The sequence below is a fragment of the Paenibacillus planticolens genome (genome assembly GCF_013141725.1).
Classification (GTDB): domain Bacteria; phylum Bacillota; class Bacilli; order Paenibacillales; family NBRC-103111; genus Paenibacillus_E; species Paenibacillus_E planticolens.
The window spans coordinates 115,343-173,013 of the sequence record NZ_WHNZ01000022.1; the positions used below are offsets into that span (position 1 = coordinate 115,343).

41 protein-coding genes and 2 pseudogenes (1 of these 43 cut by a window edge) are annotated in these 57,671 nt (G+C 44.4%); 10 read left to right on the forward strand and 33 right to left on the reverse strand.

All coding sequences use genetic code 11. The features are described 5' to 3' along the window. From GC097_RS11640 to GC097_RS11695, 12 genes and pseudogenes are all read right to left on the reverse strand, one after another. Nucleotides 1–2,721, reverse strand: partial view of a glycoside hydrolase family 2 TIM barrel-domain containing protein gene (locus GC097_RS11640; RefSeq protein ID WP_312875652.1) — the 5' portion only. 312 nt of this gene lie to the left of the window's left edge; 2,721 of the gene's 3,033 nt are visible here — the first part of the coding sequence; its start codon is at nt 2,719–2,721; the stop codon falls past the left edge of the window. Further along, on the reverse strand, nt 2,722–5,343 hold the full coding sequence (locus GC097_RS11645) for a DUF5054 domain-containing protein (RefSeq protein WP_171683472.1): 2,622 nt from the start codon (nt 5,341–5,343) through the stop codon (nt 2,722–2,724). It lies immediately after the preceding gene. A 472-nt stretch (nt 5,344–5,815) separates the two neighbouring features. Further along, nucleotides 5,816–7,288 carry an amidase family protein gene (locus GC097_RS11650; RefSeq protein ID WP_171683473.1) on the reverse strand — a complete coding sequence of 491 codons (1,473 nt, stop codon included), beginning with the start codon at nt 7,286–7,288 and terminating at the stop codon, nt 5,816–5,818. A gap of 420 nt (nt 7,289–7,708) precedes the next feature. After that, nucleotides 7,709–9,638: pseudogene (locus tag GC097_RS11655) on the reverse strand (fructose-1,6-bisphosphatase). Nucleotides 9,639–9,772: 134 nt separating this feature from the next. Next, complete coding sequence (locus tag GC097_RS11660) at nt 9,773–9,997, reverse strand: hypothetical protein (protein WP_171683474.1); 225 nt, start codon at nt 9,995–9,997, stop codon at nt 9,773–9,775. Nucleotides 9,998–10,581: 584 nt separating this feature from the next. After that, on the reverse strand, nt 10,582–12,264 hold the full coding sequence (locus tag GC097_RS11665; protein ID WP_171683475.1) for a DUF8769 domain-containing protein: 1,683 nt from the start codon (nt 12,262–12,264) through the stop codon (nt 10,582–10,584). An 82-nt stretch (nt 12,265–12,346) separates the two neighbouring features. Next, nucleotides 12,347–13,963 carry an extracellular solute-binding protein gene (locus GC097_RS11670; RefSeq protein ID WP_171683476.1) on the reverse strand — a complete coding sequence of 539 codons (1,617 nt, stop codon included), beginning with the start codon at nt 13,961–13,963 and terminating at the stop codon, nt 12,347–12,349. Nucleotides 13,964–14,037: 74 nt separating this feature from the next. Further along, nucleotides 14,038–14,931, reverse strand: coding sequence for a carbohydrate ABC transporter permease (locus GC097_RS11675; RefSeq protein WP_171683477.1), 894 nt, complete (start codon nt 14,929–14,931; stop codon nt 14,038–14,040). Nucleotides 14,932–14,934: 3 nt separating this feature from the next. Continuing rightward, the gene (locus GC097_RS11680; RefSeq protein ID WP_246294148.1) at nt 14,935–15,798 is read right to left on the reverse strand and encodes an ABC transporter permease; all 864 of its coding nucleotides are present in this window, start codon (nt 15,796–15,798) and stop codon (nt 14,935–14,937) included. A gap of 383 nt (nt 15,799–16,181) precedes the next feature. After that, a complete protein-coding gene (locus GC097_RS11685) occupies nt 16,182–18,491 on the reverse strand; it encodes a helix-turn-helix domain-containing protein (protein WP_171683478.1) in 2,310 nt (769 codons plus the stop codon). A 157-nt stretch (nt 18,492–18,648) separates the two neighbouring features. Then, the gene (locus GC097_RS11690; RefSeq protein WP_171683479.1) at nt 18,649–21,330 is read right to left on the reverse strand and encodes a discoidin domain-containing protein; all 2,682 of its coding nucleotides are present in this window, start codon (nt 21,328–21,330) and stop codon (nt 18,649–18,651) included. A 47-nt stretch (nt 21,331–21,377) separates the two neighbouring features. Next, on the reverse strand, nt 21,378–27,095 hold the full coding sequence (locus GC097_RS11695; RefSeq protein ID WP_171683480.1) for an S-layer homology domain-containing protein: 5,718 nt from the start codon (nt 27,093–27,095) through the stop codon (nt 21,378–21,380). A 419-nt stretch (nt 27,096–27,514) separates the two neighbouring features. Here GC097_RS11695 and GC097_RS11700 point away from each other — a divergent pair, with 419 nt between their 5' ends. Continuing rightward, nucleotides 27,515–28,132 carry a TVP38/TMEM64 family protein gene (locus GC097_RS11700; protein WP_171683481.1) on the forward strand — a complete coding sequence of 206 codons (618 nt, stop codon included), beginning with the start codon at nt 27,515–27,517 and terminating at the stop codon, nt 28,130–28,132. 96 nt (nt 28,133–28,228) lie between these two features. Here the strand turns inward: GC097_RS11700 and GC097_RS11705 are convergent, their stop codons facing one another. The 3 genes from GC097_RS11705 to GC097_RS11715 are packed head-to-tail and all read right to left on the reverse strand — an operon-like array spanning nt 28,229 to nt 30,928. After that, entirely contained in the window at nt 28,229–28,633 is a 405-nt protein-coding gene (locus GC097_RS11705; RefSeq protein WP_171683482.1) for a (R)-mandelonitrile lyase, read from the reverse strand. Nucleotides 28,634–28,653: 20 nt separating this feature from the next. Further along, on the reverse strand, nt 28,654–29,883 hold the full coding sequence (locus GC097_RS11710) for a multidrug effflux MFS transporter (protein ID WP_171683483.1): 1,230 nt from the start codon (nt 29,881–29,883) through the stop codon (nt 28,654–28,656). Nucleotides 29,884–29,887: 4 nt separating this feature from the next. Next, nucleotides 29,888–30,928: an NAD(P)-dependent alcohol dehydrogenase gene (locus tag GC097_RS11715; RefSeq protein ID WP_171683484.1), complete on the reverse strand. Its 1,041-nt coding sequence runs from the start codon at nt 30,926–30,928 to the stop codon at nt 29,888–29,890. A gap of 184 nt (nt 30,929–31,112) precedes the next feature. On the opposite strand from GC097_RS11715, the gene GC097_RS11720 reads away from it, so the two are divergent. Then, nucleotides 31,113–31,661 (forward strand): TetR/AcrR family transcriptional regulator, encoded by a 549-nt coding sequence (locus tag GC097_RS11720; RefSeq protein WP_171683485.1) that lies wholly within the window; start codon nt 31,113–31,115, stop codon nt 31,659–31,661. Here GC097_RS11720 and GC097_RS11725 read toward each other — a convergent pair. The 9 genes from GC097_RS11725 to GC097_RS11760 form a co-directional block, all read right to left on the reverse strand. Beyond that, a complete protein-coding gene (locus GC097_RS11725) occupies nt 31,644–32,237 on the reverse strand; it encodes a hypothetical protein (RefSeq protein ID WP_171683486.1) in 594 nt (197 codons plus the stop codon). The two genes, GC097_RS11720 and GC097_RS11725, sit on opposite strands and share 18 nt — an antisense overlap. A 422-nt stretch (nt 32,238–32,659) precedes the next feature. Then, on the reverse strand, nt 32,660–33,115 hold the full coding sequence (locus tag GC097_RS11730; protein WP_171683487.1) for a cupin domain-containing protein: 456 nt from the start codon (nt 33,113–33,115) through the stop codon (nt 32,660–32,662). Nucleotides 33,116–33,151: 36 nt separating this feature from the next. Beyond that, nucleotides 33,152–33,802 carry a dienelactone hydrolase family protein gene (locus tag GC097_RS11735; protein ID WP_171683488.1) on the reverse strand — a complete coding sequence of 217 codons (651 nt, stop codon included), beginning with the start codon at nt 33,800–33,802 and terminating at the stop codon, nt 33,152–33,154. Nucleotides 33,803–33,812: 10 nt separating this feature from the next. Next, nucleotides 33,813–34,718: a cytochrome P450 gene (locus tag GC097_RS11740; RefSeq protein WP_312875662.1), complete on the reverse strand. Its 906-nt coding sequence runs from the start codon at nt 34,716–34,718 to the stop codon at nt 33,813–33,815. Beyond that, entirely contained in the window at nt 34,719–35,075 is a 357-nt protein-coding gene (locus tag GC097_RS34205; protein ID WP_246294150.1) for a cytochrome P450 family protein, read from the reverse strand. 23 nt (nt 35,076–35,098) lie between these two features. After that, nucleotides 35,099–36,331 (reverse strand): dGTP triphosphohydrolase, encoded by a 1,233-nt coding sequence (gene dgt, locus GC097_RS11745; RefSeq protein WP_171683489.1) that lies wholly within the window; start codon nt 36,329–36,331, stop codon nt 35,099–35,101. Nucleotides 36,332–36,456: 125 nt separating this feature from the next. Continuing rightward, entirely contained in the window at nt 36,457–37,020 is a 564-nt protein-coding gene (locus GC097_RS35235) for an MFS transporter (RefSeq protein WP_376768382.1), read from the reverse strand. Between the two features lie 560 nt (nt 37,021–37,580). Beyond that, the gene (locus GC097_RS11755) at nt 37,581–37,820 is read right to left on the reverse strand and encodes a hypothetical protein (protein ID WP_171683409.1); all 240 of its coding nucleotides are present in this window, start codon (nt 37,818–37,820) and stop codon (nt 37,581–37,583) included. A gap of 19 nt (nt 37,821–37,839) precedes the next feature. Beyond that, nucleotides 37,840–38,061, reverse strand: a complete 222-nt coding sequence (locus GC097_RS11760) for a hypothetical protein (protein WP_171683491.1) — start codon at nt 38,059–38,061, stop codon at nt 37,840–37,842. Between the two features lie 172 nt (nt 38,062–38,233). Here GC097_RS11760 and GC097_RS11765 point away from each other — a divergent pair, with 172 nt between their 5' ends. Further along, nucleotides 38,234–39,139: an AraC family transcriptional regulator gene (locus GC097_RS11765; protein ID WP_171683492.1), complete on the forward strand. Its 906-nt coding sequence runs from the start codon at nt 38,234–38,236 to the stop codon at nt 39,137–39,139. Nucleotides 39,140–39,243: 104 nt separating this feature from the next. Here the strand turns inward: GC097_RS11765 and GC097_RS33895 are convergent, their stop codons facing one another. Together GC097_RS33895 and rpoZ are read right to left on the reverse strand one after the other, a co-directional pair. Beyond that, nucleotides 39,244–44,442 (reverse strand): glycosyl hydrolase family 95 catalytic domain-containing protein, encoded by a 5,199-nt coding sequence (locus tag GC097_RS33895; RefSeq protein ID WP_216625740.1) that lies wholly within the window; start codon nt 44,440–44,442, stop codon nt 39,244–39,246. Nucleotides 44,443–44,816: 374 nt separating this feature from the next. Further along, nucleotides 44,817–45,032 (reverse strand): DNA-directed RNA polymerase subunit omega, encoded by a 216-nt coding sequence (rpoZ, locus tag GC097_RS11790; RefSeq protein ID WP_171683493.1) that lies wholly within the window; start codon nt 45,030–45,032, stop codon nt 44,817–44,819. 1,340 nt (nt 45,033–46,372) lie between these two features. On the opposite strand from rpoZ, the gene GC097_RS11795 reads away from it, so the two are divergent. Next, nucleotides 46,373–46,894 carry a permease gene (locus tag GC097_RS11795; RefSeq protein ID WP_246294153.1) on the forward strand — a complete coding sequence of 174 codons (522 nt, stop codon included), beginning with the start codon at nt 46,373–46,375 and terminating at the stop codon, nt 46,892–46,894. Between the two features lie 497 nt (nt 46,895–47,391). Here the strand turns inward: GC097_RS11795 and GC097_RS11800 are convergent, their stop codons facing one another. After that, nucleotides 47,392–47,958 (reverse strand): dihydrofolate reductase family protein, encoded by a 567-nt coding sequence (locus GC097_RS11800; RefSeq protein WP_171683494.1) that lies wholly within the window; start codon nt 47,956–47,958, stop codon nt 47,392–47,394. A gap of 399 nt (nt 47,959–48,357) precedes the next feature. Between GC097_RS11800 and GC097_RS11805 the strand changes: the two genes are divergently transcribed. The 3 genes from GC097_RS11805 (at nt 48,358) to GC097_RS11815 (ending at nt 50,374) form a co-directional block, all read left to right on the forward strand. Continuing rightward, nucleotides 48,358–48,975 carry a TetR/AcrR family transcriptional regulator gene (locus GC097_RS11805; RefSeq protein WP_171683495.1) on the forward strand — a complete coding sequence of 206 codons (618 nt, stop codon included), beginning with the start codon at nt 48,358–48,360 and terminating at the stop codon, nt 48,973–48,975. 34 nt (nt 48,976–49,009) lie between these two features. Continuing rightward, entirely contained in the window at nt 49,010–49,414 is a 405-nt protein-coding gene (locus tag GC097_RS11810) for a hypothetical protein (protein ID WP_312875653.1), read from the forward strand. A 729-nt stretch (nt 49,415–50,143) separates the two neighbouring features. Then, entirely contained in the window at nt 50,144–50,374 is a 231-nt protein-coding gene (locus GC097_RS11815) for a hypothetical protein (protein WP_171683497.1), read from the forward strand. A 398-nt stretch (nt 50,375–50,772) separates the two neighbouring features. Here the strand turns inward: GC097_RS11815 and GC097_RS11820 are convergent, their stop codons facing one another. From GC097_RS11820 to GC097_RS34950, 4 genes and pseudogenes are all read right to left on the reverse strand, one after another. Beyond that, entirely contained in the window at nt 50,773–50,940 is a 168-nt protein-coding gene (locus GC097_RS11820) for a hypothetical protein (RefSeq protein ID WP_171683498.1), read from the reverse strand. Between the two features lie 13 nt (nt 50,941–50,953). Then, complete coding sequence (locus tag GC097_RS11825) at nt 50,954–51,943, reverse strand: hypothetical protein (protein WP_171683499.1); 990 nt, start codon at nt 51,941–51,943, stop codon at nt 50,954–50,956. Nucleotides 51,944–52,663: 720 nt separating this feature from the next. Next, a pseudogene (locus GC097_RS35240) lies at nt 52,664–52,984 on the reverse strand (TetR family transcriptional regulator C-terminal domain-containing protein). Between the two features lie 56 nt (nt 52,985–53,040). Further along, a complete protein-coding gene (locus GC097_RS34950) occupies nt 53,041–53,280 on the reverse strand; it encodes a TetR family transcriptional regulator (RefSeq protein WP_312875654.1) in 240 nt (79 codons plus the stop codon). A gap of 278 nt (nt 53,281–53,558) precedes the next feature. Between GC097_RS34950 and gap the strand changes: the two genes are divergently transcribed. The 3 genes from gap (at nt 53,559) to GC097_RS34710 (ending at nt 56,273) form a co-directional block, all read left to right on the forward strand. Further along, nucleotides 53,559–54,569, forward strand: a complete 1,011-nt coding sequence (gene gap / locus GC097_RS11835; RefSeq protein ID WP_171683500.1) for a type I glyceraldehyde-3-phosphate dehydrogenase — start codon at nt 53,559–53,561, stop codon at nt 54,567–54,569. A 41-nt stretch (nt 54,570–54,610) separates the two neighbouring features. After that, entirely contained in the window at nt 54,611–56,020 is a 1,410-nt protein-coding gene (locus GC097_RS11840; protein ID WP_171683501.1) for an MFS transporter, read from the forward strand. Between the two features lie 118 nt (nt 56,021–56,138). Then, nucleotides 56,139–56,273: a hypothetical protein gene (locus GC097_RS34710; protein WP_281364294.1), complete on the forward strand. Its 135-nt coding sequence runs from the start codon at nt 56,139–56,141 to the stop codon at nt 56,271–56,273. 192 nt (nt 56,274–56,465) lie between these two features. Here GC097_RS34710 and GC097_RS11845 read toward each other — a convergent pair whose 3' ends face one another. Both GC097_RS11845 and GC097_RS11850 read right to left on the reverse strand, forming a co-directional pair. Then, a complete protein-coding gene (locus GC097_RS11845) occupies nt 56,466–57,014 on the reverse strand; it encodes a DUF420 domain-containing protein (RefSeq protein WP_171683502.1) in 549 nt (182 codons plus the stop codon). 69 nt (nt 57,015–57,083) lie between these two features. Beyond that, entirely contained in the window at nt 57,084–57,623 is a 540-nt protein-coding gene (locus GC097_RS11850; RefSeq protein ID WP_171683503.1) for a response regulator, read from the reverse strand. Between the last annotated feature and the right edge of the window lie 48 nt (nt 57,624–57,671).

Sequence of the window (57,671 nt, forward strand, 5' to 3'; positions counted from 1 at the left end):
CAAATAATTTTCAAACAGTTGATCGACCGACGCCGCATACTTGCCCTTGCGGACGCTTCGGCGTTTGTCGATATACGATTCGTGCGGGCCGTTGCCGAAATACTCGACCGCTTCGTAGCCTTGCGACATCGTAAGCTGTAAGCCGTAGCGCGGTAGGAACGGATAATCCTCCCGCACCTTCACTTGGTTATGCAGGGCAATTTCCCCAGTGCCGTCGACAGTCCAAACCGCCGTTCCATGCAAAATCGGGTACTTGTGGTAGCCGCCCAACGAATAACGAACTTCAATTTTCACAAATGTGTCGGCCGTCTCCACGACCTTTGCTTCGTAGACGTGGATTTGAGCGCGTTCGTACCCACGTTCCCGCCACTGGGATTTCACGTTGCGGTCGTTGTCCATCGGCGCTCGCCAGATCGCGAACTTGGTCGGCTCGCTGATCATCTGCACGCCGTGCTTGGAGATGCGGACGAACGCGCCGCCAATGAGATCGAACACATACTCGAAGTCGAAGCCTTCCACCGTCACGCGGTCATCTTCCTGAACGACGCGGATCGGATAGATTGGGAGCTGCTTCTCCGCTTCCAGCTTCGCAACCGGCAGTTCGAACTGCTCGAACGTCACCTCATGTCCTTTGGCCGACCAGAACGTTTCTTGCTTCTGCTCCAGCAGCAGCGTCAGGAAGTAGCGTTCGCACGCCGCTTCCGGGAAGCTGTAGTCCAGCGTAAGCGTCTGCGTCTGATGAGGACCTGCCGCAAGTTCGGTGATTTCGCCCTGCTGTACCGTCTCGCCGTCCTTCTCAACTTTCCAGAACAGGGAAAGATGCGAGAGGCCGATAAAATCGTACAGGTTCGTCAAACGAATACGGCCCTGCTTCAAATCGTCGGCTTCGATCCGCACCGGCGCAATCACCTTCTTCAATTCGAGCAAGCCCGTATGCGGCGTGCGGTCCGGGTAGACCAGGCCATCCATGCAGAAGTTGCCGTCGTTCGGTTTGTCACCGAAGTCGCCGCCGTACGCGTAGAACGGCACGACGTCCGGCGTTTGCGTTTTCACAGAATGATCGCACCATTCCCAGACACAGCCGCCCATGAGCTTCGGATATTTGTAAATGACATCCCAGTATTCCTGCAAATCGCCAGGGCTGTTGCCCATCGCATGGCTATATTCGCATAGGAACATCGGCTTCGCAGCGTTTTCGTCGCTGGCATAAGCTTCGATCTCCTGCGGCGATGCGTACATGCGGCTTTCCATATCCAGACAGGAAGTGTCCGGATGGCCTTTGTACACAGGCGCTGCGCTTTCGTAATGAACGGGGCGGGAAGCGTCCCGGCCTTTCGTCCACCGGGCCATCGCGATATGGTTCACATCGTATCCGGCTTCGTTGCCCATGGACCAAATCACGACGGACGGATGGTTTTTATCCCGTTCGACGAGCCGCTTCGCACGGTCTACAAAAGCCCGCTCCCACGCCGGGTCCCGGGTGAGCTGGTGAATGTCCGCTCCGTTGCCGCCGTCCCCGCCCGTGCTGAGCCCGTGGCACTCCAGATCGGCTTCGTCCACCACATAAAATCCGAAAGTATCACACAAGTCCAGGAAGCGCGGATCGTTCGGATAGTGCGCCTCCCGAATCGTGTTGATATTATGCTTTTTCATCAGCATCAAGTCCTGAATCATATGGGCGTACGGAATCGTCTGCCCAAGCTCCGGATGCGAATCGTGTCGGTTGACGCCCTTGAGCTTAATCGCCTTGCCGTTAATGCGGAATACGCCGTCCGTGATGTCGATTTGGCGGAACCCGACGGAGAAGTGAATCACTTCTTCGCCACTCGTCAAGAACAATCGGTACAAGTACGGAGCTTCCGCATTCCACAGCACCGGATCGTTGACCGCCAGCTCGATCGAGCCTTGGCCGTCTACCGTCGCGGTTCCGTTCGCCACCGGGTTGCCAGCCGCATCCCGCAGCACGGCCTGCACCTGGCATGTGCCCACCGTCTCCATTTCGCTGCGCAGCACGGCACGGCTGAAATCGGCGGACAGCTCCTGCTTGTTGAACACGTCCCGGATATGCGCTTCATCCCTCGCCAGCAAGTACACGTCGCGGAAAATGCCGGAGTATCTCCAAGCGTCCTGATCCTCGATGTAGCTGCCGTCGCACCATTTGAGTACCAGCACGGCCATGCGGTTTTTTCCAGGCCGGACAAACGATGTAATATCGAACTCGGCGGACATCCGGCTGCCTTGGCTGTAGCCGGCAAATTGGCCGTTCACCCAGACGTAAAAGCAGGAGTTCACGCCTTCGAACACGACCCGCTTCGCTTTGCCGTCCCATTGCGGCGCCAAGTTGAATTCCCGAACATAAGCTCCTGCCGGATTGGCATTCGGCACAAATGGCGGATCGCATGGAAACGGATAATTGATATTCGTATACTGAGGCTGGTCGTAGCCGTTCACTTGCCAGCAGGAAGGGACGAGCAAGTCATCCCATGCGCTGACATCCGCACCCTCCAGATAAAAACCTTCCTCTACCTCTCTAACGCTCGTATGATATCGGAATTTCCAGTTTCCGTTCAGCGTTTGGTAGAAAGGCGATTTCCCTCTCGTTTTCGCCAGAGCGTCTTCGGCATCAAGGTAAGGGATATAGTAAGCCCTAGGCGCCAGCCTGTTCACTTCCAGCACATTTAAATCTTCCCAATACTTCTCGATCTGCTTCAAGTCAATCACCTAGCCTCTATTATTATGTTCAATGAATTGCAGCTTGATCGTTAGGATTTCCTTCGGGGCGAGTTTTACCGTAAGACGGCTCGCCGCCTCGGCGTGAACGTCCAGTTGCGCCTCCGGCTCTTCCAGCAAATTGCAGGCATGTGCCGAAGCCAATTCGCAGGCGAACGCCAACTCGGCGTGATGCGGCTCGTTCCAAGCGTTTTGCAGGCGCAGCACATAGCCGTTGCCGTCTTCCGCCGCTTTGAATGCCAGCATCACGATGCCTTCGGTGCCTGCTGTCAGCAGCGAGGAGCGCGCAGCGCTTCCTTGGAAGCCCCGTACCGTTTTCACAGGGTGGCTCCACTGCTCGAGCTGCTTCCAGATCTCGCCTTGCTGCCAGTCGCCCTGGTGCAAGACAATGCGGAAGTTGTACGTATAGCTGTCTGCCATCCACTGCGGGAAGTTTGTGCCCCATTGGTTGTTGAACAGGTTGAAGTACAGCGAAGGCCGCTCCGGCTGATACGACTTGCTGTAGGTGAACACACCTTTCTCCCCGATGGAGAATAGCGGCGTATCTTTCGCCAGGACGGCTAGACCTGCCCCGCCATCCGTCACATCGACCCAGCCGTCCCCGCAATGCAGGCGATGGTTGGCGCCCCGGACGATATCCTGTGTCGGGTTTACGACAGCACCCAGCTTCTGAAAGCGGTAGCCCGGCTCACCGGCTTGCAGATGGAAGCCGACGAAGCCTGCTTCGGCGAAAGCCGTGGCCGCTTTGTCGTTCAGCTCCAGCGTGTAGTCGAAGAACGCCTGATCCGGCTCCAGCTTGAGCAAGATCGCGACGCTTTGCGCATTGCCGAACTCGGTGCGGCTTGCCGCAGGCGTGCTGAATGTCAAGCGGATCGTGCCGCTTGCAGCGTCATTAGCCGTTTCCAGACTGTCCAGCTTCAGTCCGAATTGCTGGTGTCCGATGCGCGGATAGCCCGGCTTGCCAAAATCGTTTACATACCAGTCCATCAAATCATAGGCGTAATCCTTCACGAATTGAAGAATCTCTTCTTTGCCGTAAACATCGTATTCATAGACGCCAAAAGGCACGCCATGGGCTGCCCATTCCTTGCCGCGCGCCTTGTCGAACAGGCGGCGAATCTCGCCCGTTGCGGCATCGACTTCGATCCGCAAATGCGCATTTTCCAGCACCGCCTTGCCGTCCTCGGTTCGGGCGATCGCCACTGCGGCTTCGCCTGCGCCGGACACGGTCTGCGGCTCATAGGTATACGTGCGGTAGCCGCAAGGCTCAAGCAGCGGAATCCGCACTTCGCCGGACGCTTGCACCGACAAGCTGTCGCCGGTGTTCAGATCGACCAGGCGACCGCCGGACACATTGTCGAGGCGAACGAGCTCGTTCGTTCTTGCCCAAGACGACGGGTTGAAAATCCCGATCACCGGGGATTCACCCTGAATGGCGCCGCTTTGGAACGGTGTGATCCGCTCGGCAGCCTCCCGAGCCATTTTTACGTAAGCGCGCTTCTCATCCCATGAAAGCTCTATCTTGTCATAGGTTTCGGGGAACGCTTCCCGGTCCCGTGCAATATCTTCCTTCGTAAACGCCCGCATGCTGTTCCGTCCCGGAATCAGCAGCAGCTTCACGTCATGGCCCCACGTATGCTCACCGAACAGCAGCGATTCGCGGTACGCCTTGTCGATATCCGCGCCGAATGCGCCTGTCGCTTCGCCCTGCTCCCACTGCTGCAGCGCAGCCATGGCCTCCAGCGTCGTCGTCTCGCTGCGCAAGCTTCGAACCTCGGACACTTCCTGCGGATACGAACCGATCCCGTGAATCCACGTGTCCGCTAAATCCTTGCGCACGACCGGGATATCCGTGTAGCCTCTGCTCAGGAAATCCGCGGCAAAGTCGTCCATCGTGCCGATGACCACCCGCGTATTCGGATACGACGCCTTCACGGTTTCAAGCAGTTCGGTCACGACCTTGCTGTCCTGCGGCCCGATGTTGTCATGCGTCTGCAGCAGCGCCATCCAGACCGGGTACTCCCAGTCGTCCGGCGGCAGCAGACTTGTGCCGTACTCGCCTTTGGAGTAGAACGTCAGCACCTGTTTGCCGTCCGGTCCTTCCCAATTGAACAGCCGCGGCACCTCGACAGGCTGCGAGCAAGCGTTGACTCCGATGTGCAGGAACTCGATGCCCGCGCCTTTGAGCAGCGACGGAAGCATCCAGGTGTGGCCGGGCACGTCCGTCATTTTGGCGGAAATAACCTTCTTGCCGAACTTCTTGCCAAGGCGCGCCGACATGTAGAGACCACGAATCCATTCTTCCAATCCGCAAAACTCCGTATGCGTCGTAAAAGGAAGACCGTGCCAGCTTAGCTGTCCTTCCACGACCAATTGCTCAATCCGCTCCCGAATGCCATCTTCGGCATGGATCAGCGTCTCGTCCAGTACCCATGAAGGAACCGTCCATACAAAGCGGTGTCCGGGTTCAAAATGCTTCGTCCCTTCACAGATGGTCAAAACGTCCTTTGCCATATCCTGCGTGTACTGCTTGACAATGTTGCTCGGCAAGTCGGTGAAACCGAGGTCAACGTGCGTTTTAAAGACTACATATATCGTATCTAAAGGCCTCATAAACTGCTCCTCCAATGATGCTTCTCTCATCTAATAGTTTTGTGGTGATACTGCTGAATCACAGGTGGATATAATTGATGTCCCTGATTGGATGATATTGATCAGATCAACCATAATTTAGTTAAGCGCTTAACCCAATCTTACAACATAACCTTTCTCGGTTCAATATGCCCGCCAAAAAAAAATTTACGGAATGAATTTGGCTCTTTGGTTCTAGTCTAAGATTTTTTTTCAGAACCCATTTGGATATGTCAAATCTTGTAGAATTAACACGACTGACTAATAAATCCTTAAAACATTGGTAAACTAATTTTAATAACAAAATTTTTAATAAGTTGAACTATCGTTTTCCATTAGCTTAATCAAGCTTGATCGTTCTTTCAAGCAAGTTGAGAAAAGGCAGCCATCTAATGGCCGCCTTCTTCTATTGATTCAGCTATCGTTCCCGATAGGACAGGAGAGGATTTTCTTTTCATGCTGGAGGAATCCGATGCTTCGTAGCTTGTTCATAAGCATACGCAAGCTTGATTAGGATAGGCTCGCTATAAGCAGTGCCGGAAAAGACAATACCGAACGGTCCTTTTGTAATCCAGCCCTCCGATGTCGTGCTTCCTACAGATGCATACCCAGCTGGGACAGTAATTAAAGGGTATCCCGCCCTTCCCGCGATATCCGTACCGTCGTAGTTACCAGGCAGTAATAAGGCATCCAGACCGTGTTGTTCTAACACAGCGTCGATTCCTTGAGCACGGGAATACTCCTCATTCTTTCGTTTACTCTCCAGATATTCTGGCTCCGTCAGCGAACCGGATGTTTCGTCACACCAAATTAGGCGGGATTGACCATATTTCAAAGCAACATCCGCATGATTATGATTAAACGCTATCAATTCCGACAACGTATGAACAGGTACGGATGCGGGCAGTTTGGCTAAGTAATCATTGACATACTTCTTAAACTCATAACGCTTAACATCAAAACTCCAGTTCACCAGCTCACAAGAAAGAGAAACAGGGTCAACAACGGTGGCTCCTTCCTTTTTTAAGAGGGCTATGGCTGATTCCATGATCGCTAATCTCTCTGGATCCAAATTCTGATAATAAAATCTCGGGATACCAATTCTAGCTTTTTTCAAAAAGCTTCGATCGAGGAACTGCGTATAATCCTTATACGAGCGGTTTACACTTTTGAAGGTGCTAGGATCCCGTTCATCGATGCCTGTCATTACTCCCAACAAAATGGCTGCATCTTCTACCGTTCTAGTCATAGTGCCCGGGGTATCTTGGCTATTCGAGATCGGGATGACCCCCGCTCGACTAATTAAACCGACCGTCGGCTTCAATCCGACGATGAAATTTTGGCTCGCTGGACAAATAATAGACCCGGTTGTCTCTGTTCCAATAGCTGCAGCTGCCAAGTTTGCCGCTATAGCCGCTGCCGACCCTGAGCTGGATCCGCCGACAAAGAATTCCCCTGGTCCATAGGGGTTCAAAGTTAGCCCGCCCCTTGAGCTATAACCTGCCCACATAGTGGAAGACATAAAATTTGCCCACTCGGTCATATTCGCCTTCCCTAGAAGAACAGCCCCTGCTGAACGAAGCTGCACTGCCACCCAGGAGTCTTCCACTGCGAAGGAATCCGCTAGAGCTAAAGCTCCCGCGCTTGTGTGCATGTTATCATCGGTATCAATATTATCCTTCAATAAAAGGGGAATTCCGTGCAGTGGCCCTCGACTTCCCATGAATGCTCGTTCTTTATCTAATGCGCGCGCGATGTCGAAGGCATCAGGATTGATTTCGATGATCGTATTTAGCACAGAATACCTTTGAATTCGTTCTAAATAAACGTTGATAAGATTTTCTGATGTCGTATTGCCTGACTCCATGGCTGTCTGCATTCTGTTGAAATCGGCCTCAATAATCCACTTCTCTAGTATGTCTTGCATTCAAACGCTCCTTCAATATGGCTTTGTTAGTGCCATTATCACCGCTTTCTTCTTTAACGGTAACACGTGAGGTTTTCTGATTAAAGAGCGATTATTGTTATAATCAAAATCAACTACAACAATCATGCTCGTTCGTATAGATGCAGTTGACGCTGCAATCTGTGTTACATCTTAATGACACCGCAACCTCATATTGTTTCTGTTACTCAAAAGGGAACTCTTGCTACAACATTTCACGTGCCTTGCCGTAACGTGCAACAATTTTATCAAACTCATCATTCATTTTGGCGCTGCCAAAGTATGCGCTAACTCTTTTCCATCCCTTCTATCGCCGAAAAATTATTAATTCCACCCAGTTTGATATCAAGTGACCACATTTTCTTCAAAGGAGTCAGGTAGTTGTTTCATTTAGCAGTTGTTTCATTTCATGTAGCGATATTCCAGGAGATTCTTCAAATTTGAGATTTTCTGCAGCAGCTTCTCCCCGACATTGGTTTCCCTCACCAGCTTCCGCTCCAGTTCTTTGTCCACCAGCCTTTTTACAGACAATACGTCCGTTCCGTTACATAACACATCTTCTTTTGAATTAAATTTCTGATGGGCAACGAGCTGCATGCCAAAGGAATTATACAACAAGGTATATCCGGCGATGCCCGTTGTGGATTGATAGGCTTTGGAAAAACCGCCGTCAATGACAACCATTTTTCCGTTTGCTTTAACGGGGTTCTCTCCACGGATTTCTTTAACTGGCGTGTGGCCGTTAATGATATGTCCATGATCCGGATTCATATCAAACTCCAGCAGGATTTTCCGGCAGATCTCCTCATTTTCACGCAAATGGTAATAAGGGTTCTTTCTCTCCTTATAGGTTTCTTTATCTTGGATAAAGTACCGTTCAAAGGTGGTCATTTCTCTCTTTCCAAAGAGCGAAGAACATTCCCCTGTCCAGATGTACCATACCATATCCGTAGCCAGATCATCCGTCTCTTCCGGATGCGCAAAGGCGTAACGTAAATAATATTCAAAAACATCGAGCAGCTTACGGCCCGAATACTTCTTGTCTTCAATCTGCATTTCTTCCATGTTTCCTTCTTCATCCAAAGGAATACAGCCGTGAAATAACAAATTCCCGTTGTATTTTAGATAAAGGCTGCCCTTTTTCATAAAAAAATTCATATGTCTGGCCAGCTTTTCGGAATGCTGAACGGAGAACAGCAGCTTTTCCATCACCTGCTGTTCTTCCTCGAGCAATTTTTCAGGCTGCTGCGGATTTACGGTTGAGAAACAGGTGTTTTCCAGCGGGTAAGTTTTTCCGCCGATCTTGAATTCAGTTTTGTCGTAATCGATTTGCTCAAGCAAAAGCCTTTCAGACATATTAAAGTATGGGCGTCTCTTGATAAGGGATTTCAAGCTTAAACTGGATCATGGCAATGGCTTGATGAATTTTGGTAATCTGCAGGATTTCCTGCTCCGAACTGTTATGGTCGGTCTGCAGCTTCGGTCTAAAGGACGGATTGTCATCATAGTATTTCTCCGCCAAGTTCAGCAGTGGGCGAAGATTGATTCCATATACGTCTTCGATGATGTCCAGATTGTTGTATCTTGCGCAGATCCGGATAATATTCGCAAGGCAGACTAGGGAACCCGCATAGGCCCCTATCCACAGGACATCATGGTTCCCCCACTGAATATCTACAGAATGGTAGTTGATCAGCGTGTCCATAATTTTATCGGGGTCCGGCCCGCGGTCATAGATATCTCCGACCACATGAAGATGGTCAACCACCAGGCGCTGGGTCGTATAAGCAAGGCCGATAATGAGCTTGTCCGCCTGGCCCAAGGAAATAATTTGCCGGTATATTTCCTCATAATAAGGGTCCTTATTGTTGGTCGAATCCGTCTTGTATAGAAGCTCTTCTACAATATATACAAACTGCTCCGGCAGAGCTTTATGCAATTTCGAGCGCGTATATTTGGAAGAGGCATAAGTAATGAGCTTAAGCATTTGTTCAATCGTTTGTCTGTACCATCGGTTCAAGGCTTGTTTATTGCACAGGTCTCCTTTAACCAGCTGTATTTTTTCTTCCGGATAATAAACTAACGCCGTAAAATCATTGATTTCATGATCCGTCCAAACCTCACTGAACAAGGCTTTGATTTTCTCTTTTACGGTACCCGAACCGTTTCTTAGTACATGCTGAAAAGCCTGGAACTCCCCATGTAAATCACTAACAAAATGCTCAGTTCCCTTGGGAAGATTGGAGATTGCTTCAAGGTTGATGATTTCCGTTACAACTTTTTCTTCCGTATCATATTTCTGGGCCAATAAATCTAGAAACTGTGCATCCAAAACAGATGTCCCCCTTCAAGGAAATATGGTGATGTATAAGAGAGGTTTTTTAAATGGGGCTAGCCGCGTACCTTTAAGCTTAGTGTAAACAGTAAAGGGAAAAACATTAGGTTTCCGAGGTTCCCTTTGGTACTCTAACTAACAGCTATTATAACTGAAACTTCACGCACTTTAACAAAAAGGGAACAGCTGCCGGCCGCGGCGATCTGCTCCCCCCTGATTATCTTTTCCCAAATTCCATCTTCGATCTTTCCTTCTGTCACTGCGTCATCAAATGAAGATATGATCAAGCTCATTAATGCGAATTTTTCACTTGGGTTTAGTTCAGCACTTTCGTAGAATGAGACAAATTCGTTCACTCTCGATGAATCTGCACTTTCATATTCCCAATCTTGCGAATACTTTCCTAACTCAGGTAGACTCAATTTATGAGTCAGACTTTTTAGCAGTGTAGAAGGTTCTAAATTAAAATTCGTGAAAAATGGGTCTGAACCTGTTCACTCAACCAAGCAAAAAGGCCAAACTCACATATAATAGAGACATCAATAGGATAAGGGTTGATGCAGATGCCATCTATAATCGGTGCCTCTAAAGTAGTCACTAACTCAGGGACCATAATCAACGGTGAATCGGTAATAATTATGGCGCCAACTCAAATCTCTAAATCTTTCAATGGAGCCGGCGCCGACGTTACTGGTGCCCACGCCATGACGTTTTCTTTCTTTAGCGTAACGACAACGTTGATTCCGACCGGTAATGGAGAGTTCTCAAAGTATCGAAGAAAGCGTTCTTGAACTGGCTCACCCGTCACCCTCATTTAAACAACAAGAAAAAACGGTCCGTATTCGCTTCTATTTCGCGATATGACCGTTTTTGTTTTCCTCGATATTCTTTGTGATCACCTCCTGCGATTCCCCTTCTGGTTGAGGCTATCCCGTAGTTTTTAATAGTGCCTTGGTTTCAGCGGAACTGATACCATCCTCATGGCCTCTTCTTCCCCCGAGTCCAGCGCAGCTGTTACTGAATCTTCCGTCTCTGTAATCTGGAAGGAGGGAACCATCAACTCATCTCCCAAGCTTAAGGAAAGCAACAGAGCAGCCCTCTGAATGGTATGAAAATCTATCACCTTCGGTTCACCCTCATAGAGCACCAGATCCAAACCAAACGCACTCTGATCCTGGGATACACGCCATGCTAAGCTGGCGGACTCCTCTCCAAAGATGGCGTACAGCGAACGCAATTGAACCTGAGTATCCCCTATCTTAACGCTTGCTTCAGCTCCATTTAAATCAGGTACTATTCCTTCCAAATGACCTCCGAACTCAAGCCGCAGGCGGAAATCCGCTGCTTGAATAGAACCATCAATCCGATCTAAATTCGGATGGGTATCGCCTCCCTCGGTAAGGAACCGAACACCGAGCAATAAATCACCCTGCTCCTGCGAGCTCTTGATAACAGCCGAACAATAATCGTATCCATCATGCAAGAAGCGAAAGCGAAAATATACGGGTTTCCCCTCATGATTCACATAACCGATCACAGGTCTTGTCTGGTTCCACATGATCTCCTCACTAAATGACCCAATGCTATAGGCTGGTGTAATATAGGTAGATGCCCATTTTTCCAAACCACTTTCGTAATTCAGGTAATACCGCTGCCGAATGACCCGCTTCTCCATACCTATTAAGAAAGGTATATAATCCTCAGGACACCGGATATCATTCCCATAACAACCTGTATCATAAGGAACTTCATCGTCTGGGTAATAACGTAATTTACCTTGGGTAGCTAGCTGCAGAAACCCCTTCTCATCTTCTCGCAATAAAGCGCCATAGCTGCGGCAGTGAGGGCCTGCCCATTCCATCGTTTGCGGATGAATATGCTCCGCCACGGTAAACCATGCCCGGTCCAGCAATGAATTGGCAAGCTCCTTCGCAAGAGGAATACGTGTAGCTTGACGAATATGAGACAGCTCAATAATTGCTACCTTCGTGTAAGGGGGACTGTTGTATTCCTGGAAGTTCCCCAGTTGCTCTACATGTGCTTGTATTTTCTTTAATCGGTCTAACGCATAGTCAACAAACACATTCCAGCCATAATGCTCGCCGGCAATCAAGGTAACCAGAGAACCCATAATCGCTATGTTGGTGTAATGCGCCCCCATATTCCTCCGCACGATAGATTCGCACGCACACCATACCGCATGACGAATTTGCTCGTTCAAATCGTCTGGAATACGTTTGCCATGACGCAAGGCGATCAGTACCAACTGCTTACCGATAAAATCAGCCCAGTTCCAATCAGGCGGCGACATTTGGCTAAGCGGTTCTTCATAGAACCAAGGCCAGATGCCGTAAGTGTCGCTCTGAGTATCCTGATCCTGATGCGGCAGCAAACCCCGAATCACATGGAAAGCTCTCTCTTCATATTCCGGCAATTCAGAGTCCAGTAAAGCTGTGGCGTAAACAGCCGCATTATAGGTCCCATGCGCAGTGGGCGTGGTACTCGGTCTTAAGGTTGTATGATACGTATTGCTGTTGAGCGGCTGTCGCAGCGCTGCAAACTCGGGGTCATATTGCTCATTCCATACAACTATTTTTTTCAATAACAGCATACTCTGATTCATCATGATCTCTCCATTTCCGGAAAATAAATCAGCGGATATCCATGCTCCTATGGAACAGGCTTCCGCTGATTCATATCTACTATTATTTCAAGGAGTCTTTATTCTTCTCATACCATTCTTGTGCCAACTTCTCTACATTATCTCCACCTAGACGTTTCCATTCCTTGCGAAGCTCCTCCATGCCCTGTTGTGGAGTTGCGGAGCTGCCGCCTGTCATAATTTTGGTTTCGATCTGTACAGCAATCGGATGGAACGTTGCGATCAATTGGCTAACCTCTGGCAGATCAGGGCTGAATGCTATGTCACGGCGGTATTTATTTTTCATGTTGATTTCCAATGAAGCGGTTTTTTGTTTCGCATAAGCTTGGGATACAGCATCCTGGGCTTCCATGATCGGGAACCATTCCGGCTTCACTTGCCATTGACTTAAGACTGCATATTCATTGGCATAGCTGACTTCCTTACGGAATTTGTCAGCATCTATTTTTTGAGGTACTCCGTTTATTAACTTGTGATGGGTATTCTCTTCACCAAATCTCATCGTAAACCAGCCCTTATCCAGCATCCAATCCATAAATTTAACGGCTGACTCAATCTTGTCTTCCTTCATCTTGCTGTTGAATGCTACCAATACATTCGCTGGAAGCTCCTGGTACAAGCCGTTTTTACCGTATTTGGAAGATACCGGCTCCATAGGAACCATCTTCGCATCGGGCACATTTTTCATTAAATCGGCATACTCTGTCGACATGTTCCAGCTACCGAAGTAAATGCCCGCTTTACCTGTAGTCCACATCTGACGAGCGCGCTGGAAGTTATTGTCGGTAATATATTCCTTATCGATCAAACCTTGATCAAAGAGGGTTTTCTGAAATGCTAGAGAATCCGTGTACCGATCCAAAGTCCGTCCGAACTTCAGTTTCCCTTCCTCCAGGTACCATTGATTCTCATTGGTAAAGAAGAAGGCACGCATAATTTGCACCGCATTTCCGTTAAAGACGATAGGCGTTGTATCCGCTTTGCCGTTGCCATCCGGATCCGCGTCCTTGAATTTCTTCGCCACTTCAATTAATTCTTCCACCGTCGTAGGCGCTTTCAAATTCAGCTTGTCGAGCCAATCCTGCCGGATCCAAATACCATGATTGACAATAGCATCAGGACTTCGTGAACTGGTTAAAGCGTACATTTTTCCATTGATTGTCGTGGCAGACTTAAGCTCTGGATGCTCCTGCAAATACTTTTTATAGGTCGTGCTGTATTTCTCTATATAGCTATCTATAGGTTGAATAGCACCTTGGTTCGCGAGCTGCGCCAGATAGTTCCGATCGAATTCCCAGATCAGATCCGGTGCTGTTCCAGAGGCCACAAGCGTATTCAGTTTGGCCTGGTATTGGTTACGGGCAACGGGCACCCAATTGAGCGTAGCTGGCGAATTCGCATTGATCCACTTAGTCCACCGATTATTTTCGTAGCTTCCTTCTTCCGTAGCCACTTGACCACGGTCCATCATCGTAATACTAATCTCTTTTTTCGGGCCTACTGTTGCTGGTGCTGCTGATGCTGATGCTGATGTTGCTGCGCTAGGTGCCGGTGAGGAAGCTGTACCCGTTGTAGAACCATTAGAACTGCAAGCAGCAAGAACATAGATCGTCAGACAAGTAGCCAAGGTTGGTTTCCATATAGCGATCATTTTTTTCATTTGCTTCATCCCCTTATTCATTATAAATATTATTATATCAAGGGCATTGTACCCTGAGATACCAACCATTCCTATTAGCCTTTGACTGAACCAATTAAAACACCCTTAACAAAGTGTTTCTGCAGGAACGGATAAACACATAGGATCGGTGTTATTGCAATAACGATAGCGGCCGCTTTAATACCTTCCGGCGTTAGGAGCACTGCTTCAACTCCTTCGCTTCCTGAGCCACTACTAAGCAGATTCTGATCCACTTGGTTGATCATCTGGTACAGCTTAACCATTAAGCTCAAACTCGTCGATTTGGTAATATACAGAAGGACGCTGAAATACGAGTTCCACCAGCCAACCGCATAGAAGAGTGAAATCGCTGCCACAATGGGCTTGCATAGAGGGAGAATAATTTGAATCAGAATCCTCCAGTCTCCAGCACCGTCCAATCCGGCTGACTCCTCTATTTCTTCGGGCAAACCTTCCATGAAGGTTTTCATCACGAACAGGTTGTAAGTGCTGAGAGCAGCCGGCAGCCACAATGCCCAGTAGGAGTTCATTAAGCCCAGTTTATCGATCAAAATGAAATTTGGTATCATTCCCGAAACAAACAGCATCGTAAAGGTGACAAACATGAGCAGCGTATTACGACCAAATAATCTTTTTCGAGATAAAGGGTACGCAGCCAAGATCGTCATCGTAATATTGATGGCCGTCCCGACCACGGTAATCAAGATCGTATTTTTTAAAGCAACCAGCAGTTGTCCATCGTCAAACAATCGCCGATAGGCGATGGTATTGAACTCAACTGGCCACAGAAACACCTCTCCGGATGTGATAGCTCGACTGCTGCTAAAGGAGGCTGCAATTTCATAGATAAATGGGCTCAAGGTAATAAGCGACAAGACGCCTAACAAGTAATAATTAATAACCGACCAGAATCTATGGAAGAAGCTTTCGCGAAATTCACTGTCCATGTTTCACCATAACCCCCGTTCGCCAAAGCTTCGAATCATGCGATTAACGCTGATGACCAGAATAAGCCCAATTGCCGATTGGAATAAGCCCAAGGCTGTTGTATAGCTGTAGCTCATGTTCTGTAGACCCACACGATACACGTACGTGCTGATCACATCCGCCACGTCTAATACAGAGTTGTTTTGAAGAACCAAAGTTTGTTCCAAACCTACGTCCATCATATGCCCCATGCGGAGAATAAGCAGGATCGCTATCGTGCTCCGAATGCCTGGAAGCGTAACATGCCACATCTGTCTCAGCTTGCCGGCTCCGTCAATCTTGGCTGCCTCATACAGCTGTGAGTCTATAGCCGCCATAGCCGCTAGATAAAGGATAGTCCCCCAACCCGCTTCCCGCCAAATGGAGGATAAGGTGTACACGACCGGCCACCAACCCGAATTAGCCATGAAATAGACGGGCTCTATGCCAAACACATTTTTCAGTACGATGTTCACCACACCTGTGCTAGGCGACAGCATCGCAATGATAATACCACCCAAAACGACCCAGGATATAAAATGAGGGACATATAGCAAATTTTGCACAAGTCGTTTGTACCAATCCTTGCGAACTTCATTTAATAGAAGAGCCAGCATGATTGGCACTGGGAATCCGAACACGAGGCTGTATATATTCAGCATCAACGTATTGCGCAGCACCCTCCAGAAGTCCATACTCTCAAACAGCATCTTAAAGTGCTTAAGCCCTACCCACTGACTCCCGAATATACCCTCCATTAACCGGTAATCCTTGAATGCAATGATTTCTCCTGCCATTGGCGCGTATTTAAATAAAAGATAAAAGCCGATTATAGGCAGCAGCATCATATATAGTGCTCTATCTCTTTTTAGGCTTTTCCATCTCGTCCTTTTCTTCAGCGGGACTACGCTAGCGGCTTCCATGTTCCAATATCCATGGACCGGACTTGGAAGCTTATCCTGCATGTTTCTTCACCCTCTCGTCTTCAATGTTTCGTCTGCATCGTTATTTCCTGTTGATGCCTTGATCATAAAACATAAAAGCCTGAGAGGGCTACAGACGCATTCTAAGACCCGTTCATTTTTTTACGAAACAGGGCTTCGCATTTTTTAATACGGGTTCACTTTCTTATTAAAACGCAGTAAAAACCCAGATATGACGCGGGTTTTTGCGATTTCAAACACAAATAGCACCCCTTTGTTAGAAGGAGGTGCCATCTTTGCAGGTATGGTTATAGCCCGGCAGGCTCCGGTTTCAACATGCGTTCCCGGTATTCCGTTGGCGTTAAGCCCGTATATTTCTTAAAGGTGCGGAGAAAACTTCTTGTGTTCGTATATCCGACAGCCTCCGATACGTCGTTTACCTTAATTGATTTATCTTTCAATAGCTCCAAGGAAGCTTTAATGCGAATTTCGATTAGACAATCAATGAAATTATTTTCCGTGTATTCCTTAAATAATTTACTGATATAAGGAGGGCTCAGGTGGAACAGCTCAGCCAATCGGTCCAAGGACAAGTCATGCTCGTGGTAATGCTCCCGAATATATTCAAGCATCCGATCAATCGTATCATTCTTGCCACGTTGGTTTCGCTTACCCTCAATCTGAGAAGCCAATTCATTGAGAATATCACCTACGAGCTGCTCCGCTTCCTTCCAGTTCTCGCACCTTGCTATCCTGTCATATACGCTCGTCAGAGGCCCTAGGGACATTTCTGGTTCGATCCCAATAGCGTTGACAGACTGAAGTGATTTCATAATGAGATCGTAACACAACTGCCGAATAAGCTCAGGGGGAAGATTGCCTTCCACCGCCTCCCGAAAAGTAGCTGACAGATGAGCAAGCATCTTGCCTCGATCTGTCTGTCTCATCGCATCTATCACGGGATCTGTCATTCGGCTGAGCTTGTAATAATCAGGTCGGTCCGGTGATTGCAGATCATCCACAGAAATGACGGAATGTTTACCGAAAATCATTTTGTAATGGAGCGCTTTTTGCGATTCATCGTATGAAGCTGGAATTTCCTTCATCTCCATGCGGCATTTTCCGACACCAACCGTAACAATTAAGCCGAATTGCTTTTTCATCACATCCAGAATTAACTCAAAAATGGCTAACGTTCTTAGATGATTTTGCTCCAAATCGCCTTCTGCGAAGCTGATAATGACTGCTGCGCGACCGCCGCCCAAATCAATAGCAGCTCCTGCATGCTCCGTACGAATCAGCTCCTCTGCCACATTACAGAACATGTAAGTATACAGTGTTTCGTCCCTTGGAGAGAGTCGTTCCCCCTCCTTACTAATCTCGGCCGTACATACCACATAACGTTCTGGATACATCTGGATCCCGAGCAATTCCATATGATGATTCACCACATGATAATCCGATCGATCGCCATGAAGCAGATCCATCATGATTCTCCATTTCAGCATTGGTTTAGAGTCCCTCATATGCTGCTCCAAATAATCCCGATCCTTCAGGATCTGATCAAAAGCATGCTCCAGATTACTAAGGCCTATAGGTTCATTCCCCTGCCCTCTTCCCTTATTTACACCGGATAATTTACCAACCAATCGATCCAACGGCCTAAAGGTCCAACGGTTCACATAAAATAAGGCGCCAAGAGCTAATACGAACATAGCGATAGCAAATACCAGCAGCAAGTTGCGCGTAACTTTAATCGGCTCAAAAAACTCGGATACAGGAATAATATTCACGAACTTCCAACCCGTATAACTGGATGTCCGATAAAAAACAGATTGCTGAATACCGTCGAGCTTCACATTAAAGGAGCCACTTCCTTCGTCCAACAAAATTTGTTGAATGTAGGGTAACGATGTCATATTTCGATAAAGCTGCGTTTTGTCGTCATGCGTAACCACATTGCCTTGGGCATCCAGAATAAAAATATGGCCAGCATGGTTGCCCTCATAAATTTCCTTCGTCCAGCGAAATAATTGATCTTCTTTAATGCTAATAGCCGTAAGCCCCTTTCGGAAGCCCGGACTGCTGAGAGAAGGAAAGCTGCGTACCAAGGTGACTACATCCTGAGTTTCTTTGCCATCCCACACCTTTTGGGTGCTTAACCACTTGAAATATTCAGGCATATCTACATATTGACTTAACCAGTTGAACTCTTTAGAAGTCTGCTTCAAATAAGTTGCTTCCGTCATCAAATCTCCGCTTACATGCGAATAAGCAAACACAGATGCATAATTGGGGTTATTCCCAATAAAATCCTTCAACTTCGTTGTCAACGTGTAAAAAACGCCAAAACGTTGAGGCTCATCGCTATAACTATTATTCATAAAATACGTAAATTCCAGGCTCTCGGTCATGGAAAGCAAGTCCTTTTCTGTCTGACGGAAAGTCGCCTCCATTTTCGAATCGACTTGTTTGAGCAGCGCGAGATTGGTATCGTTCAAGTCCTTCTGTAGCTTGCCCACCGTACTGGTATAGGAAAGCAAAGAGGTCAGCGCGATAATCAACATGAATACGATCCCATATATGATCATGGCTTTTCCTGAAATGCTATTTCTCATGATCGCCTCCAAAGTCTTCGCTGGCTCTTTCATTCGGCAGCGTAGTTTTATTGTGCTATTGTAGCATAATCATAAGCGCAGAATCACAAAATTTACCAGCCTATCTAACATATAAAAAAACTGCCCGTTCTTATAGCGGGCAGCTTCTGGCCAGTTACTATTGAATTGACGTCACACTTAAACCTTTTTGGGAATATATGAAAACGGGAGCCCCCGAAAGCGGGATGTTTACAAAACCCGAAACTGCAGCCACATACTTATAGCTGCCATCAATTCCAATCACCATTACTCCTTCATCTGTGGTAGCGATCTTAGCTGTTTTGGAAGTGGCACTTGTTGTCGTCCAAGCCGCATCCCATAAGGAGGTAATATAACGGTTCTTGCCTTCATCCCAAAATTGATAGCCATAATAAGGATTGTTAACATTCGATACGGCACCTAGATACTCGGCGTCTTTAAGCACTCTAATCATCGTATAGTAACCGAAATAACTTTCTTTCGCTTTACCATTCCAATCGATCAGCCCCAAATTATGTTCTAGGTTAGCTGCATCTGTTCCATCATCGGCAAATGAGTACCAGTGCAATGTTTTAATTCCACCTGCTATGGCATGCATATAAGCTCTAGCCACGTAGTTTCTTTGTGTGGCTCTATCGACCTTCTTCAGAAAGCCGCCCCCCGAATAGGTGCTCCAGCCAAGCTCAGTAAATACAATCGGCTTGTCAGCGTCGCCATGATTGACCATGACCTCTTTTAATTCCTTTATTTTGTCGATCAACTTCTCTGGCGTACCAGCATCGAGCCCAGGTACAGGTGCATATTCGTATTTGATATACGGATGGGCGTCCATCACATCAAAATAGGTTTTGACCAGTGCGCCATTCTGTCCATCCGAATTATAGAAATCGTCCAGCCAATTCAAACCTCCAGTCGGAGATAAGCGATCAACCCCAGCGATAGCAGGCTCCACAAGCAAGCTTTTACTGCTAACCGACTTTAAGCTTTCCTGATTGGCTTTGATGGTGGCAGCAGCCCCAGCGGGATCTCTTTTGGCCAAATCCGGCTCGTTATACGTAGAGAACGTATAAGCTCCCCCTTTATTATCTGCCGCTACGTAGCTAGGTCCATGGTAAAAATAATGAAAATTAAGACCGGATTTTCCATATAGCGTTTTCATCGTATTGCTGTGATCCCACCATCTATTTTTGTTAATTCCTCCGAGATCCCTAAGCAGCTGTAACTTATTCATCAGAAACAGATCTTCGTTTTCCCCATGATGCATATAGTTCCCACCGCCATAAGGAGCATCGTTGATGGCAAAAATATCTCCTACCTTCTCGCCGCCTAGAACGGATGGCGTCGTAATCTTCAGGGTCTTAACATCCTTTCTTTCGTCCCCTGTGGTACTAAACGGAGTCACGGCTACATAATAAGTCGTCTCTGGCTTCAAGGCAAAATAAGAAACAAATTTACCTACTTGTTCTATAGATTTGGCTTCAGCTGTAACTACGGGGGTTAATCCTGCGGTCGATGTAAAGTCTTTTGTGTCTACATAAACGGCATATTTGTTTACTTGGTTAACCACGCTGTTATAGCTCGACCAATCCAGATATAGCGTACTATAGTTTTTTAATTCCGTGCTGAATGCTACTTGATCAGGGACTGACTTTTTTGGAAGAGTTGCGTCATACAGTTTCCAGCCCCATATTGCAATTTCACCAATCGTCAACTGCTGCGAGTTATTGGCATTGTGCATAATGATTTTTACATATTTGGCATACTTGCCAGGCACGCCATAGGATACCGTATTGGTGATTGCATTGACGGTGGTTTTGGTTTCGTTAGGCGTATAATGAAGAGACGAGTAGTTCACGCCATCCGTACTGACGAGAACCTCATACCCATCCATGAATACCGGACTGGTAGCTGCTCTAGTCCATACGTCGATCTTCCCGATCTGGTAAACATCTTTCAAATCGAAAACCACTGTACCAAACTTCCCCTGTGAGGACCAAGCTGAATTTACCGTATAATCGGCCTGTGTTTCAGTGCTTGATCCATCGATTAAATCAGGGTAACCGCCAGCACCATCATTTTTGGAATCGTTATCGGTTTTAATTAAATCCGCTTGCGTCACAAACGGTTGATCGGTTATCCACTCGTAGGTTGCATTGGTCGCAATTTTAGGAACCGATGTGTTATATGGACCGCTAGCCCTCAAGAAATTATTGCTCAATATAGCCATAGGCTCTGGCGTATCCCCCCATACCGCTACCTCTCCTAGCCTCATGATTGACTTGGCAGCGTCCTTTTGCATCATAACTTTGAGGTATTTGGCGTACATAATAGGTGATACCTCTAAGGTAACGGCTGCAAATCCAGAACCCAATCCGTTGGTATTCTCTTTAATTCCTACTCGGTTGAAATTCAAACCATCGATACTTGCCCAAACTTCAAAAGCCTTCATGCCGCTATCAGCTTCTGTTTCTGCCCATACCTTCACCGTGGAAATTTGATAGACCGATTTAAGGTCATAGATGAGCGTTCCTCCCTTAATGGAACCGGGTGCAGGGCTGGTCGCACTACTGTAACTAGCCTCAGGTCCATTGCCGCCATCTGTCATATGCGGAGCCGCTGGATCATCTGTTGCCATTAGAGCCGCATCTGTCGCATTCGTCCCTTCCGTAAGCCATGAATAGGCAGCTCCCGTAGCGATTGCCTTAGTATCAGCAGGGAATAATGTACCCCCAAGCTTATTTCCACTTAATAGCTTATCGCCAGAGCCAGACGCCGCTTGAGCGGCGTCAATCCCTAGTGAAGCAACAATGATGGAACTCATTAGACATATACCTAATAGAGCGCAACTTTTTTTCAGAAGTTTCAGTTTCATTGCACGACTCCTTTCTGTATCCTGTAAATAATTGTGGCTGCTTGTGCGCGTGTCGCATCCAGCTCGGGTGCAAAGTTATGCTCATCCATACCGTTGATAATACCGGCTTCCTGCAAGATGGATACAGCTTCTCTAGCAAAAGCGCTTATTTTCTCGTTATCAGCAAATGATGCAGGTGCCACGGTTTTCTTCAGCTGCTTTTCTGCAACGACTAAGGCTCTATAAGCCATCATCGCCATTTCCTGCCGAGTAATTTCTCGATTTACACCGAAGGAGCCATCTTCATACCCTTGAACGATCCCAAGCTTCTGTGCACTTGCAACGGCTTGGAAGTACCAGTCATTTTCATGTACATCGCTGAATTTAGCGTCAGCGTTGGAATCAACAAGGTCAAAGGCGTTGATGATCATCTGAATGAACTCAGCTCTTGTCACCTTCGCATGAGGGGCGAACAACCCGCCGCCAACACCGTTAATGATTTCCCTTGCAGCCAAAGCTTCAATACTGCCCTTCGCCCAAGCAGCATCCTGAAGATCTTGGAAGGTCACATGCTTATATAGAACTGTAAACTTACCTAAATGGCTTACTGTAAAGGTTGCTTTTCCCGTGGCCGGATCGTACGTCCCATTCCGGATAACCTCAAATGTTCCGTTATCCCGAACGTGGCAGGAAATAATCTGATCTGCACTTTCCCCAGGCGCAAGTGTATAAGCTACTGAAATTCGAACAGCCTCTTTACCGAATAATGTTTCAACTTCCCTACCATCGAGGACTACATGGAAGTCATAAACCGGTTTATCCCCTACTTTTACAGCAGAATCTATGAGCTGATTAGGATCGATCAACCCGATCGAAATTTCGAGTTGTTTCGATGTCGTCTGAGTATACTCACGTAATGCATCAGGAGCTAACGATAGGGTAGCCATTCCCGTCCGAATTTCGACTCTCTCAATATCTGAGTCGTTAGCTGCTGCAAGGAAGGCTACGGGAAGTTTAGCTATAATTTGTGCTGCGCCCTGTACTTCAGGAATATGAATGACCACAACACGCGGCTCCGTGTTAACCGCTCCCTCCACCGCTTTTTTAAGCGAATCCATAGGAACGTCAACTACGGCAGTGTCATCCTGCTTGACGACAGGTACTGGAAGCTCAATCGTTCCTCCATGAACCGTTGGCTGCGGAGTTGGTTCAAATACGCTTCCCCCATAGGAGGATTCCTCATCGGTTCTAGGCATGCTTACTGTCACCGTACTTGTAGCTGTATATCCTCCGTCTTCTGTCTTAACCGTAATCGTGGCTGTACCATATTGAATACCTGTGACCGTGGCCTGTAAACCATAGGTTACTTGAGATACACTTACTATCTCGGGATCACTAGAAGTGAAGGTAACCTGTTTATTACTTGCTTGATCAGGATTAACTATCGCAGTCAAAAAAGCTGCTGCGCCCTTTTTCAGGGCTAATTCAGCTTGGTCCAACGTAACCCCAGTAACCGGGATAACAACAATTGGCTCCGTTACCGTTACGACACTGGAAGCCATCTTATGCCCATCTTCCGTGGTTACTGTAATCGTGGCTGTACCCGTTTCAATACCCGTAACTGTTGCAGTCGCGCCTCCGTAAGTTGCTTGCGTTACACTTACAACGTTCGGGTTGCTGGAAGTAAAGTTAACCTTAATATTGGTTGCATCATCCGGAGTTACTATCGCGGTTAGACTTGCTGAAGCTCCTTTGTCCAAGGCGATTGTAGGTTGATCCAGCGCAACTCCTTCTACGGATACATCCGGAAGCCCAACACGAGACAGGATCATATCTTCAAATAGCTGTGTATTTTTACTGGAGCCAATTCCGCTCATATACTCCAACCAACCTCGCCGAGTCGTCCCATCATTTTCGTTAATGAGCATCGAGAATCCGAGAATGTCCCCACTTGCTGGTTGGCGGCCCGCAGGCAGCAGTTCCGGCCATGGAATAGCCAGTTCATAGGACGTATAGGTATTACTTCGATATACCGCTGCTTGCACATTGGTCAATTCACCCTCTGATTTGCCGTTACCCGATAACCATCGCCAGACTATGGGTCCCTTCTCTCCAAGCGCAATTCCAATCTCATTATTCTGCGAGCTTCCTACCCCATCTACTCTTCCCGTGTCTATAGTGAATTGAATGCTATCGCCCTGCCAGATGTCGCCACCCACACCTTTTTGAACATGGATATCATCCTTAACCTGCATGGCCATATACAAATAATTACGATCCCACTTCAAATATCCCCTGCCGCTTAAATCATCCTCTCCGCCCCAATTGGCTATGTTCTTATTCTGATCCGGTCGATTGATGACAATAGGCATCCCCTTATGCCATCCCTCTTCGATCTCACCGTCAATAATGGGTGTCATACGATCGCTGACAGCTGCAATAAAGTTAAACGGTCTCTCAATCACCTTCGTAAACCCGCTTTCCAATGCAACCGTAACTGTTAAGGCTGCCCTTGCCTTTTCGGGAAGCTCTGTGATCGGGATCTTAATCTTCTTGGTCTCTCCAGGCTTTAGACCACTGAAAGAAATCGGCCCATGCTGTCCTACAGCCATGTAAACGGCATTCGTAACGCTTAGAGATCCGTTGAGAATTTTGTCCGGTGTCGCATTTTCCATATATAAGACTACATCCCATTGGTCCCATTGCCCTGGTTCTACGGGCTCTGGTGCCATACGAACCTTAATGGTCTCTAATACGTTAACCTTTAATTTCAAGGAAGCTACTACAGAGGTACCTGAGATCACATTAAGTTTAATATCTTGTAGCTTCTCATCGGCAGTAACCGGAACTGTCATCGAGATTGGAATGGCTGTACTTCCTGCTGTGAAGCTCACATCCCCATTCAGCTTCCATGCCTCTGACGGCGCCACTAGCTCCAACCTTCCATTCAGCTCTACACCCATCCCAGAACGGCTGATGAATGTAGTCATCGTATCGCCTCGTCTTGCATCCAGCGAAGTATCCTTAAGCGTGAAGGAATCATCAATGGACATGATTTCTAATCCTGAGCTGGAGTAAATAAAGGCTGGGGCTCCAGTAATCGTCAAGCTTGCCATTCCGTCATTGACAGGTACATATTTGTAGCTTCCATCAATACCTACAACCGTTACGCCGGTATCCTTCGTCTTAAAGGTTGCTGTCTTCGTCGACTCATCAGCCGCCCACAGCGAAGTGACATATTGATTATTATCTTCATGCCAATATTCGTAGCTATAATAAGGATGCGGCACATTTGGCGTCGTTCTTATAAATTTAGCGTCCTTAAGTACCTTAACCATCGTGTAGTAAGCATAATAACTTTTCTTTGGCATACCATTCCAATCAATAAGTCCAAGGTTATGCTCCAGATTGGTCGAGTCCAAACCATCGTCTTGGAAATCATACCAATGCATCCGCTTAATACCTCCGGCAATAGCATGCATATAGGCTCTTGCCAAATAGTTGCGTTGCGTAACTTGATCTACCGGACGAAGATAGCCGCTTCCTGTATAAGTGCTCCAGCCTAATTCGGAGAATATAATCGGCTTATCTTGATCGCCATATTTGGCCATCAACGCTCGAATATCCGTGATTTTCCCAATTAACATTTCCGGTGCGCCTGGAATAAGTCCAGGCAAGCTGCCCTCATGATTTTTGACATACGGGTGAACATCCATAACATCAAAATAAGTTTTAACTAAAGCACCATTTTGCCCATCGGATTGATACAACGCATTGAGCCACGCCATGCTGGAAGGCTCCGTTCCGCCCAGAGCAGGCTCTACTAATAAATTTCTGCTATCTACCGCTTTGAGACTGGCGTGGTTAGCTTTAAATAAATTAGCCATAGAGGCTACTGTACTTATGGCACCAGCCTTCAGATCGGGTTCATTAACGGTAGAGAAGGTCCAGGTTCCTTGACTGTTCTCCAAGGGAACATCTTGCGGTCCGTGGTAGAACGTATGGAATCCAATCCCGTATTTATTGGAGAAGCTTTTCACCCACGAATCATGAACCCACCAACGGCTGAAGTTGATTCCCTCGATGTTCCTTAGAAGAATCAGTTTGCTAATAATGTTCGCATCCTCTTTACTCCCGTGGCTCACATAGTTTCCTCCGCCATAGGGAGTGTCGTTAATCGAGAAAATATCGCCTGCTTTTTCACCGCCCAGCACACTAGGTGTCTGGATTCGAATCGCGCTAACATCCTTTCGTTCTCCCGAAGCAGAACTGGTCGGAGTCACAGCGATGTAATAGGTCGTCTCCGGTTCCAACGAAGAAATAAGTAAAAACTTCCCCTTTTGCTCGGCAGATCCGTTCTCAGCGGTAACTCTGGCCGAGAGTCCACTTGTTGTCGTGAAATCGGATTTTTGAATATAGATACTGTATTTATTCACTTTGTTCACCGTACTATTGTAAGCGGACCAATCCAGATACAGCGTGTTGTAATTCTTCATGTTAGTCGTAACTTCTACCTGATCTGGTGTATCCTTCTTCGTAAGAGCTGAATTGTAGAGCTTCCAGCCCCATATGGCGATCTCGCCCGCTACAAGTTGACTGGAATCATTGGCGTTATGCATGACGATCCTTACATACTTAGCATGTTTGCCGGGAATTCCGTGGGTGACCGTATTCACCATTGCATCGGCGTAACGGTTATTGGGATTAGCGGTGTAGCCACTTGAAAAATAGTTGATATTATCCACGCTTAATAGAACTTCATATCCATCCATAAACTTACTGCTATCTGCCTTGGTCCACACATCAATCTTATCAATCAGATACATATCATTCAGGTTGAATGTCACCGTACCATATTTTCCCTGTGACCCAGCAGCCATACTGGCCGTTGTACTCGTCGTTTCTTCCAAGCTTGAACCGTCAATCAAATCAGGCAAGCCGCTTGGGCTTCCGTCATTTTTTGCACCCGCTTCATTATCGGTCGCTATTAGATTGGGCTCTGTCACAAAGGGCTGCTCAGTTCCCCATTGGTAGGTTGCCTTGGTGTCAATCTTTGGACTAGCCATATTGTAGTAACCGTCGGCCTTAAGCTGGTTATTACTCAGGATAGCCGATGCATCCACAGCATTTCCCCATATCGCAACCTCACCAAGTCGCATCACTGACTTAGCCGGGTTTTTATGCAAAATGATTTTCACATATCTGGCATAAGGTGCTGGCTTCAACTGACTAGTTATGGGTACAATCCCCGTCTCGACTCCAGTGATTTCGCTAATGCCAACCCGATTATAGTGGGTCCCATCGAGACTCCCATAAACTTCAACCTGCTGAAGCCCGCTGTTTGGTGTAAATTCGGACCATATTTGCAAGCTCGATAATCGGTAAGTAGATTTTAAATCATACACAAGTGTTCCATACGCCTCACCCATTTTATCTTGTGTAATAATGTCAGCGCTTACAACTCCGTCTGACATTTTTTTCGCGCTTGGGTCTGAAGCCAAGATACCAGGATCGGTTGTATGTACTCCCTCCTGTTGCCAGGTATACGCGGCTCCAGTTGCAATAACCTCCGTGTTATCTGGCAGCAACATACCCAGTGTATTACCGCTGAGCAGTTTAGGCGCATCTGATTCCGCTGCATGAACCGTAGAGGTACCTGACCCTACGATGCCAATCGAATGGATAAATACTATAATTGCAAAAACAGTTACAAGCATCTTCTTTAAACTTTTCATTTCACAACTCCCTTCTTAACTATACTGGGTAACAATATGCTGTTAACGTTAACCAAAATGGTGGAAAATCACAATTGACCATTTTTAAAGCGACATGGCAATTCTTTTAATCCGAAGAATATATAATAATTACGCCCCCCTGAGTTGGAAAAATCATAAAAGATGTAACCTCAACCGCTTTTAGGTCACTCCAAAATTATAAATAGACTTAGCTTCCTTCACCAAAGCAATACTGCCTTTGGCCCACGCTGGAATGTCATTGTCATTCAAACTGTGCTTTAGCTATGCATATAGGTCTATCTCTTCGCTCGAGCTCGTCAAGCGCACAATGTACACCAATGAAGAATGTTTGTGTGTTACACTAAGTATGATCAACATGGCCAGAAGAAAGACTCAGACCAAGGGAGACATCCTACTAAATGAAGAAATGGTACACCATCTGCATGTATCTCGTGCTCATACTCATTGTTTATGGATTCAAGGATGAAATTTTGCATTGGATGCAGTATGGGGATGCGCCCGTTCTGCTTATTTTTGCGGCTGCGCTCGGTTTTATTATCGTACCGGTCATCCCCTACAAAATAGTTATCGGCATGCTCGGTTTTATGTACGGTCCATTGATGGGCGCTTTGATTAGTTGGACTGCTGCTTCCGTCGCGTCTGTCATTGTTTTTTGGCTGGCACGCTACTTGTTTCAAAAGCAGGGCCGTGCTTACTTGTCCAAGTACGAGAAGCTGGAAAAGCTCCAAGCCGCGATTGAAAAAAATCCGTTCCTGACTATTTTATTGGCTCGACTGATTCCGGTTATCCCTCAGGCTGTCGTTAATGTCATTCCTGCCATTACTTCCATTTCGGTCATTACATTCGCCGTTGCGTCCGCATTGGGCAAAATTCCTGCAATGCTGCTGTTTGCATTCATCGGCAGCAATCTGTTTGCCGGCACCAGCAAGCTGGTTTTGTCCGTTGGCGTGTATGTCCTTTTTTTGGCGTCCGTCTACGTCGTTTACCGCGTCTGGCTCAAGAAGCGATGGCTTTAAGCAGCTATCTCATAAACAAAAAGCCGCGATATACGCGGCAATGTTACATCTGAATATCTATTGCAATCTTAGCAATTATGGATTTTTATACCACTCTCAAGTGTTATATAAGTTATATTGATCCTCACTCACTTTTTCCATCCATTCAACGGCCTTTCCGTCAAGCCGTTCTTGAATGGCTGTATGCGTCATTGCTATGGTAGGCGAAGCGCCATGCCAATGTTTCTCGCCAGGCGGAAACCAAACCACGTCACCGGGACTAATTTCCTCGATTTGACCTCCCCAGCGTTGAACTCGCCCTTTGCCAGCCGTCACGATTAGCGTTTGCCCTAGTGGATGCGTATGCCATGCAGTTCGTGCACCTGGCTCGAACGTTACGCTGGCTCCAGCTACGCGTGCAGGCTCCGCTGCTTCAAACAGTGGATCGATGCGAACCGTTCCTGTAAAATAATCCGATGGTCCTTTACCTGAAGGTTGCGACCCAACTCTTTTAATTTCCATTTTATAAATCCCTCCGTTGGTTAGGTATTTGTTCCAGCTTTTTTGATTCCATCGCTTTGAGTCACTACCTTCCTAATGAGGACGATATAGGAAACGATGGCCAATAAACTGGTAGTAATCATAATGATTCCGAATGGGACGGCTGAATGCTCTCCCGCTATTCCCACAAGTGGGGATGTAACTGCGCCTAACGCATACTTCAAGGTTCCTAGCACAGCAGACGCGCTTCCCGCAATTTGTCCATGCGATTGCATCGCTAAGGTAAAAGAAACGGGTCCTATGATACCAATGGATACAGCAAATAAAAAGGTTGATACAAATATCGCCGATAATGACTCCTTAGAGAGAACTGTGATAAGGATAGCGGAACTCGAGATAAAGGATAGCCATAATCCAATCCGAAATATACTGCCTTCCGTTAGCCGACCTGCCACTCGTTTGACAACTTGCGATCCAATCATAATAGCAAGACCATTCATGGCAAACAGGATCGAGAACATTTGCGGTGACAACTCAAAAATGTTCTGATAGATAAACGGAGTACCGGCAACAAAGGCAAAGACACCAGCGAACAAAATACCATTTACTAGGGCATATCCCATAAATATTCGATCCCGAAACAGACGATTGTAATTTTTCATAAATGCTATCAAATTGCCAGTGACCCGATGTTTTGCAGGTAAGCTTTCTTCTAATCCCCATGTTGTGATCCCTGTTAATAGTATTCCTAATAACCCCAGAAAAACAAACACGCCAACCCAAGAACTGAATGAAGTGACTGCACTTCCGGCATTTGGGGAAACTAATGGAGCGACATTACTTATCATCGTAAGCAGAGAAATAAATTTCGTCAATTCGACTCCGCTATATTTATCACGCGCAATCGCCCCTGAAATCACGATGCCTGCTGACGCGGCAACCCCTTGGATAAATCGTAAAAGAATGAAGGATTCAATATTGGGTACAAATGCACAAGCGATTGATGAAACGATATAAAAAATCATGGAGATCAGCAATGGCTTCCGTCTTCCATATTTATCGCTTAAAGGTCCCATTACCATCTGCCCTAAGCCTAATCCTAATAAGCTGGCTGTTAAACTCGCTTGAATCATAGATGCATTGCTTTTGAAAACAACCATAATCTGAGGAAGCGATGCAAGATACATATCGACCGTAAATGGCCCCAATGCGGAAAAGGCAGCTAGAATGAGGGCTAAACGAAGAGATTGCTTTTTAAGTTTATCGTTCATTCGTCTATAAAGTGGAGATGTCGATAACGAATCGGTATCGTACGTCACTCCGTAGAATTCGTTCATACGCTTCGTCAACTTGGTCGGCACGGATGACCTCGATTTGAGGCTTAATCCCATGCGCAGCAGCATAATCAAGCATCTCCTGCGTTTCTAGAAGTCCGCCTACTAAGGAACCCGCGATACTACGACGGCTCATGATTAGCGAGAAAACGTTGTATTGACTCGGTTCAGCTGGTGCGCCGACATTAATTAGAGTACCGTCTACGCGAAGCAGTGATAAGTACGCATCGACGTCAATTGGCGCGGATACGGTGTTTAGAATCAGGTCGAAACGGCCAGCTAACATGGTGAATATTTCAGGGTCAAGTGTTGAAAAATAATGATCCGCGCCAAAACCGAGCGCTTCATTTTCCTTACCTTTTGCCCGGCTTAAAACAGTAACTTCAGCTCCCATCGCATGCGCAAACTGTATCGCAACATGGCCAAGACCACCCATCCCTAGGATAGCTACCTTTTTGCCCGGACCAGCTTTCCAGCGTTTTAAAGGAGAATATGTCGTAATGCCGGCACATAATAGCGGACTGGCTGCATCCAACTCCATACGATCCGGAATATGAACAACGAATCTTTCGGTAACTACAATATTTTGGCTGTAACCACCATAGGTTGGATTACCCTCATAGTCCAAGGAGTTGTAGGTGGCTACAAAACCTTTTGAACAATGCTGCTCTTCTCCTTGGAGGCAGTACTCGCACTCTCCGCAAGAGTCCACATAGCAGCCTACGCCAACACGGTCACCTACAGCAAATTTTGTTACCTTCTCCCCTACTGCCTTTACAATCCCGGCAATTTCATGACCAGGCACCATAGGGAAAATGCCCCCGGCCCAATCCCCGTGTGCACTATGAATATCGGAATGGCAAATGCCGCTAAACTTAATATCGATCGACACGTCATCCGGTCGCAATTGTCTTCTTTCAATTGTTGCTTTTTCAAATGGTGCTTTGGCAGCTGAAACACTCAGAACGTGCGTTTTGCACATGGCGTAGTCTCCTTCTCTATAAATCAAAATGTGTTAATTAATCAAAGTGATTTGATTACTCAACTTGTGTCTATTATTATATAATCAAGTATGTAAATTCAATGGTTAAAAAATAGTGATCTGTTGAGATATCAACAGATCGGCTGAAGTTGTTAAGTATTTTAGAAAGTTTGGTGAGTATACCATGGCTAAAGTGGACCGAAGAATTCTTAAAACACAGGAATCTTTGAAAAATGCGGTTATTGAACTGATGACTGAAAAAAATTTCGATGATATCACCATTCAGGATATTGCAGACCGGGCAAACCTAAATCGAGGAACCATTTATCTTCATTATCAAGACAAATTTGATTTATTGGATAAACTGATAGAAACTCACCTTAATGAATTAGGAGAGATGGATGAATGGGCCTGTAAGATGGATTGGAACGAGGCTCTAATACCTTATTTTGAATATTTTGAGAAGAACTATTTATTTTTTTCAACGATGTTAGCCAGTACAGGGGTTCCGTCAGCGTTTAGAACTCGACTTCTTGCTTCTTTTATTGAAGGTTTCAAGAATGAGATTGACAGAGAAAGCGGAAGAAATACGGATTTAATTGACGATGTCATGCTGCAATATGCGGGTACTGCTTATGTAGGTGTAATTGAATGGTGGATCAGAAACGGGATGCCCTATCCGCCTCAAGTAATGGCTAAACAAGTTGGTACCTTGTTAGGAAGAAGCCTGTAGTCGATTTATACTTAAGATAGTTATAATATCCTGTATCGCCAGAATCGTGATTTTTTGATTACGGAAAACTTGCTTTGTCTTCTCTGCCATGTTGGACAGCTGCCCTCGATCGTTGACATCATTGACCGTATCGCAATCCACGATCAATTTATACCTGCTGTCCACCACAGTTTGAACATTGAAACAAACTTCATGCTTCCCGTTGTTTTTCATTGATTTGGCATCGGGATCGGTAACGCAGATCTGGTTTTCACCCGTTTCCTTGAGTTCTTGCTTCATTACCTGCAGCTCGTGCACTGATGTATTCTTAATCCAAAAATAAAAGGTAATTGTAAAAATGATTATTGCGAGTATAAGCAACAACAATCCGCTTAAAATTGGTAAGTATGTAAAAGCTTTTATTGCCTCATCGGAAGTACTCCAACTGGATGCTCCTTTGGGTCTTGAATTATTCAATGCATTTTCCTTGTCGTGTAGTAAACCGTTAAATATTAATATTTGCCCAATAATCGAAAATGCTATGGAAGAAAAGAATGACCAAAACATCTTTTTCTTTTGAATAAAATTGTTTATCAACTTAACCCTCCTCAAAAAATTATTACACCCATTTCACCAATATCAACCATTAATGTACATGCATGTTGTTGCGAGAATTGTTGCATGTCAATAGCTCAGCGGACAGATTATTATCATACATCAGGTAAAAAACCCCTTAAATATCCGAAGAATTTTTTGCTTGTAAATTTGTTCGTTAAGACGATAAAACGCGCCATTTTTAAGCTCGATTTTAGAAGTAAGTCAATATCCTACTCGACTATTTTCGTCATTTGAAAGTAAGAAGGCCATCTCTCAGTAGTGAGAAACTACTGAGAGATAGCCACTTTAACCTTTTGAATTGATACGAAGTGCATAATCCACTTTAGTCGTCAACTTATCCTGAGTGTGATCTAAATGACTAAAAAGATTTCTGATTATTCTTTGAATCTAATCTGCTTTTTTTAAATCATTTGAAAATCGTCAAAATGAAAACCTGGCGCAACTATGCATGAGACTAGAACAGGTTCGTCACCCAAAGGTTGAGCGCATTGCCAAGCCTTAGCAGGTATAAGTACTTGAGGTTGTTGCATATTGGTTACATCTGGCCCTAGTATGATGTCCTGTTCAGCTTTTGGATTTTCACCAGTGCCCCCCAAGGTCAATCGTAAGGGACTGCCTGCATGCCATAACCAGAGTTCTTCTGAAAGCACTGTGTGCCAACGAGAATGCTCTCCAGGATGAAGCAAGAAATAGATGGATGTTGCTGCGTGCCTAGGACCAGAATATGAGGTGCCGAGTGATTCCTGAGGAATCTGTACATTTGCTTTCCATATCTCCTTATACCAGCCACCTTCTGGGTGAGGCTTCAGATCAAGAAGCTGGATATATGGGGATGTCATTTGTGTTTGGGATATCATGACTAGTGACTCCTATCCATTATAGTTTCAACTATTTCAAACAGAATTTGTTGTAATAGATGTATTGCTTCTTAATTTTTCGCCAAATTCTGTTTTTCGTAAGAACGATACAATTTCTTCCCATGCGGTATCGGCACTCTTTGGACAGAAACTCTCACTTTGGGGATCCGCGAATCCGTGTGCTGCATAATACCATTGAGTTTGGACATGCTCACCTTTTTCCTCCAGTGGTTTTTGTAGGTCAGGAGGATGATATGCTTGCTCACTGAGAGCAAACAAAAGTAGAACTGGACACCTCGGCTGAATATGCATATAATTTCGAATCCGAGATCCATATAATCCAACTACCCCATCGACCAATGACTCACCACTGCAGAGCCAAGCGATAGTGGCTCCGACACTAAAGCCTAAAATAACAATTCGCTTGTAACTGGACCGATAAGAACGAACGATATCTATTATCCTTTCCTTAGGACCTTCGAAGCCAATGTTATTGAGAAAATAAGTATGAGGATTGCTTCCTCTATTGTAAGCATAAGGATTAACAAGGGTATATAAATCAGGGCAAAGCACATCTGCACCGGTACTTTGGATTCTTTCGCATGTCTTTTGGAAAAACGGAGTGATCCCATGGATATCGTGAAGTACTATTACTAACATGTCCGAATTCGGCGTAGACATATCCATTGTGTTCACCCTAGTAAACAACCGGCATAGTCGTTATACCGTGAAATGTTGGGTTCTTTGTCCACTGCGGGTTGTCAAGATTATAGACCGGCTTTAGGTTAGGGAAGCTTTTGAATACCTCACGTAGTATCTCCAGAATTTCCGCGCGAGCGAACACCGCAGCGATACAAGCATGGAATCCTCCACCGAATCCGATGTGACGGTTCCCATTACGAATTATGCGAAACTCATCCGGTTCCTCAAACACATCACCATCCCTACCTGCTGAACCAAGGAAAAAGTAAACTGAGTCTCCCTTCTTGATTTTGGCACCTCTGATCTCGATATCCTGCGCTGCATTTCGTGTGATATATTGGATCGGTCCCTCTAGTCTCATGCATTCTTCTAACACCTTGGGCAGCAATGACATATCCTCTTTTAATTGATGGAATATGTGTGGATGCTTAAACAGTAAGTGCAATGTGTTACTTAACATAAATTGTGGTATCTTGTGACCTCCAAAAATCAGATGAATTGTTTGAGCAATAACCTGATCGTCACGAAGCTCACCATTCTCACCTGGGGTTTCTGCGATGATTCGGCTAAGTAGATCATTCTTCTTCTCTTTTCTTCGATCTGCGATTGCTTGGGAAAGGTATTCATACATTTCTTTCATGCTGCCCTTGGTTTGCTCCGAAATTTCTTTATCAGGTGTATGGGAAACAACAAAATTCTGCATAAATAGTGCAATGTCATCCGACCATTTAATGAATCGCTGGACTTCCTCACTTGGAATACCGAGCATACGACATAAAACCATTGCTGGAATTGGATGAGCAATATCTTGAATGAAGTCAAATGAGCCTGACTTACTCTCTAAGACTTCTTTAATAATTTCTTTTACAATTTCAGCGATAACTGGTTTAATAAGCTCAATTTAATTAGTCATAAATGCCCGATTCATGTGATTCCGGAGCTGTGTATGCACAGGACGATCGTTATAGATCATCCAAGTCGAAATGATATCGATAATATCTTTAAAGTGAGCGTCTTCTCCCGCTGGCAAATTCTCCATCTTATCTGGAATGAGTCGACTAGTAATAAATGTTTCGCCAACGAGGTATTTGCTGACATCCTCATATTTCATAATGAACCACGATTTCATCTCTTCGTTCCAGAAGACAGGTCCATTCTCCCTCAATTCCTTGTAATAGCTGTACATATCACGAAGATATTCGTCACTGTACACACTGAATTGCTCGACAGTCTGATTGATTACAATTTGATCACCCATAAGTTAAAACCCTCCTAAATTAATTAGTAATTATATGAACAAAAGACCATTGGGTCTTGTTGTTTCCGCGTGTAATGCCAAACTTCAACATCTGTAAAGCAGCAAAGGATATCGCATACGGCTCTCGCTTTCGCGATATCATCAACAGCCTCTTCCAGCATTGGTAGATAAGCTTTTCCCAATCCAGAAACGTTAACGTGCCCTTCATATAGTCCATGGAACATCCGCTCTATGGCATCACGGATGTCCTCCTCCATCTTAAAATTAATGGGGTCGTCAAGGAAACAAAGCTTAACAATAGCTTTAGTTACAGCAATCTGTAGACGTTGATAACGTGGCAAACCGATTTGCATTGTATGTTGTAATATCTTTACCTTAATAGCATCCAAATAAGAAACGCGAATGTTCTCTAAGGCAATTGTCTCCAATCCCGTATTCATTGATAAAAGACCAGGTAAAACATTGTTCTCCAAATCATGTAGTATGCAAACTATTTCAAGTGTTGAATCAAGCCGTTCATGTGTAGAGAATTGTAAACACTCCATCACTTTCGATGGTGTGACCGCGTGTTTATACCTTCTAAGAAATTCGTTTTTTCCGAAAAAGTGTACAAGGTCTCTTAAATCATAGATAGCGTTCGCAACATCATCAGCTATGTCTACAATTCGGTTTTCCGGCAAGTGATTTCCGTAAAGATGAAAGAGTTCCTGTACAATGTCCGCTGATTCCAGATAATAGCCTTTCATGAATCCATCTTCTCTGCTTCTAACTAATGGAATCGCACTCTTATGCTTCAATACCGTGGCAAGCGTATGTTTAGAGACAATGAGTACTTTCTGAGTTAACAATCGGATGGTCTGTGCATTGGATTCGAAACCGCTCGCTGATCGCATCAACCCATCTAAAATACGCTCACCTGCATGGCCAAAGGGTGGGTGTCCAATATCGTGTGCATAACTCGCTGCATGAATCAAATCTAACTCTAATGGACTCAAGTCTGCACATGTTGATCTCTCATTTACTTTTCGTGCTATTCCATCTGCAATATTGCTTACCTCCAAAGAGTGTAAGAGCCGATTTCGAAGAAGATGGTTGTAAGGGTATGGGATCAGTTGCGTCTTATGTTGGAGCAACCGAAAGTGAGGTGAAGATAGAATCCGAACATGATCTAATTGGAATCCGGACATCTGATCAATTGTTTCTTCACTTTGCCTTGTATAGATTGCCGGCGTGTATCTGGCTCTTTCTTCAAGCATGAATTAGACCTACCTTAACATTTACTCTGAAATGTTATTTATTTTCATTAAGCTGTCCTGACTCTAAAGCTCTCCTTTTGGATAAACGTAATACCCAGACCATGTAAAGCATGTACTTGATATTGCTAGGCTCGTAGACAAAAAGGTGCGCTGGTTAACTGAGTCCGGAGGAGAGGCCCAAAAATAATGACCCAATAAGTAGTGTAAGTTGGGCCAATTCGATCGGACATTTTGCCTCCCCAAGAAAAAGTCATCATACTAACTATGCCAAGTGATAGTGAGACCCACCCCGCATATCGAGCATCTAGACCTAAGTGGTCTCTCACCAAAATAGGAATCAGAGTATGACTGGCAAAGAGTATAAAGAACTGTAATCCACCTACCAAGGATATCCAAATCAATTTCTTGCTTCTTGTTATACCCTTCTGAACTTGGGGACGCACTTTTGATGTACTCAGTGTCGCTTTACGGATCAGCCAGGGAAGCAACAATAGAACACCAAGGAGAATATGTGCCAGAAATACAGCTCGCCAACCTGCATAGTATGTGAGATAACTTCCAAGTATAGGACCTGTTAGAGGACCGATCCAGGAGATAGTTTGAGATGTTGCAATCTTTCGTCCGATAATGTCTTTTGGGAATAGTTCTGATAATAAAGTTGTCGTCACTATTGTGATCGGGGCTATCAACTCTCCATTTAGTCATCTTTACAAAAAAATATCACGATTATATTTTTTTGATTGGTAGTTAGCGAGAATCCTTTAGATATGAATCTACCAAAATATAGTTAAAATGAGCTGTGTTAATGAATGATGGACAGAGCGGTTATCAGATACTTTAATGATTTATTATTGAACAAACAAGTTATATCTATTTATAACTAAATAATAAGTTCAACTAACTTAATTGTCAAATAAAGTATTTTATTTATATATAATTCTATTTATTCATAATATTCTCTTTGCTAACTTCTTACTCATTGCTAGAGTGCTCTATCACTTCAATGGGGTTCCGCGCTTAACAAATGAGTCCCCAGTTAATAGGCAAAAAAGACGTGTTCTCCCTTACTTAGGGAATGCACGTCTTTATTTGCTTAGTGGTTTTATCAGAACTTTGATTCTGTAACTATTTCAGAAATCTCCTAATTCTTTAATGAAACCAATGTCTCTTTATCTCGGACGCTCCACCCTTTTTAAAAAATGAATGTGCTGATTCTTATTTACTATTGTCATTTTCAGTGACTGCAGTTTTAATTTTCATGGGAGTTCAATGGTTGTTCCAAAAGTAATAACCGATCCAAGCCAATTGCACTGATAAGTAATCGCTCTTTTTTATTACCTATTATCTTTTGCGTCCAGTCAACAAACCCACCATCACCAATGAAATGGACAACACCATTAATGACTGTCTTAATTGTAAACTGAAAACCCTTGTAATATTGGTTTTCTTTAAATGGCTCACCAATACTTAGTAAGTTGACTCGATCCACCAATCATATTACTTCATAATTAACTGCATTGAAAAATAGTTTTTACCTTCTTAGAGTCACATTTTTTACAAATAAAAAAGTATATTTTCCCCATATCGCCAAAAGAAAGACCAAGAGGTGCTTGAATGATAACCCGTTCTTCGTAAGGGATACTCCAAAAATCAACGATTTCATTAGGACACCATCGTTCATATGAACCACCATCAAACTCTGTTTCTGAAAAGGTGAGAAGATACTCCATTTATTTTTACAATTACATATCGGTGTTTCTTCAGACTGAATCCAATTTACATACTAAAGCGACCGAATTCAATTTGTCGCAATTGATTGCCCAATCCTCTCATATCCACTTACGGGAAAAATGAATATGCATTATAATGCAACTATTAAGACAAATGTGTCAGGAGGATCTTATGACTGAACCAATCAATAATCTTCAGGATGAGCTTGCCAAACTAATAGATCGTTATTCAGGTCAGGAGGGTGTTAACGAGACTGCGATTCCATCTTTATTTTTTATTCGTCGCTCTAATGTTACCGGTCCAAAGCACAGTGTCTACAAACCTTCCTTATGCATTATTGTTCAAGGTGCGAAGGAGGTATGGCTGGCACAGGAGCGCTTTAGATACAGTCCGGCCGATTACCTTGTTGCATCGGTTGACCTGCCGGTTACCGGGCAAGTTATAGAAGCTTCTTCTGATGTTCCGTATTTGGCTCTAAATCTTGTATTTACACCAAGTCAAATCTTAGAAGTTTTACGTGATTCTGAAATTCGAAGTGGCAAGAAAGAGAATGCGAAGCGAGCCATGTTTGTCAGTCCGATAGAGTTATCTATGTTGGATGCAGTCATCAGATTAGCTCGTTTGTTAGACAGCCCGAAGGATATTCCGGTACTCGCTCCTCTATTTACAAAAGAAATTCTATATTGGGTTCTACAAGGGCAGCACGGGGGTACTCTGGAGCAAATTGCAGTAGATGGAAGCTCTGCCTATCGTATCAGAGAAGTGATCGAACAAATCAAGAATAATTATGAAACTTCTTTTCGAATTGAGGAGCTTGCGGAAATAGCGAGGATGAGTGTTGCTTCACTTCATAGGCACTTTAAAGAGGTAACCGCTATGAGCCCTATTCAGTTCCAAAAACAACTGAGACTGCAGGAAGCGCGGCGCCTGTTATTGTCCGAGTCAACAGATGCTGCTGATGTGGCATTCCATGTAGGCTATGAAAGTCCATCGCAATTCAGTCGAGAATATTCCCGTATGTTTGGTTTTCCACCAAGAGAAGATATAAAGCGCCTAAGGGAAAATTTGACCAAATGATTAGCCAGTCGACGGATACATTCCGACGACTGGCCAATTAATTTGTAAGCGTATTGATTATGTTACATTCGAAGATAGCTAGCTCCTACGTTAAGTCTGCTGTTCTAATTCAATATTTTCCTAGCAATCACAACAAGATCCTCAATGTCAATCCTGCCGTCGTTGTTTAGATCATATTTTTTGTAATTAGACCAGTCCGGATCGTCGGAGGTCTTGCCGTAAGCCGCAGCAATAATTGCCAAATCGCCAATAGAAACTCGACCGTCTCCATTCATGTCGCCAGGCTCACTTTGAATAACCGAATCGATAAACGTTTGCAAAGCTGCATGGAGTGTGCTAACTGCTTGCTCGATTTGTTGCTGAGTGGCCGCTGTGTTATCTAATACGCCTTGGGCTTGATGAATCGCTGCTTGCAGTAAGGCTTTGGAGCCTGCTGGATACTGCCCCGCTATACCGCCTTCCACAGCGTTGTTATGAACCCCTTGTGCTTCAGTAATCAGATTGCTCAGTACCGATTTGTCAATCACACTGATTTGAACCTCATGCGAAGATCCGCTGCGTGTCGACTCATCTCCTGATTTGTTCGCTGTAATCAGTCTACTGATTGCAATGGTAGTAATTCCAGCTGAGGCCGAGTCTTTCACTCGGAAGCTGAGCTTCAATAGATCGCCCATCTGTTGCGGATCAGCAACATTCAAATGGACAAGGAGAATACGTATGGATCCAGCTGTCTTATTGTAGCCTGCAACAATGACTCTTTGATCATCCATAGAGACAGGTGGTGCAATCAATTCCAATTGATTAGGATCATAGGAAATGCTAATGTCCTGTGCTTGTACTTCATCTTGCACGTTGTTCAGACGATAGGTCAGATCGAATTGCTGCCCGGTGGATCCTGTATGCGTTCCGCTCAAGCCAGCCCCGCCCGAGACCAAATGGACCGCAATCGTTTGATCTTTCGTCGCTTCGAAGCTTCCGGTTTGTGGCGTATAACCTGGCTTGCTAACATTGTAGATATATGCTCCGCCAGCTGGGAGCTTGTATGTTGTTCCATCCGTGCTCGGGCTGTATAAGTATCCTTCTGCATCATTTATCGTAACCAAAGCATCCGCAGGAGTAATATCGAAATACACATCACGATAAACTGTGGATATCTCATTTGCCACCAGCGCACCTAATGTTGCATAGGAAAGGTTAAAGTTGCCTTGCGGCCAGAACAAGTAGACATCTTTTGTACCTTTCACTTCTTGTACCTTGGAGGTGCTCACTTCCGAGAGATTCATCCATCCGCCTGTAGACGCACTCATATTTAAAGAAGCGACGGTTGTGGCTGATGCAACGGTACCAACACCAGGATCAGCGACCCGGATTTGCATCTCTCTTGTTCCATCGGTAGGAGAAGCATAACCAATGGCAACGTTCTGCAGTCCATCCTTCAGATTGACATTACTGAATTTCAGCCAGCCGTTCGAGCTTACAAATTCCACCCAATCGTTGGAGAATGTCATTTTCCCATTGCTGTTAGTACCACCCGATTCGCCATTTCGATCGATCCCTCTAAGCTTGAGATTTTGGATGCTACCCTTCACAATCCGCACCTGAAGTTGTTTGGACTTACTCGGATCCTGGATCGAAGCAGCAATGACTGTAATATCCTGTGTTTCAGCACCCTCTTTGATCGAAAGAATGCCGTCATTGCTAAGCTTAACTCCCGAATAGCTGCCTCCCAAGTTCCATTTCACTTGTTTACTGCCGGTTTGAATAGTGCCATCGGAATAGAGTACGGATGCTGTGTAGGCAACATCCCTTCTGCCCGCTGCAGGCAAGGAAACAAGTGTATTGCCTAATACATTGATACCTGTAATCTTGCCGGATGCCGGCCCCGTAAAGAATTGCAATGATTTCAGGTTGCTTGGACGAGTAAATGAAATATATAGGTCATGTGTGCCGCTTACTTTTGCAGACAAGTCCGCAGACAAAGCTTTGTAAACGTTCAAGTTACCCGTATTTTCAACAAGAATACTGGCAACTACGTCTCCGTCCGGTTTATCCAGTCGCAGCTCGACTTTGCCCAACTCCTCAGGAGTTGTCTTGGTGGAGGCAACCTGGATAACAACTCTATCTGCGCCGCCTTCTCCGAATTGAACGTTTTTAAACATTGCATAATCGCCAACGTTAGCATCTTGTAGAACAACAGAGCTCTTGGTGATATTTCCGTAGAGCAAATCCGCGTCAACCGCATTCATGACTTCATAAGGATTATGCGAAATTGCTGAATCTTGAATGTCGGAGAAATTGTACACAGCCCCTTTTTGGGCCTGAAGGACAATGGTATTGCTGTCCAAGATCGTAAAATCAACAGACTGACTGCCATTTTTCACAGTCGCCGTGCTTAAATTAGGCCCTTTAACTGTAATCAAACTCGTACTTCCGGTCTTTAAGACCGCGGATTTAAGATTAGACTTCTCCCAAGCCATATCGACCTCTACATTGCCTCTTGCCTTCAGTCCGGATACGCTGCCCGTGTTCCATTTTGAAGGAAGCGCAGGTAACAATTCTATGCCTCCGCCCTGGCTTTGCAGCAGCATCTCAGTCATACCTGCTGTTGCTCCGAAGTTGCCGTCAATCTGGAATGGCGGATGTGTATCGAACAAATTACTTAGCGTTGATTCGTAAAGAAGCTCCTTGAGCAGCTTTTGCGCACGATCACCGTCTCGCAAACGAGCCCAGAAATTCAGCTTCCACGCTTTGCTCCATCCTGTAGCACCGTCGCCACGGGTATTGAGCGTTACTTTCATTGCCTCCACATACTTATCTTCCTGTTCGCTGCGTCCCGCAACAATTTGATTACCCGGATGAAGCCCGAACAGCTGGTTCGTATGACGGTGACCGTTGTCTCCAGTGATATCCATCGCGACTTCGTCTTTCCATTCCATAAACTGTCCGCCCAGCCCAATCTTCGGACCTGCAAGGCGAGACTGTGCTTGTTTGATTCCATTTAGCTCCGAACTGCTGATGTTCAAGACATTGCTTGCCTTGATCACATCGTCAAAAATCCCCCATACCACGCTTTGGACTTCAGTAGCGCCTAACGAATATGCGCCATGCTCAGGCGAATAGGACGGATTCGCAACCAATGTGCCGTCGCGCGTGTCCTCCCATAGCGTATCTACCCAAAATAAAGCGGCGCCTAGCAGAATATCATAATTGTCCCTTAAAAAATCTTCATCCAAAGTAAATTGATAATGCTCCCAAATATGCATGGCTAACCATGCTCCGTCTTCCGGCGAGAAAAATGCACTGCTTGTTGCCGGAGCGGTATTTCCCCATATATTGTTCTCATGGTGCGTAGTCCAGCCTCTGACCGGACCGCCCGCCGGTGTGACATAACCGTGCTGTGCGCTTATGGTTCCTCTAGGAACCAAACTTTTAATATATTCAATCAGAGGCATATGGCTTTCTGAAAGATTGGTTTGCTCGGCGAGCCAGTAATTCATCTGCAGATTAATATTGGCATGATAGTCCGAGCTCCAAGGAGGATTCGTGCCGCTCGCCCAAATGCCTTGCAAATTCGCTGGCAAAGATCCTTCTCTTGACGATGAGATTAACAGGTATCTCCCAAACTGATAATATAGCTGTTCCAGATATCGGTCCTCATCCGAAGTGTTAGACCTGGCGTATCCAGCCAGCAATTGATCTGTCGGCTTGTTGGGCAATGGTACATTCATTAGGTTTAGCTTTACGCGATCGAACAGATGCTGATAATCGCTGACATGTCTATCAAGCAGTTGATCGAAGCCTTTCTCTGCTGCTGCCGCCAGTCTGGCGCTAACTGCGGAAAGAGGATCCTTACCGGTAAAATACTTAAACTGGTCATCCATGGACTGCTGATAATTGGTTCCTGCCGCCATCAGAATCAGGATCGAATCTGCGTTTTCCACTTGTACTCCGTTGTTCGTGGCAACTGCTTTTCCACCGGTAGGGATAACTTTGATTTGCTGTGCAAAGTGTAAGGTATTGTCAAAATTCGTGGCTGCGCCTGCCTTATCATGGTCACTCGGCCAGCCCGTCATGGTTATCGTATCTCCTATAGATGAAATGCTCTTCTTGGTTTGGGCTGATGTCACGCTCACAAACTGGCTCAGCTTCCCGGAGCCGGTAGAAGACAAGCGAATGGCCATCACATTGTCGGGATAATTAACAAAATACTCCTTCTTCATAAGTACATCGCCTTGTTGATAAGATACACGAGCCATGCCATTATTCAAATCGAGTTCCCGCTTGTAGTTCGTAACCGCTTGGTCGGGGGGAACGGAACTATCGTCAATCACCGTGAACTCTGACATTTGAAGTGCCTGATTGCTTCCGTACAATGCCGAAACTTTAAGCTTAAAATATTTATATGAACCTGGTTTGTCTAGCTCAAACGTCTTCGTTTGATTTCGTCCTGCATTAACAAAGTTGGTAACCGAAGCGATAGTCTCATAGTTGACGCCGTCATTGGAAGCGGACAGTGTCCAGTCTTTCGGATCTCTGCCTTGCGTATCATTTCCTGTCGTCAAGGAATAGGATTTGGTTGTAAAGGCTTTGGAATAATCCCATTCAATCACATATTCGGAGGCTCCGGCATAACCATCAGCAAAGTATTTGGTGCTCGTATTTCCGTCGAACAGCTTTTCAATGGTCTCACTCGAGTTTTTGGTGTTATTTTGCCCGGTATAAATCCTCGTTATGGATGGCTTAGCCGTCTTAAGATCCTGTAACCAGATGGAGCCTAGCTCCTGATAGGATCCAAAATTTTTCTTCGTGCCGATGAGTCCGCCTGTTTCAGTTGACTCGACTCCGTTAATGAGACTCGTAAGCGAGCTAGGATTGCTGTAATTGCGGGCAATGACATTGCCATTGGCATCCTTGTAGGCCGGAGTTCCTTTTGAAAATTCCGTCATCAAATCTTGGAGTTGTTTCCTAGCCTTCTGCAAATTATCATGCTTGTACTCCGCAGTATCTTTATGACCGCCGTTATACGCGGCGTTGGCACCGGGACCGCCAGACCAAAGTGACTTTTCATTAATGAGAATTTGATCCTTCTCAACGCCGCCAAATACCATGGCTCCCATAAACCCATTCCCCAATGGAAGCGCTTCCGATTCCCAGCTGGTTGCAGGCTTGGTATACCATGACTTGAGCGGAACTGTGCTCGAAGGATTACCCGAGGTTTCCCCATGAGCGGTATCCGATGCGCTAATGAGGCCTGATACAGCCATCATGGCTGCTAGGGTAGAACAAACGAACTTCTTCAGCATTCGACCTATTCCTCCTTACATTCTCCAAATTCACTTTCCAGATAAAGCAAATAAATGAACAACCTACAGAAACATGCTAGAACATAACAACCTCCAATTCCATTTATCTTAATATCCTTCAATTTATTCACTTCAAATCTATTATATCTTTGACCGTATTCCAAAAGAGTGGAAAATCTTCCTGAAAAAAGTGTATTATTTAACTGACTAATTTCCTCGGAATTTATTACGCATCAGACCGTAGATTCAAAATGAAAAGAATGAGTGCTAAATGGATAACAAGAAAAATGATGCCGTCTCGGAATTCTGGTAAAGATAAAAAGCGCCACCGGATTTCTCCGATGACGCTTTTTGCTGTTTGGTAAACCCCTTGATTATTCCTTGCCCTTCTCGGTCATAGTTTTTTCATAACTGATATAGTGGCCGTAAAGTTCCTCTAACGCAATTCCAACATATTTGTGAGACTTTTGGCCTTTCAAATCAGATTTAGCACCATCACGCAAAGATCTTGCTCTCATGGAAGAAGCGACAACTAGCGAATACTTGCTATCTACGATATCAAGTAGTTTATCAATTGAAGGATATAACATTCAATTTACCTCAGTTCCATTGTTGCGATTTTTGGTATTCGACGTTTTAATGTGTACACTTCGGCCACTAAGCCAGAGATCTTCCAGTATATGCAAGAGCTTAGTGACAAAATGCAAGTACCAACACTTTTTGGGCATAGCTTTATTTTATTATGCCCTCTTTATCGGCTAATTATCCACTGTAAGTATTGAAAGTAACGAATGACGAATGTGACGATGTGCGCCATTAGTATGGTTCTAGCGGTTATTTTTGTTGTTAGTGATCCAGCGGCGGCAAAATGAAAAACCTCAAGTTAGGATTAGTAGCCTGTTATGGTTAGATGTAAGCATAAAAAAAGCTACGAGTAAGTGAAGTTCTCGAAGCATTAATGTAATTATTGAATACCAACAATCTCAGAATTCCAGTAATCGCGTAAGGATATCAGCAAATTGGGTCTATATCTAATATAAATGCAGTCATCCGAAAATGTTTGAATTGTTCTTCCTGTTACTCCTTGTCTAGATGCAAAACAAAGAAAATTTGCAGGTGTAGCAATTGGATATGGGGAATAGTAAACTACTCCGATTTCACGAATATCGTCCCATTCCATATATTTCCTACCCTTAAAAGATATATATGATACACCAGATTTATTAATAATAAGTTTCCGATCAAAAGCCATGAAATAAATAGTAATTAGGAAAATAACCGTCCAGGTAATACCAATTAGCAGATCAGTAGTTATCCCAAAATCCCCCAGTAATATGATTATTAATGGGAAAGCCGACATGAGCAGCATAAATAGTAGTACCAAGGATATTGTACTTGGTTTAATAAAGTAATATCTAATTATCCTCACTCCAATACAGGTCGTCTCCTGTCTTCAATTTTTTTTGCTTCCTAATAGTATCACTTGTCTAGAAAGTATTTTCCTACCTTCTTGCTTAAGAAATCTATACTTCACTTTATAATCAGGTGGAAATCCTCGATTTACTTCATTTGATATCCACATGCGAGTATCCCCAAAAATGTATTTATGAAGTATTCTCTACAATTGAAATATTTCCTTTATTTGTAACTATCCTGCACGTTAGTTTAATCGCTGCACATTAGTACTTTCCTTAATAAACAGAATAATTTCATTAATAATATGATAACCCATCGATGATCCTTTTCTTTCAAAGCCCATTTCTAAGGACTAACAGGAATGTTGAATGTAAACAATTGCTCACTGTCGGGGTCTATTGGTTAGGATATAAATTGAACCATCCATTTTTAACTTGACGTTATTCCCGAAAACTAATATGATTAGTTTATCCAAAAACTAACTATATTAGTTTTATGTCTCGTTATATGTTTGTTGTCACCTAAATCCAGTTCATTTAATGAGAGGAGAGATCTCGTGTTTGCCGGACATTTTGGCATAGCCGCAGCCATGAAGGCCAGAGCTCCCGAGGTTCCGCTGTGGGCCCTGATCGTCGGTACGCAATTATATGATGTGCTCTTTCTGCCCTTATCTGCGTTGAGCCTCGAGTCGTTGGAAGGCGAAGGCTACGGAGGGGCATTCATCACAGCCTTCTATTCACACTCCCTCGTCAGCGCCATAGTAATTGCGCTTTTGGCCGCTTTGCTGGCCGGAATACGATGGGGTACTAGGACGGGTGTGATTCTTGGTCTGGTCACTTTTAGCCACTGGCTGTTGGATTGGATTGTCCATCGTCAGGACCTGCCTGTTCTTCCTGGCAATCTGGGCAATCTTCCGCTAATGGGGCTAGGGTTGTGGACGATACCAGCGGCCAGCTTGGCGCTTGAAATCGCAATTCTCGCCACAGGCATATGGTTGTATTTTCTGGTATGCCTGGAAGAAAACCGGCCCCGGTAATCGCGTGATAGGCATAGCCAAAGGCGCGGCGATGGCACTTTTCCTTGAAGCCACTTTGGTAATTGATGTGATGTGAAAGCACTTTATGCTACCTTTAGTAAAGCTTGTAACTGTTGGATTCGCTGTCTTTTGCAATATATCGTGTGATTGCCCAATAAGAATATAAGTAATTTATCCTTGTGGCTTATTACAAACTTCTCTGCTAAACTCCCTTTTCTTGAATGAAACAGGGAGCAACTGCCGCGGCATTTTGCTCCCTGTTTTTAATTGAACTAAAGTTTTTTCAGTAATCAACTCATGTCAATTGTGGTCCAACCAGCTTCAAGTATTTTCATTTGAAAATCCCTGAATTCTTTCATTGCATTAAAATTCGTAAATTCAATCTTGGTAAAACTTCTGATGTTACTTCACGAATTCTCAAGAATTTCTCACCCCACTTTAACACATCCTACGTACTTTTCATCTATCGTTCATCGTTAGCGGATCACCTTGTACGGCTATTTCTCCAACTCATAGCGGGCCGCGATAATGCCCGACTTGAGCGTTCGGCTGGACAGCAGCTTGAGCCTGATTTTCTCGCCGCCGTCAAATACCGATTTTCCGTCGCCCAGGACGACCGGACAAATTGTAAGCAGGAATTCGTCGATCAAGCCGAGCTCAAGCAGCGTCTTCGCCGCTCCCGGGCTGCCAAAGATGACGAGATTTTTGCCAGGCTGCTCCTTGAGTACCTTGATTTCCTCTGCGATATTGTCCTTGATCAGCATCGTATTGTTCCATTCCACCTTGTCCATCGTTCCGGAAATGACGATCTTCTTAACATCCTGCAGCCATTTGGCATGCTCCATATCGTGCCTCGAAGCATTCGGATTGTCCAGCATCGTGGGCCAGTAGCTCTCCATCATCCGATACGTCGTGCGTCCATAAACGGGAGCTCCGACTTCGGCTACGATCTCTTCGGCGTATTTCTCTAATTCCTCGTTGTACGGAATCCAATCGAGTCCTCCGTTCGAATCCGACGCATACCCGTCCAGCGACACATGCATGAACAATATTAGTTTTCTCATGTTCGTTTCTCCTCTGATTTCGAATTATTTTGTTCGATTTTTTTGGCCGTTGGCCCGCGTTTCATCCTGCTGTTTCGTTCATTATAAATCATTACGTTGCGTAAGGTTCAAGTAGTATTTTTTGAAGACAACAACGTTGCGCGAAACTGCCCTTAGCTTAATGCCCGCGGCCAATCTACAATTTTATTTTCATGAACACTTACTATCGTTCCCCATCGTAATGATTTACTGGTGATACGGTTCTCCGCACTATCTATAAGGGTAAGCTTTTCCGCATAACCCTACCTAACGATGTTGTTCAGGTTGTTGAAACCTTCGAAGTGCCCTTGATTTTATTGACCGATCGTACTAAAATTTAATCGATAGCACTAAAATTAAATCGTGAGGACAAAAACCAAAATGAACAACCAAAAAAAGTTGTCTTTCATCGAAGAAGCAAGGCGAAAACAAATCATGACTTGCGCAATCGAGACTATTTCATCGAAAGGTTATGCACAAGCCTCTTTGGCACAAATCGCCAAAGAGGCTGGGATCAGCAAAGGGGTGATTTCCTACCATTTCTCCAGCAAGGATGATCTGATCGAACAGATTGTGTCCGACTTATACGAATCCGCCTCTACGTTCATGACACCTTATCTTACGGCGCAGACGACAGCAATGGGTTGGATTAACACATATATCGAGAAGAATGTGCTGTTCATGAAATCGCACCGGAAGCATGTTATTGCCGTAACGGAGATTATATTTCATGCAAGGGACGAGGAGGGAAAGCCTCGCCATTTCAGGAGCATCGATACTGATGCGACAATCAATGTGCTTGTGAAGATGTTGCACCGGGGCACTATGGAAGTGGATTTTCGGGAATTTACCGATTTCTCCGCTCGTGTCTTGGCAGCCACGATCCGATCGGCCATTGATGGACTCAGCTTTCAGTTAGCAGCGAGTCTTGATCTTGACCTGGACGCTTATGCTAAAGAGCTCGTTACAATATTTCAAATGGCTGCACGCAAGGTTTGAACCGCTTATCCAATACCATTAATCTAAGGAGTTGGTGAGGTTGAATAAAATATTGGTGGTCGGTATCATCTTGATCCTGATCGGGATCGGTTGGGGTCTGCTATTGGACGGGATCGGAATGCGCGAATGGTTATTGTTACTGTCAGGAATCATCCTAGGGATTATTGCGGGTCTCGTTCAACGCTGGGCAGTCGCCAGACAAAGACTCGGACTCATCACACCGGGCAAGAAGAGACTATGGATTATCGGCGTCATCGTTGTGCTTGTCATTGTAAAAGTTGCCATAAACGTCTTCATCCCGTCTTATCTTGCGACGAGTAATAGCGGCATCTACCTGTCCATCGTCTACGCCATCGGGGGTCTACTCCTCGGTCATGCGTTGTATCTCAGATTCAAACCAATGCCTCAGCCAGCAAAGCTAAGGGCTAATCGAACGTGATTCGCATTTCCTTAGCGTGTAGCCTGCACACATATCAACCCCATACGCTGCAAGGGATTCCGCAAAAAGCTTTCATTTAGTTGGGATACGGTTCTCCGCCCATGATCTTGAACTATCCTCCCGTTACTTGAATGAACAAATAGAGGAGCTGCCGCGATGCAAGCTCCTCCACTAAAGTTTCTTATTAGCTAAGTCCTCATCCAATTCATATCGTTTTAAATCAACTGTGCCAAGTCCAAAGCTACCGCTAGTTTAAAAAAATTTTTACAGGCAGTGGGAATGTAGTGAAGAAAAAAGCAAAATCAAGCTTTTTTCAAACTGAAGGAGAATATCGTCCAAACCCGCCTTTGAGTTATTTACATGTTTAAAGCTTTCTGTAATTGCCCCTTGGTATATAAGGGATATCGCATTCGTTTTGTGAGCGACTACTTAAATTGAAAATACGCGGTGCCGAAAACCGTACCAAATCATGGACGATGCCAAAGATGTTGATTTCGGGATTTCAGGTTATATCGAAAATTCCTAGACGATTCATCATAGAGATTGAACATTTCCGTTGGACGCCAAATAGCTTGTAAAAAACCCAGATAATTATGTCATAAAACATGAATAAGCTTTTTAATTGCGGATTTTCGGGTAATTAAAGCTTGACGAACAAAAATACTGCGAGCTGATTATGAACATAATATATTCTGAGTTTAATATCCATTAGGGAGGCTTGGTAATATTATGGAAGAGAAAATAATTAATTTTGATGAAGAAGTTAATCCTCTCCAAAGAGAAAATGAGCTCCTTCGTCAAAATGTTGAATCCCAAAGCAGACGCATCAAAGACCTCGAATCAATAAACAATGGCTTCATGAAGATAACTAAACAACAACGCGAAGCTCACAATGAACTTTCGCGTGAGACACAGATACTTAGTGGAAAAATTACGGGAAAGCACAATAAAAGAATATAAAAAGGAGCCATAAATGGCTGCCTTTTGATTTTTCTTTTGGATTAATGGGATGCCGGTGAGCACGGAACTTAGTTCTAGTCGGATCCTTAAACTATAGCTCTAAAATTCATTATTGCGAAAAAAATCCAAAATCATGCTATTTGTAAGCCATCAGAAAGATTTGTACACCAAATCAAGGTCTAATCAAAATAGTTGAGATAGAAAACGCAGATTGCTTGTTCATTTCCTTACGAATTAGCAGAAAAGAAAAAATTAATAAGCATGAATTAAATCGTGCTTATTAGCCCATAAAACAAAAACAATCTGTTTTCTCTATCTCATGAGATAGAGAAAACAGATTGTTCCATTAATTATGACATATCTAGCTCTACCACTTTCAACATTAGTATATCTTTGTATTAACGAAGGATAAAATTCTTTTCACTTTTATCGCTATCTAATATAATCGAACCGTTCGGTCGTTGAAGGTGTTGGAGACCATTCTCAACTTTATAGCCCATTTTCTTTAGACGATTAATGACTAATTCTCTAGCTGCTTCTTCGGCTGATTTTTTTTGTTGTTTCATACTGATCCCTCCCTTATTCAATATTATCATAAATCAGATCGGTTTTGCTTAATACTTTTAGGAAATTTTGCTTGACTGACTCAATGTATTTTCTTTCATTATATTTGTCCCAGTAAACTTCAGCATTAAATGTTATTAAGAATAAGAAATTCTCATCTTTTGTTGATTTCACATTATAGGTTATGTATTTTCGTTTTGCTTTTTCATTGCCCCTGCCTGTGTAATGAAACGAAAAAAAAGGTTCTTCTTTTAGGTATTTAAAATTTAATATTGATTTTAAAATCCCAATTCGTTTTTTTTCATGTAAAACCTTCGCTACACTACTAAACCCTGCGTTTTCTTCGGTAAAGAAGCCGAATCGCTTTTCCAAATGGGATATACCTAGCTCAGAGAAAGCAAGCGTAATTGAATCCTTTTCATCTAGTTCATGTAACTTTTTATTCGTTAATTTATACTCAATATCCTCTAAATAGTCAAGCAAATTATTCAATTTCATCGTATTGTTTAATGCTGCTAGTACAGTGGATTTAAATTTAAGTAATTGGTACTTATTCAATTTATAATACGATTGGACGATTGCGTTTAACTCCTCGTTTTCCCTAACAAAACCATCAACGTAATTCACTTTAATGGTTGTCTGCAATGCTTTGGTGCTGGATACTGAGTATTCATATAATTGTATGCCGGAAATGTATTCATGGTTTCTCACAAATACTTCCATAATAGATTTTAGACTTTTGTCACGTTCGAAAATCGAAAGTTCCCCATAATATCTCCAAAGCGCCTTTGTCTCATTATCAAGTTGTTTTTCTAAAGAAGCTATTTTTTCTTCTTTTTTGTCAAGATTCAATAAAATACCTAAAATGATAAAAAACATGAATAAAAGGCAAGTAATAATTATTTTATTATATTCCTTTGGTATTTCAATTTGTGTTAACCAGATACCTATTCCGCTCAGAGCAGCAGATAATAAAGTGACGATCCGCGCAAAATTATTCGACATATCTAAGCTCCAATTCAAATAAACTTTAATGTAAATTTCGACAAAACACAAAAAATTCCTCCTTGATAATTCAAAGTGTAAAAAAGCCTCTCCATGTCAATGGAGTAATACGATTTTTTTTGAAATAATAATTTTGATTATCTCCCATAAGAACAATCTTTCATCCAAATTCATTTTTAATTTTTTATGGTGTTTTTTTCAATCTTTCTGAGTGTCAATACAGTGAAAAAACTTTTTCCAAGGCACTGAGAATATAAAGGAACTTTTTTCAAACTCAAAGAGAATATCGCACTTGTTTAAATAAGAATAAACGTTTGTGTTATTTGCATTTTTAAAACTTTCTTCAATCCCCCTTGATTCATAAAGATTTTCAGAATCGTTTTTTCCAATCTTTTTGGCGCTATTTTCAAACTATCTGATGACCTACCCAACTCCATTCTTCGTTCAAATAAAAAAAAATGCAACAAGGCAGACGCTTAACAATTAAAAAAAAAATGTGATATTCCATAATTAATTAGAAAACGGAACCCGCAAACCCGCGGCGCTCCGTTTTTATTGTTTCAGAATTCGTTAGAATTTTAAGAACTCCGAGGTGAAAATGATGGTTTGTTGCAGAATTCATTAGAAAAAATATTTTCAACAAATAAATGGTTATGCATATTTATACATACATTTTCACTTCATTCAAATAGAGCAAATCATAAAATTTATTTAGCAAAGTCACCTCCCCCAACGGACGAGTAAATTGCTCAGTACCTGTTTCTCGAAAAGAGATATTAATGATAATGTATTCTTTTGCATGTGCTTGTTATCTCTATCCAACTTGCTGAGCAAAATGCCTCCTTCCAACAAGGAAAATGCAAATGAAGCAAGCGCATCCGAATCCAGATCTCCCCTAAACTCCCCAGATTTAATCCCCTCACGAATAATAATTTTCATCATATCCAAGACGGTATGCAGCCCTTACCTTGCCCGGTCACGAAGCTCCTAATGAGTATCGTCACCTTCTACAGCCGTATTCTGCATGGGACATCCGCCAATAAATGGTGGATTGTTGACGACATCTTCATAAACACGAAAAAAAGCAATCAACTGACCTAACGAGGACTGCTCTTGATCGACCACCTCAGAAAATTTTCTAGAGACCAAACTGGGAGCGTAATTGTAGGATCAAGCGCAATCTCGTCTTTACTGGCAAAATGTCGATAAATCCCCCCCTTCTTCATTCCGGTATCGGCAATAATATCGTTTAGCGATGTACCGGCATATCCTCTTTGATTAAAGATTGCTGCCGATTTCATAATGATGTGTTCTCGTGTCCGATCTCCTTTTTTCATGGGCTCCTCCGAATGAACTTTATTCTAATCTAATATTATATCAAATTTCACGACACTGAAACCTTGCCAATCACTCAAATCATGATATAATAAAGATACCGAACGGTCTCTTATATTGTATAACAAGCCCGTTTAGAAGGAAATAGTGCCGAGCCATCCATTCAGTGCTTAAACTTGAGCACGTAGGACAGGCTAATCATGGAAGAGCTAATTTCTTTTGATTTCATGACAGGCATTCGCCTGTTTAGAATAAATAAAACTTATAGGAGGACTTGAGAATGACTGTAAAAGTAGGCATTAACGGTTTTGGACGGATCGGGAGACTCGCTTTTCGCCGAATTCAAGATGTGGAAGGCATTGAGGTAGTTGCAATTAACGACCTTACGAATGCTAAAATGTTGGCTCATCTGCTCAAATATGATACAACGCAAGGCACTTTTCGTGGTGACATCGAAGTTCTTGACGGAACCTTCAAAGTAAACGGGAAAGAGGTTAAGGTGCTGGCTAACCGTAACCCTGAAGAAATCCCGTGGGGGGAGCTTGGGGTTGACATCGTTCTCGAATGTACAGGCTTCTTCACCACGAAAGAAAAAGCCGAGCTTCACCTGAAAGGGGGAGCGAAGAAAGTCGTCATTTCCGCCCCTGCTACAGGCGACATGAAAACGATCGTATACAACGTGAACCATGACACGCTGGACGGAACGGAAACGGTTATTTCCGGTGCTTCCTGCACAACGAATTGCCTAGCCCCTATGGCTAAAGCTTTGCACGATAAGTTTGGCATTCAATCCGGATTAATGACGACCATTCACGCCTATACAGGCAACCAGAAAACACTGGACGCTCCGGATCCAAAAGGAGACTTCCGAGCAGCACGCGCCGCTTCAGAGAACATTGTTCCCTATTCTACTGGTGCTGCAAAAGCCATTGGCCTCGTTCTTCCCGAACTGAAGGGCAAGCTGGATGGTGCATCTCAACGTGTGCCTGTTGCAACAGGTTCCGTAACGGAGCTGGTTGCCGTATTGAACACCAAAGTAACGATTGAGGAAATTAACACCGCTATGAAAGAAGCCTCTGATCCAGAAACTTACGGATACACGGAAGACGAGATCGTATCTTCCGATATTAAGGGTATGACTTTCGGGTCCCTTTTTGATGCCACCCAAACAAAAGTTCTAACGGTTGGAGACCAGCAACTGGTGAAAACCGTAGCTTGGTACGATAACGAAATGTCTTATACAGCCCAATTGGTTCGCACTCTGGAGTACTTCGCTAAAATAGCTAGGTAAATAACTTCCTAAAATCAAAAGATGGAGAGAAGGAACCTTCGATGAAGGATGCACTCAACAATACGATAGTCGAGAAAAACGAAGTGCTCCTTCTTCCCCGCGAAGGGGTCATTATTACGTTGCTTTGCATTACCATTGTATTGGTCACTATGAATACGGCCATGTTTAATTTGGCGTTAAACGATTTAAGCCATTATTTTAACTTGCCCTCATCCATCGTTTCATTGACGGTCACCAGTTATTCGATTATGTTCGCCATCTCCTCGATCACCTACAGCCGGTTGTCTGATATTGTTCCGTTGAAACGGTTGTTCGCCATTAGTCTGGTTTTGACGGGAGGGGCGTCGGTTGGGGCAATGCTTAGCAACCATTTTTGGGTGCTGCTTGCAGTCCGCGTTGTGCAAGCTGCCGGTGCTGGCGCGGCGATCTCCCTGTCAATCGTACTTCTGGCCCGTTACGTACCGCTGGCGCGCCGGGGAAAAGCGCTGACGTTTATCATGTCGTCTGTGTCACTGGGGTTTGGGCTAGGTCCGGTAATTGGCGGCTTTGTGGTGCAATACCTAGGTTGGAAATATCTCTTTGCAATTACATCCTTGCTGTTGTGCATTGCCCCGCTGCTTGTGCGTCATATTCCAAAAGAGTCGCTTCCCAAACGATCTTTCGATTTGCTGGGCGCCTTATCATTGAGCGCTGGTATGTCAGGTCTGTTAGTTTTTTTGACATACTATTATCCTAGTGCCTTATTGATCGGAATCTTGGGGTTGCTCGTCTTTTTTATGCGTATCCGCCAAGCTGAGCACCCGTTTGTGCTACCGTTATTATTGACCAACAAAACCTATCTTGTTCTGGCCTTTATCGGGGTTCTATCTTATTTATGCAACTTCGCCACGCTGTTTTTGTTGCCGCAAATGCTAATGAAGCATTTTGGTTTGAGTGCGAGTCATGCCGGGTTTATTATTTTTCCGGGTGCTATTTTATCCATAATGCTATCAAGAATAGTCGGAGCAATGATCGACAAGCGGGGAAACAGCAGCATGTTGTGTGCGACTCCTATACTCATACTAATAGCTGCTATATTGTTCGCAGGAGTGGGTACTCAATATTGGGTAGCGAATGTTTTCGTGTACATGCTGATGAACTTAGGCTTTGCTATCATCAGCAGTAGCGTTTCAAACGAAATTTCGCGCATATTGCCCTCCTCCCAAATTGGCTCAGGCACGGGGTTATATCAACTGATGCAGTTTATCAGCGGCGCTTTCGGCATTGCCGTGTTGTCTAGCACACTAGAAAGGCAACAGGCCCTTTCGCCTAGTCATGCGTATGCAAACATATTCTGGGGACTGGCCGTGATAGCGGTTTTGGCTAATCTATGTGCTTTTCTGTACGTGAGACGACTAACCCAAAATGCTGCGAAGAAATTGGCAAAGCCCAGTAATTTGAATTCAATATAGTCTTAGAAAAGACCCCGGCTATCGACCTTGTCCCGCGATAAATCGTATGGTTAATTTACGATATGCCTGTATCCGCTCAGTCAATTTCAGAAGGCATCCAATCGTCGGTAACTGGAGTTTGTTTCACAGCGAACTCAAGAATCGGCACGGGTACGACGTAGCCGATTCCTCGGGTCTGTTAGGCATGCAAATACAAGGGGCAATGGCGATATTCGCAGTGAATTTAAAACGAATCATGAAGATGGCAGACTAAGATAACATTGAAAGAACTCATGAAAAATGCGACACCCTCTGGAAAATCCAGATCGGGTGTCGCATTTTTTTGCCTACTGCCAAGATTCACCGAAAAACCTTAAGTTCTTCAGTGGCCACCGATTTCTCGTGGGCTTTGCCGGTTTATATCAGAATTATTCTAATTAGTATTCCCCTCAATGAGCGAGTTTGTTCAGTAATATGGTTCCATCATTAAAAACACTACTACTCCAGTAAAACTGACATATAGCCAAATAGGCATTGTCCATCGAGCAATGCGCCGATGCTTTTGAATTTGATTCGTCCATCCCCAAACAAGTGTGAATAGGGCTAGCGGTACAATTATTGCGGCAAGGATGCTGTGCGAAATTAAAATAATAAAATAAAAGGGTCTGATAATACCTTGGCCGCCAAATGTCGCTGTTTCTGAGGACATGTAGTGAAATGTTAAATAAGAAACCAGAAATAATAATGTCGAGGTAAAGGAAGCAAGAATGAAACCTTTGTGCACCTCAATGTTTTTTCTCAAAATTGCAATTAAGCTCGATATCAAAAATATAAACGTAAAGCTATTTAAAACTCCATTTATTCTCGGGAAGATGACTAAATCAAATTTGATACTTCCTTTGTATCCTATCGGTGAAAAAAACAAAAGAAGTATAACAAAATTTACAATCAAGGACGTTATAATTATAGGAATCGTATAACTTTTATTATTGGCTGGTTGATCATTTGAGTTCATTTGATCCAAACGCTCCTTCTGCAGGCAGTACCCAATACAGTATTTTCGATCAATCTATACGGACGAAAGTTATTTCTTTTTTTTCGAGCTTACCTTAGACATAAAAATTCCTTTGTCAGACGCATAAGTGACTAGCTCAGTACGACTCTTTAATTTCGGCTGTACGCCATGTGGGCTATTCTCGGTAACAAATTGCTTTAAAATTTGATATCCAAGCTCTCTCGGCAGAGTCACATCCTCGATCACGAGCGATCTCAGATACTCGTGAAAGGAAGCTGGATGCAGCGACTTGAGCAAGTAACCTTGCGCCCCGCTTTTCAGAGCTTCAAAAAAACACTCAACGTCAGCGCTTTCCGCTTGCAATACGACTAACATTTGGGGATTCATCTTTTTCATTTCTTGAATGGTCTGTGTACCCTTCATATCGTGTAATTCAACCGCAACAAGCGCAACCTCCGGCTTTAATGAATCGGCGAGTGATATCGCATCCCTTCCGCAGTCAGTTTCCGCTACGACCTCAAAGAGCGGATCCAGCTCCAGCAGGTACTTGATCCGCTCTCTATGCTCTTGCGATGGTTCTACAAGCAACACTCTGTTGATTTGGCTCACCCCTCCACAACCCCTTTATGGAACCTTAAACCCTATGCCTGTTTCTAT

Bases quoted from the DNA above. Each gene is read 5' to 3' on its own strand.
- GC097_RS11825 (WP_171683499.1), bottom strand. From the start codon at position 51,943: ATGTCGAATAATTTTGCGCGGATCGTCACTTTATTATCTGCTGCTCTG.
- GC097_RS11650 (WP_171683473.1), bottom strand. From the start codon at position 7,288: ATGCAAGACATACTAGAGAAGTGGATTATTGAGGCCGATTTCAACAGA.
- GC097_RS11730 (WP_171683487.1), bottom strand. From the start codon at position 33,115: ATGATATCCCAAACACAAATGACATCCCCATATATCCAGCTTCTTGAT.
- GC097_RS11845 (WP_171683502.1), bottom strand. From the start codon at position 57,014: ATGAACTCAAATGATCAACCAGCCAATAATAAAAGTTATACGATTCCT.
- GC097_RS11670 (WP_171683476.1), bottom strand. From the start codon at position 13,963: ATGAAAAAAATGATCGCTATATGGAAACCAACCTTGGCTACTTGTCTG.
- GC097_RS34950 (WP_312875654.1), bottom strand. From the start codon at position 53,280: ATGAAAAAAGGAGATCGGACACGAGAACACATCATTATGAAATCGGCA.
- GC097_RS11675 (WP_171683477.1), bottom strand. From the start codon at position 14,931: ATGGACAGTGAATTTCGCGAAAGCTTCTTCCATAGATTCTGGTCGGTT.
- GC097_RS11705 (WP_171683482.1), bottom strand. From the start codon at position 28,633: ATGGAAATTAAAAGAGTTGGGTCGCAACCTTCAGGTAAAGGACCATCG.
- GC097_RS11800 (WP_171683494.1), bottom strand. From the start codon at position 47,958: ATGAGAAAACTAATATTGTTCATGCATGTGTCGCTGGACGGGTATGCG.
- GC097_RS34205 (WP_246294150.1), bottom strand. From the start codon at position 35,075: ATGGGTGATCAAATTGTAATCAATCAGACTGTCGAGCAATTCAGTGTG.
- GC097_RS11690 (WP_171683479.1), bottom strand. From the start codon at position 21,330: ATGAGTTCCATCATTGTTGCTTCACTAGGGATTGACGCCGCTCAAGCG.
- gap (WP_171683500.1), top strand. From the start codon at position 53,559: ATGACTGTAAAAGTAGGCATTAACGGTTTTGGACGGATCGGGAGACTC.
- GC097_RS11665 (WP_171683475.1), bottom strand. From the start codon at position 12,264: ATGAATCAGAGTATGCTGTTATTGAAAAAAATAGTTGTATGGAATGAG.
- GC097_RS11680 (WP_246294148.1), bottom strand. From the start codon at position 15,798: ATGATGCTGCTGCCTATAATCGGCTTTTATCTTTTATTTAAATACGCG.
- GC097_RS11700 (WP_171683481.1), top strand. From the start codon at position 27,515: ATGAAGAAATGGTACACCATCTGCATGTATCTCGTGCTCATACTCATT.
- GC097_RS11645 (WP_171683472.1), bottom strand. From the start codon at position 5,343: ATGAGGCCTTTAGATACGATATATGTAGTCTTTAAAACGCACGTTGAC.
- rpoZ (WP_171683493.1), bottom strand. From the start codon at position 45,032: ATGTTATATCCTTCAATTGATAAACTACTTGATATCGTAGATAGCAAG.
- GC097_RS11820 (WP_171683498.1), bottom strand. From the start codon at position 50,940: ATGAAACAACAAAAAAAATCAGCCGAAGAAGCAGCTAGAGAATTAGTC.
- GC097_RS11695 (WP_171683480.1), bottom strand. From the start codon at position 27,095: ATGAAAAGTTTAAAGAAGATGCTTGTAACTGTTTTTGCAATTATAGTA.
- GC097_RS11805 (WP_171683495.1), top strand. From the start codon at position 48,358: ATGAACAACCAAAAAAAGTTGTCTTTCATCGAAGAAGCAAGGCGAAAA.
- GC097_RS11710 (WP_171683483.1), bottom strand. From the start codon at position 29,883: ATGAACGATAAACTTAAAAAGCAATCTCTTCGTTTAGCCCTCATTCTA.
- GC097_RS11765 (WP_171683492.1), top strand. From the start codon at position 38,234: ATGACTGAACCAATCAATAATCTTCAGGATGAGCTTGCCAAACTAATA.
- GC097_RS33895 (WP_216625740.1), bottom strand. From the start codon at position 44,442: ATGCTGAAGAAGTTCGTTTGTTCTACCCTAGCAGCCATGATGGCTGTA.
- GC097_RS11840 (WP_171683501.1), top strand. From the start codon at position 54,611: ATGAAGGATGCACTCAACAATACGATAGTCGAGAAAAACGAAGTGCTC.
- GC097_RS11815 (WP_171683497.1), top strand. From the start codon at position 50,144: ATGGAAGAGAAAATAATTAATTTTGATGAAGAAGTTAATCCTCTCCAA.
- GC097_RS11760 (WP_171683491.1), bottom strand. From the start codon at position 38,061: ATGGAGTATCTTCTCACCTTTTCAGAAACAGAGTTTGATGGTGGTTCA.
- dgt (WP_171683489.1), bottom strand. From the start codon at position 36,331: ATGCTTGAAGAAAGAGCCAGATACACGCCGGCAATCTATACAAGGCAA.
- GC097_RS11735 (WP_171683488.1), bottom strand. From the start codon at position 33,802: ATGGATATGTCTACGCCGAATTCGGACATGTTAGTAATAGTACTTCAC.
- GC097_RS11685 (WP_171683478.1), bottom strand. From the start codon at position 18,491: ATGAGAAATAGCATTTCAGGAAAAGCCATGATCATATATGGGATCGTA.
- GC097_RS11720 (WP_171683485.1), top strand. From the start codon at position 31,113: ATGGCTAAAGTGGACCGAAGAATTCTTAAAACACAGGAATCTTTGAAA.
- GC097_RS11715 (WP_171683484.1), bottom strand. From the start codon at position 30,928: ATGTGCAAAACGCACGTTCTGAGTGTTTCAGCTGCCAAAGCACCATTT.